A 57,671-nucleotide genomic window follows, 5' to 3' on the forward strand; every position below is an offset into this window, starting at 1 on the left:
CCGCGGCGCTCCTCCCGACGCTTCGCGTCGGGAGACGGAGCGGGTCGCTGCGCTCCCCGCCAGGGAGCCGCTACGCGGCTCGCGGTGGGTCACCCTAAGCAGCCGTCGAGCGGGTCGCTGCGCTCCCCTTGAAACCGAAATACCCGCAACAGCAACACCATTCAACGCCACCACCGCAGCACCCCCGAACCAGAACGAGAGCTGGGGACGCGCTTCGCGCGCCGAGGTCCGGCTCGCCGCGTCGCTCTCAACCCGTCCCGATGTCATGCACCCATGATATACCACCACCCCAGACAAGAGCAAAACGACACACTGCCCCGAGAACCGAAATTACTACGCCCACAACATAACACGACACAACACCACAAAACTCTATGCAAACACACCGAGCATTACATCATCACAATCGAATTCAGTTCACCCGTTGCAGCACAACATAATTCAAACCCGCCTCGACAGGGTATCCCGGCCCGCCCCCGACACCCCAACCGCCAGCCCCACACCCCCACCCGACGACGCCGGCACCCCGCCGGCCCCGGCCCCACACCTCACATCTCGAGGTGGGACATGCCATCACCCCAGGTCACAACACAGAAACGACCCCACCCACCGACACCACACCGCAACCATCGACCGGATACCTCCCCGCGTCATCTGTTCGCGACGCCAGGGCGCGGAAGTTATGGAGTCTCGGAGCAACCAGTTCCAGGCCCACCGGACGAGAGAGGCATCCCACGCCCGCACTGCCCGAACTGGCCGCCCTGATCACCAACCTCGACACCAAACACCATCGCCACGGCGATCGGCACCGCCATCGTCACGGCGATCACCACGACCCGACTGAGCAAGGCCCGAGCTATCTCACGGGGTATCAGGAACCACCGCCGGCGCGCGCCATCCTGAGCAGCTTCACGACACCGACACCCCCGGCTGCTCGGCCTGGGGTGTCGCAGCGCTCGGCCACGCCTGCTCCGCCACCCAGCCGCGACCCGGCTTGACATATCGTGGGCGTCGTGTCCAGCAGCAACAGAGGTCGGAAGCGTGTGAAGAAGCGCAAGCAGAAGCGGCAGCAGGCCCGCGGTAAGAGTACGCATGCTCGTATCGAACGAGTCGAACTCGGCGACCTGTTCGGCAGCGAATCGGATGCGGAGTCGCGACTCGCGGAGATCGCCGATCGAATCGCCACGTTCGCTACGCCCTATAACACATTTGACCTCCTGGCGCTGCTACGCCTGCGCTTCGAAACCGCTCTCGCCGCCGATCCCACCGCCGTCAGTTACGACGGCGCCGCCGCACTCGAACTAGGCGCCCTCGTCCTCACTGCACGAGGAATTCAGACCGGGCTTGAGTCATCCGAAGAACCCGAATCCACCGACCTGGACGATGCCCTCGACAACATCAACGCGGCCATTGACGAGGCAATGTCGGCCGGCGCAATGCTGGCCCTAGCAACAACGCAACAAGACTCCTCGGCTGCCCGGGAATTGGGCTTCGGGTCAGTCATGCGTGAGATATTCGTTCGCAACCCCGCCTATCCGCACATGGTCGAGGACACACTCACCGATCTCTTCGACGACCCGGCCGTCGAAGATCTCTGCCGATCGGTCATCGGATGCACGGTGCAGCAGATCCGTCAGGTATTTGCAGCCATGCGTGAGCTGTACCGCGAAGTTTGGGAATCCCGCGCCACCGCGTGGGCAGAGATCGCCGACGCTGACGTTTCCAGCGCCACTAACGCGAGGGACGTCCCGCAGCATGTCCTCGACCATCTGAGACGGATGGCCGACGACAAATCTGCCTATCCGCACACGACCACCGCAGATATTGCTTCACGCAGTGCGCTGTCCACTGAAACCACGCAGACGGTGCTCGACCTGTTCACCACTCCTCTGACCGACCGTGCACCCGGCGAGGCTGCAGTCGACTTCTTCCGAGGAAAATCACCCCTGCGAACGCAGCCGATCCTCTGTGCCCCCGACGGGACCTATGCGATTCCTCATGACGCACTTTTCGTGCATTCCATACGCGAACGCGTCGAGACCGCCCTTAAGCCGGACAATGCGGCGTGGTCCGCATACCAAAAGCATCGCGGGGACTACCTGGAGCGAGCCAGCATCGATCTCCTAACCCCTCACCTTCCAGGCCATACGCTCCATGCCGCCTTCGACTACCTCGTGCCTGACAACGAGGATCAAGAGAAGTTGGCGCCCGAGCAATACACCAAGAAGGTCGAAGGCGACGGCCTGATCGTCATAGACGACATCGCAATCATCATCGAAGCCAAAGCGGTAGCTCTTCGACAGCACTCCCGAACCGGACGTTCCGGTCCCCTCTGGCAGGATCTACGCCGCATGGTGACAATCGCTGCCGAGCAGGGCGACCGGATGCGGAACCGCATCCTCCAGGACCGCGGACTGCGCCTCATCGATGACAGCTGGCTCGACCTCAGCGCCATCCGTGAGGTCCACACCGTGGCGGCCACTCTAGACGACTTGTCGGGAATCGCCACCACCACACACCAACTGGTGAAGGCAGGCCTGCTCACCGAAGCAAACATCCCGTGGATCGTTTCGCTCCATGACCTCCGCGTGATCAGTGAACTCATCAATCGCCCCGCCGAGCTAGTCCTCTACCTGCGACGACGCACCGATCCCGAGCTGACCAAACGAATACAGAGCGCAGATGAGCTCGACTATTTCATGTACTTCCTTGAAGGACGGCTATATGCCGAGCCCGATCCCGACGTACAACAGCGTGAGGTACCGGCCCTTGGCACCCCGTCCGCCGAACAGCGGCGACGCTATCGCGAGCAGCGCCAGACAGTCGAGTTCTTTGAACCCCTGACTGATCAAATAGATACTTGGTACCTGGGCGAACTGAGCGGGCAGTCGGATGCTGCAAACAAGCCTCAGATGCAGTCCGACCCACGACTTCTCATGCTCGTCGACGACCTCAGTGCCCGTCGCGAACCAGGCTGGCTCGCAATGACGACTACGCTGCTCAGCGGCGACCAGCGGACGCAGTTCAAATTCGGCGTCATGGCCGATGCACTCGCGGAAAAGACCCGCGAAGATGGACTGTCTCACCGGATAGCGTGCCCTGGCGGGTCCCGCCGTGACGACAGCTTCGTACTCGTCTGGATGAATGTCGTTCCTGGGACAGGATCGGCCACCGCCCAAGAAGATCTCGTCAATTTTGTCACGGCGAAGAAACACCAACTCAAGGTCAGCCGCGGATTCGGCATGCTCTTGGAAGCAAGCACGGGAACGCTAAGCGCAACGGTTTACGACAACCGCATACCAGGGAAGGATGCCGAACTCGACACCCTGGTGAACGATCTCAACCTGATGGACGTGTTGAGCATGCAACGACACCGAGGTACCGGACGGCGGACCAAGCCCACACCAAGGAAGAAAAAGCGCCGATGACGGTCACCACACTGGATCGAATCGGAGAAGGCCCGGTCAACCGGCCAACTATCTATGGCGAGCGAGCTATGGCTAGAACTCGACGGTTTGAGGACATCCCAGGCATCTGCTGAAGACCGGGCGTTCAAGATCGATCAGACTACAGATATTGCCCGCTGGCCCCGCGGGAGACGCCACAGATCATGCTGAGAGGAACGGTCCGGTATTGGTTGGGTCGCAGATGCTAGGTCGACGGTACCTCACTCACACGATACAAGGACCGAGCGGCGCCCGGAATGACCCGGACACTCACCTGATACTTCTCCGAGCGGCCCACGAAAAGAACCTTCGCATGTCAAGCGTGCGTCCGGATCCAGGGCGGTCGCTCGGCGATCTTCATCCCGCTGTCGCGGTGAGTGGCATGTCAGCAAGAAAGCGCCGCTGACAGCATTCGATCTCAAGCCGGCGAGCGATGCCCGGAATGCGCGAAGGCAGGGTGTTCGCTTGCAGACCTATATCCGGACATCGCCGCCGGATGGGACGCGGAGAGAAAACGTCCCAGTTACCGCTCATGACGTGAATCCCGGAAGCAAGACCAACCGGCTTGCTGTCATCGGCACAGATCAGGCGTGGAATCTCCGTCCGCGTGCGAGTGCCCGATGGTGGTAGCTCTGTGCGGTCCAGACTTTCGTATGGACGCCCCAAATGGCCTCGCAGCCGGACAAGCATCGGTCCATGTCCGTTCCACAACTTCCAATCGTGGCCCGCGCCCGCGCCGGCCACGCATCAGCTAACCCACACCGCTTCGAAACAAGTGCCGCGGGCAACTTGCCGAGCATGGCCAGTGCGAGCGTTCCCAGTCGCGTCGAGCAGGCCAGCCGTTCGACCGTGATGCCGTGGCGCTCGCGCTTGACGAACCCCGCCCGCCACGGCTCGTTGCTCGATAGCGATGGAGGACAGGGACACCCATAGAACTCGAAGTCCCCGTCGTGCGTGGCACTACCTCTGTCCCAGCCCGAACTGGATCTCGGCCTCAACCTACTTCGCTCCGCACGGTCTGTGCTAGAACCAACGTTCTCTTCATCGCGGACAACGGGACTGCCCCCGGTTTAGTTGACACGGGGGTTTGGTGACTCAAGCCGCGGTTGCGGCCTGGTTGATTGTCTCAAACTCGATCGGTGTGAGGCGACCGAGTCGGCGTTGTCGACGTTTCCGGTGGTACGTCCTTTCAATCCAATGGACGATGGCCAGGCGGAGTTGGTTGCGGGTTCTCCAGCGTTGCCTGTCGAGTACGTTGCGTTGCAGGAGAGCGAAGAACGACTCCATCGCAGCATTGTCACCGCACGCGCCGACTCGGCCCATCGATCCGCGTAAGCCATTGTGCGCCAGCGCGTGGACGAATCTTCTGGACCGGAACTGACTGCTGCCCCTGTCGGAGTGCACAATGGTGCCGGCGGGCGAGCGGGTGTCGATGGCGTACGACAACGCTGCGACCGCGAGGGTGGCCTTCATGTGCGGCTCGATCGAGTAGCCGACGATCCGTCCCGAGTAGACGTCCTTGATCGCGCACAAATACAGCTTGCCCTCGTCCGTCCAGTGTTCTGTGATATCGGTGAGCCAGACCTGATTCGGTGCACCCGCGCTGAAGTTGCGGTCGACGAGGTCATCGTGCACCGGCGGCCCCGACTTCCTGTTCAGACCACGCTTCTTGCTGAAGACCGACCAGATCCTCTCCTGTGAGCACAGCCTGGCGACTCTGTTCTCGCCGGCAGCGATGCCGTGGTCGCGGAGTTCGTCGGCGATAAACCGGTACCCGAACGCCGGGTCGTCGGCATGAATCGCACGAGCCGCGTTGATCAGATGTGCGTCATCCCAATCTCGTTGAGAAACAGGGGCTTTGCACCACTTGTAGAACGCTTGGGTGGAGAATCCGAGCACCCGGCAGGTCACCGTGACGGGGACACCGTCGCCAGCAAGGTCGAGGACCAGCGGGAACATCATTTTGGGTTGACGTGCTGGGACAGGTAGCCCACCGCCCGACGCATCACCTCCGCCTCCTGCTCGAGCAGCTTGATTCGTTTGCGCGCCTCGCGCAGCTCAGCAGTCTCGTCCGACCTCGACGGCGGGTCTGTTCGATCGACTCCGTCCTGCCTGTTCGCGATCTTCAACCATCGCTGCAGGCAGGTCTCGGAAATCCCGAAGTCCTTCGCCACCTGACGCAGGGTCGCATCGCCCTTCCGGGCGACCGTGATCACATCACGGCGGAACTCCGCGGGATACGGCTTGGGCATGTTCGACATCCTTTCACCGTGAGGTGCGTCCTCACAGCTCAGGTGTCAACCAAAGTGGGGGCAGTCCCGACAACGGCCATGGCTTGTGCACCACAGCTAATCAGCTAATGTGTCGTTGTTTCGCTGCAGAGAGGGAGCCGATGAGTCTTCGGCCAGCGCATCACGGCTACGCGTATCAAGACGTGCTGACGGCGATTTACCTTGTCGACGTGGCTCTGAGAAGTGCTAACCAAATTGTCGTCGACAAAAAACTCTTCGACGAGGATCGGTTTGACGATCTGACGTGTACCTGGCGCGGAGGTACTCGCAGTCGTGTGCAGGTCAAGCACACAGCTGAAGAACGTGAACTGCCGTTGACGTCCTTCACCGCCGACAAGAGGAGTCTGCGACTCGACAAGCTTTTCGCGTCGCTCGATGAGGATCTGAGCGCACATCCTGGCACCTCCTATCGCGTCGTGCTACGCGACATCGAACCGAGCGACCCTGACCTTACCGACATCCTCAAGCCCGCTGATGGGCCTACAGACCCCGGCCCCGTCATCGAAGGTCTGAAGACGTCGCGGTACCACTTCGATGCTGACGCCATCCTTGCCACCGCAAGGTGGCAGAAGAAGCTGGCGCTCATTGACAAAGACGTCGTGCGCCGTGCCTGTGCACAGCTGATCGTAGAAGTGGACATGCCCAGCTTCTCGATGAATCTTCGCGAGCCCGGCCCTTTGGAGGAAGTGCTACTACGTCGGGTCACTGACGAACTCGGTGCTGGCCGCCCGCCGAATCGCCGACTGGACCCCGAGACCGTGGCTTGGTCACTGATCGAGACGGCAAAAGCTGCCCGCACCCTCAATAGCACCGTGACCACCCAAAATCTGCTGCCCCGGCTCGGTCTGGTCGTCGATTTCGGCGCGGTGCGGCAGGGTCATCCGGTTGACCAGTCAGTAGAGGTCGCTCGTCCTGGTATGGTTGCTGAGATCTATTCGGCCGTAACAGAATTAGCGGCCACAGGCGGCTCTCTCGTCGTCGCCGCGGGCCCGGGAACCGGTAAGTCGTGGCTGTGCGAACAATTGTCGGACCATCTGAGTGCGGAGTGGACCGTAGCGCGGCACCACTGCTGGTTAGGGGCGGCGGACGAGCATCGGGATGATCGGGTTCTTTCCGATGTCGTGATCGGGAGCTTGATCCAGCAACTGGAATCCGTGTGTCCCGAGAGTGTCGACAAGATCCGTCCCCGCTATGCCGCCACGAGTGAAACGCTGTCTGCGGTGGTCGATGTGATCCGCCAGGATCATCCATTCCGGCCGATCCTGCTGATCGTTGACGGCCTAGACCATGTCACTCGTGTTCGCGGCCGAACAGGGGGTGCTGCTTTCGGCAATCCTGGTGATCCGGCCCGGGCGCTGGTGGATGAACTCGCCGCATTGAAGCTTCCGGAGGGCGTCGTACTGGTGCTCGCAAGTCAGCCTGGCGACCATTTAGATTTCCTTGCCGGCCGTACGATCAGTGTTGCTCCCCTCACGCGCAACGAGGTAGGGGCGCTCGTTGAGCAGCATGGGGTCCTGACGGAGGAAGACAGATCGGAAACATTGGCGCCGGGCTCGACTCGGGCGGATGCGATCATTGATTTGGTGTATGAGCGGTCCCGTGGAAATGCCCTGTACGCGACGTATCTGTGCAGGCAGGCGGCCGGACATGATCCGCTGGGCCGGCTGCGAGAGGTGCCGACGTCGGCCGATGACCTCGATACCTACTACCGCTACTTGTTGGACGGGCTCACCGAGGGACAGCGGATGGCCGTCGGATTGCTCGCCGTGTGCGATTTCGGTGTCTCCGTTGACGAGCTTGGGGAGATCTTCCCCTTCGTGGCCATGATCCCCGCAGCCCTGGAGACCGTCGCCCCTATCGTCATCCAGCAGCCCGGAATCGGCGGGCTCAAGATCCACCACGAGAGTTTCAGCCGCTACATCCGCGATGGCACGGCGCGAAAAAGTCTCGATGACGCACGTGCACAGGCGGCAGAATGGTTGAAGGACCGTGGATTCTTCACCGACACGCGGGCGTTCCGCCATCTGCCGGAACTACTTGTCGACCTCGAACGCGACGACGAGATCTCGACCCTGGTCGGGCCCGACTTCGTATCCCGCGCAATCGCAGGGCTCCAGCCGCCGGCGGCAATCAAGGCGGCGCTCGAGGTTGTATCCCGACGCGCCGCAGTCACTCTCGATTGGCGAATGCTTCTACGCTGCACGGAATTGCGGCGGTCCACCGGAACGTACGAGTTCGAAAACGTGCCGGACACTCTCGTGGACTACGGGGATGTGCTGGTCTCACTGCTGGGGGCGGACGAGATCGCCACAAGTCTGGTTTACGACGGCGAGCGCACGATGGAGGCGCGATGGGGGCTGCAGTTGTGCGCTGCAGTTGATCGCGCCGGGGCGGCGGCGCCATGGGGGGCGTACCTCACCGGGTGGCTGGAGACACCCAATGACAATGTCGCCTACGGCAAGGACAGCGACAACGAGGTGCGGCTCGCTCAGCTCAGGGCCGAACTTCGACTTTCTGCCCAACAGTCCAACGACCAGGAAGGCCAGTTCACAGCGGAGGATATTGCCGGAATCCTCGCCGACAACGAACTTCCACTCGCCGACGTGATCGACGTGCTGTCCGACTGTTTCGGCCCCCTGTTGCTGATGGAGGCGATACCTCACATCACCGACGGATCCGCGCGCGCCACATTGTTGTTGCACCTCGCCGACCTGATGACGAGCTCATCTAGTGAGCTCCCCCCCGCCGGCGACCTCGCGTGTCAGGCCTGGGATAGCGCTCCGGGCCTCGACCCCCGTAGGGCACTCGAACACGGCGTGCCAATCGACAAGCTCGTCGATGTTCTGTTCGGCGACGACGTCGACGGCACCCTCAGTGCGGCGACCGACGACGTACTGACTGATCCTCAGCCGAACCTCGCCGACGCGATTCGTCGCTGGCTGGACCTGATCACTACCGCCCACGCGCACGACAAGCACGCACCGAACAGAATGCTGGCCCGCGTGGAGGGCGTCGGATTCTTCCGCGCATGGCTCCGATTCACCATCGCCACCGTGGGACTGGGCAGCGAGGTGGCGCGAGGCGCGATCGAGCCGAAAACCGCGTCCGCAACCGTCCGAATCGCGCTCGAACAGCTGGCACAGAATGCCGAACCCTTCACCGGCAAGCCCAGAGCGTGCGACCTATGGGGAACCCACCACCACGTGCACGAGGTAGTCGAGAAGGCCGTAACCCTGCTCGACGATGACGATCTCGAGGCTGCGATCGGCTACCTCACCGCCACCAGCGCCGGCACCACTACGTCCGCAATGGGCTTCGCAGCCACAGGACCTCTCTACATCACCGACCTCCTCGCGATACTGAGTCGGACCGTCGACGGCGCCGGCGCCGCAATTGTCCACGGTCTCCGGCAACGCCTACGGAACGAACGCGCGGGACAAGTCCCGATCTACTCCGAGCGAGCGAAATTCGAACTCGAGATGGCCCGAATCAGTCTGTACGCGGGAGATCGCGCCGAAGCAGGCGAGTGCTGGGAGCGCGCGGCGCACCTGCTGGCAGGCTACGGAAGTCACAAGGACCCCACCATCTACGAGCTCATCGATCCGCTACCGGAGCTCCGGGTCGCCGATGTCGAACGCGCACAGTCCTGCCTCGCCCGGCTCCAGCCACTGACGTACCTAGTTCCGAAGCATACGGACGGGCGCGACACCTCAGGCACACCACACGAGTGGTGGCGACACCTCGCATCCCTGGACCCTCGGGCCGCGGCGGACCATGCGGCGTCCATTCTCCTCACCGAACCCGGCCTCACCGATGCGCTCGTAGAGACAGCACATCTCGAGTTGCTCAGCGAGCAAGCTGACACTTCCGACCCGATTATATTGGCAGCCTTGAGGATTGCCGCGGGATCTCGGGGAAGAAACCTCAAGCTGGATACCGCTCTCCTAGGGCGTCTCGCCGACCTGCCGGTAGACGATCCGGCCAGAACCTGCGGAGCACTGGCCGTCATCGCCAACGCGATCACCAGCACATATGACGACATGAGCCTCATGCCCGTCTCCCGAACAGACGATCCCCATCCAGGCACGGATCTCGACACTGCCGCCCTGGCTCTCGGCGGAGAGGGTGTGCGGCCACACTCGGTGCGGAAAGATCCCAAATCCCGACTTCGCCCTCGTAGCGCAGGGCGAAGTGTCCTCGATATTCTCCATGCCCGACAGCGCCCGTCGCTACCACCGGGTGCCGTAGGTGCGATCTCAGCGGTACGGGAACACGTGGCCGGGACACGGGGCGAAAGCCCGTATGCATCCGGCGACAACCTCGACGCGCTGGTGAACGCGATCGGCTGGCGGGTAGTGGAAACGGCACTCGGCGAAACCGGCCCGGACGCGGCGGTCCAGCTGCTGCATCGCATCGCCGACGAACTCGGCTCCTATCACGACCCCCACGTCCTCGTCGACATCGCCGAGGGACTCGCGTTGCGGCGGGATATCGACCCTGATGTCTTCAACCGCGTCGCCGCCGTCGCTTTCGTGCTCGCCTTCACTCGGATCCGTGGCAGAGGTGGCTGGTTCACCTTCGCTGGACGGGACCGGCTCGATCTGTGGCGGCGCGCCCTCACCCTCGACGCCAACGCCGCAGGCTCTACGCTCGCAGGCGAAATCACCCGCACCATCGCCGGTGAATGGCATACGACCTCCGGCGTGACCCGAGCAGTCGTCTCAGCATTCGCTGCGACGCATCTCGAATCGGAGATACTCCCAACTAGTGGCGCATTCTCCTGTTGGGATGCCGCATACGAGGTCATCGAGCACCGGCTCCCAGGTCAGACGAACCTAGGCGTCGGAACGTACCAGGCACCGCTGCGACCGGCGACCCAAGAGGAGATCGATCACGCGCTTGGACAATTAGCCTTGTCCACGCTCGCGTTGCCCGAACGCGGCGACCGTCGCCGGGCCTTGGTAGCGGCCACGGCCTTGGCCATTCGACCCGATCACCTACAATCCGCTGCCACCCGGGTGCTGACCGCCGATATCGGATCTGGCCCGCTGGCCTGGCTACTGGCCACGCTTCGTGACCTCGTAAGCACCACCCCCCTCACCGCTGCCCTCCTTGATCAACTCACCACCCTGACCGGGAGCGATCTGTTGTCCGTTCGTGTCGCGGCCGCCGACATCCTCGCGAACGCAGGCCGGATACCGCCAGCCCCTCCCGCGACACCTGCCCACCCGGAACTCAGCCGGACACTATCGACAGTCGAGCAGGGGGAATCATCATGAGTGCCGACGACCACATCATCGCGGAGGATCTCGTGCTCACCCACGTTGCGCACCTCCTCGAACGCATCGACATTCCTGGACTTTACGAGGCGACAATCGACTTCACCGCCATAGCTCTCACGGAGGGCGGCAATGATCTGATGCGCCATCAACTCGACCAGCTATGCGGAACGACCCGCCGACGGCTCCCCGACGCCTACCTCGCCGCCGAGGCAGCCCCACGTGACGCAATCGAACAGGCAGCTGCAGGGCTCCGCTCGGCCTTAGCGCAAGCAGGTCACCTCGTGGACGCGCACGGCTTCGAACACCAGCTCGCGGAATACTTGGCGGACGACGAACAGCTGTCCATTCGAACCGAAGTAGCCCGCATCCCACGCCCGAACATACGCCCCGACCCGCTTCGTTGGTCACTCGATCCAGCACCCTGGGCCAGTGAAGACCGAAGCAACGACGCTCCCTGGCCACCAGCGGGATTCGACACTGTCGCTGGTCTCAGAACTTTACCGGACGGCGTCGCCGCACTCGCCCGAGTCGACAACGGTCCGCACGCCGGCTGGACCCAGATCGGCCTTGCCGAGAAACACCACACCCCAGCACGCCGCTACCCTGCTTTACCGCAAAGAACCGTCCTTATCATGCTCGGCTTGGAGATCACCGATACCGCACCACCACCGAGATCACTGCCCTACACCGAGGGGCCCTGGCAACTGTGGACCGAACCATGGCAGCAGCGCGTGGGCATACCGACGATCCCGGACCTCTTCGCCACCGAATCGTTCCCAGTTCTCGCTCTCACCGACGGCGGCCTTTGCGGACCACGGCATCGGAGAAACAACGGCCCCGGCCTCCCCGAGTTCCTGCTGGCGCCCGCGCCCCAGTTCGTTGCCGCACTAGACCTCCACCCCACCCCCGGCGCCTTCTCAGGCTTCAGTCTGAGTGACGACAACGGTCCAGCACTCGTCGGTCGCCAATGGCGTGGCCATTTGGTCCACGACGGCAACTACAAACCCCTCACCCCCGCCGTAGAGGGCTGCGACGTCCTCATCCGGTCTGACCTGATCGCGAAGGTCATAGACCTCGCTGGGGCCGACCGTGTGCACGTGGGAATCCAGGTCCTCCACGGCGAGTCTCAAATCGAGGGCCACACCGGATAACTCCTATGAAGGGACCCGGTCCCATCGAACCCGGCTGTCGCCCGGTCGGACCGGCGCGGCGTCCGGGTCGTCACGAGGTGCGCGTTCGAGGACCACGTTCGCCTTCTGCGTTGGCGCATTCAAGAACGGCCACCGTTACCACGATCCCGGCAGCGGCCGGGTCCCATCGCCGCGGCTCGACGCCGAACCGCCTGGAGGTGATCATGAGGGTGACGTTCTCGATCGCGAGCGCTACGCCACAACGGTTCTCGTGACGTCGTCGACCGGAACCTGGCGGTGAACGAGGTTACGACCTCTTTCGAGTTCATGACTCGTTCGTCCAGTTCGTGGACTGCTCCCTCACCCACCTCGGGACATGCCATCACCCCAGGTCAGTCGCGTAATCCTAAAAAGATCTATGGTTGTCGGGTGCCGCTTACACGAGGAGACCGCTTCCGTCTGAAGGCTGAGATTACCGATGAGTTTGGCGAGCCTCACTGGTCCTTCGACCGCATCGACATGCTGCTGAAAGAGTTCAAACTCGGACCTTGGCCGAGAGACTACGACGACCCTTCTCCCTCTGATCTCCTCGCGGATCTGTCAGACGACGACCTCGTCGAGCTGTACTCGACTGCACTCAAGATCGACCCGGAGGAGGTCACGACCGTACTCGATACGACCGATGATGGTTGCTGGAAACCGGGCTACGTCCGGGTCTTCCTGTCACACTCCGCGATCCACAAGGAATTCGTGGGAAAGATCGCCGACGAACTCGCAGTGGCCGGCATCCACGGGTTCGTCGCCCACGACACGATGACTGTCAGCAAACCCTGGCAGGGCCAGATCGAAGCCGCTCTGCAATCCATGCAGGCGTTCGTGGCGCTCGTGCACCCCGAGTTCAACGACAGTGCGTGGTGCCACCAAGAAATAGGGTGGGCTCTCGGACGCCGTATCCCCGTCTACACGGTCAGGTTCGGCAACGATCCGAAGGGATTCATCAGCAGCGTCCAGTGGCCCAGTTGCCACGGCAAGACTGCACGAGAAGTGGCGACAACGATCAGTAGCTGGATCGCAGAACAGGACCTCCTCGGCGAGTCCATTGTCGAGGGAATGTTCAGCGCTCTGCGTGAGGCAGGCAACTACTACGACGCCGAAGCAGCCGTGAAGCGGCTGGCAACCCTCGGCACTCTCACTGCTGACCAGTTCACCGAACTCGACCGGATCTGGTGGTCCAACGATCAGCTGTACGGCAGCATTCTCGCTACGAGGGCTATGTCGCCGTTCTACGCTGCCAACGGTCGGCCCTGGCCGCCGGACAAGGAGGTGCAGTAGCGGGTCCGCCTCGTCCTTGTCGACCAGGACAGGTCCGCCTGACCATGTGAACGCCCACCTGCGGCTCTCGTGGTGCCTGCACCCCACCCGGCAGAAATCCAGCCACTGCGATCGCAAAGTGAGCACCCCCCGGGCCAGGACTACCGCCACACAGTCCCCGCGGGGACTGGACGCTCGCGTCCTAGTCTCTGATCTCCTCAGAAGGAGCTATGTAATAGACCCCGCCTGGGATTTCGTTCCAGTCGATGTCCTCCAACGCACGATCTCGCGGTTCATGCTCGGCGTTTCCTCCGCATCCAGCAATTCGGTGTCGTGGCTCCTGTTCGAGGTCGCTCGACCTCCTGAGTAGCCGTAACGAACTGCCCGGTGTTCGCTATATAGGCACGACAATTCGGATGTGAGGAGACACCACATGGCCGCTGCCGTTCGAGGCACTAGATACCGGCTTGGCCTGGTCGTTGCCGCGATGACCTGTGCTGTCCTCTCGGTCACTGTGGCCGCGTGCGGATCCGCTGAAAGTGACAAGCAGACTGGCGATAGCACCCTTCGAGGGATGTGTCGAAGATGCCGCCAATCACCTTGAGTCCGTGATCGGGCTGTCCTCGGAGCAGGCACGGAGGCAGGCGGCAGACAGTCCTCGGTGCAGTCCGCTCGCGGCGTCTACTTCCATCGCTGCGGTTCCAACCTCGGAGAAGGTGTGGCCGGCGGGTATCGACGAGCGCACCAAGGGTCTAATCAAAGTGGCCGTGCACAACACCTGCGTGGACCTCCGGAACGGGCGATCGAAGGACCGGACTATGGAGATGCTGCTGCCAAACTTCACGCCGGCGCAGTCCGAAGAGGTGTACGCCGCGGCGCTCGAGAAGTGCTGAAACTGCCTGAGTGAATGCGGTAAGTGCCACACTGGAGTTTCCGTACTCATCCAGCTCATTAGCCCTCCAGTTAGGAGGGTCGCCGATGTGAGTCGCGTCGGTGGCCAGTCGGGTCACACGGCGCACGTCCACAGTCAGCGGGCTGAGTCATCCTCGGGCAGTTCGGGGTTCGGCCAAAGCTAGTGGAGGCCGGCCATTGCCATCGGGCCGTGGGTGTCGGCGTGCAGAAAGAACGGCGCAGTCGGCGCCACCATCAGCAGCCAACTCAGCCTGAACGGCGCACACCTGTACAACCCCGAACGCAATGTCCTCATACTTGAGGGCGCGGCCGTATCTGTCTCGATCCTCCGTGAGAGGGCGTCGGTTGGAAGAGATCGACCGTAAACGTGACCCAAACCAGTCGCCAAACATGACCTACCCCCTCTGATGCGGGGAGTTCTACTTCAAGTTGAACGTATCCGCGAAGCAGCGCGTCGATTGGTCCACGATGACCGCAGTGCCTACAGCCGCCCCTACTTCGCACGTCGCCGTGTGTCGGAGTAGAGACCTGCCGCGATAGGGACGGGTTTGATCCACGGCCTTCCGTGTCAGCGCGGCGGGTACTGCTGGGTGCGGGCAGTGCCGTCGTCGTAGTCGTCGACGTATGGCCCTGCCCCTGGTGTGTAGTCGCCGCCGACATGGTCTGGGTCGTAGGCCATGAACACCACATCGGGGCGACCGTTGTTGTATGCACGGAAGGTGTCGTAGTCCCAACCCTCGGGGGCGTAGTCGTCGTTCCACTTCAGTCGCGCGACGGGCACGAAACCTGCATCGGCGTAAAGGTCGGGTAGGACGGTGTCGAAGCAGTCCAGGCGACGGCCGCCGAGCGCGGTGGCCTGAGAGAGCATCGACTGCGCGGACTTCGGGTGCGCGCAGTCCTTGTGTGCGAACACGGAGACGATCTCGTCGCCCTTGAGCGCGACACCAGCCTTTCCGTCATCGGTTACCAAAAGACGCATCCGACGGTATTCGTCCTCGTCGTAAACTTGCACTGACGCCGCATAGGGGTTCTTGCGGGTCAGTTCGAGCATCTGGGCGCGGTAGATACCGGAGTCGGCCGGGGCCAGCTCGTAGAGTGTCGGCGCCGACATCCCTGCCGAGGTGAAGCGCTGGCAATCAGCATCGGAAAGCGTGTGCTCAGCGACTGGGGTGACATCGTGGCCGTTGATCAGAAGCCGAGCGCCTCCGCCTCCTCGATCTTCGGGTCGGTGAAGCGCTGCTCGATCTTCTTGCGCTGGTCCTCCGGCAGATCCGGACTCCACCCGTACTGCCTCCAAAACGCTTCGCGGCGCTCCTGCGTCATCGGTTCCTCGTTGTGCATCGTCGGTTCCTTCCCCATCGATCTGTCCTTCGCGAGCGTGGCGCAGCGCTTCGGTCTGCTCGGTTCGTAGCCTTTCAGCATCTCGCAGACGCGCCGTCAGCACGTCCCGATCCTTGGGGTCGCTAGATGCCTCGATTGCCGCGCGTAGCTGGTCCTGGCCGCCGGGAGTGGCGTCGAACAGCGAGAGGATCTTGGCGTGGTCGGCCTCGGCTGCGGCGAGGCGGCGTTGCAGGCGCGCGTGCGCCGGGTTGTCGGCCAACCGTGCGCGTGCGGTCACAACGCGCGCGGCGGCCTTGTTGAGGCGCTGGCGCATATGCGGGGTGCAGCGTGGCCCGGGCTTGGGTTTACACATCGGCGGTCACCAGATCGGTGGCCGTGTCGATCAGGATTGCCAGGGCACGGGCGAGCCGGTCGACGCGCGAGAGGTTGGGGGTGCGCGGTTCGGTGAGGTAGACGTCGCGGCGCAGCTCGATCATCACCGACGCGACGCGTTCGTCGCGGCCGTAGTGGTGCAGCGGCACGTAGGACCCCGCGTAGGGGGTGTTCTCGGCGATGTGATCGATCTCCGTGAGGGACGCGAATGCGCCACGAGTGGCGTCGGTCAACCAGTCCGGGGTGTGGGCCGGGTCTGTGCCGATGCACAACGCTGGGCGCGCAGCATCCGGGTTCTCGAACCCGGACGGCTTTTCGGGATACGAGTGCAGGTCGATGATCACGGCGCGTCCGCACGCGTGTAGGCGATCCTCGACTGCCGCGGTGATCGCGGCGGTGTAGGGACGGAAATGAGCATCAAGCAGATCAGCCGCGCGTGGGTAGGGCTCGGCGCGCAGCGGTGCGCCGTTACAGGTGCGGGTGTAGACCGCGCCCCGGCCGAATTCGTTGGCCGTCTCCCTGGCGTCGGGGAATCGCTCGGGGTCGATCACCAGCCGCGAGAGCGTGTTGACCACGGTGGCCGGCCGCCACCGTGTGTGACGAACCGCTACAGCCGCGATCTCGTCAGTGGCGGTGTCGGTCGATTCGTCGAGTTCGGCGGCCAGCTCGGCATCGTTCAACAGCAGGTCTGCGCGCACATCTGGCGGAATGATGTGGGAGGCGTGCGGGACGTGTATGAGCACCGGAGATCGACCGTCCCCTGGTGTGATCAGTGCGGAATTAGAGATGCCTTTCCCTTCTCAGGTTGTCGAGGTGACGGCCTCGTAGTGGTCCGGACACGGCAACAGCCCGGGGACGCGGATTGTCTTCGAAATCTGGGTGATTCACCAAGGGGGTGGTCGTTCGGTGGTTGCGCGGTTGGTGTGCATGCACGCCAACGACCTGATCCAGTTGGTTCGACTGCCAGTGCGAGTGGTTGGCATCGTCTCGTGCTCAGCTTGGCGACTACTTCCCGAACTGTTCGTCGTCCTTGCCGCGCCGACACCGTGGCGGGACGTCGATCGTGGCGATGGAATGTCCGAAACGCGCGGCGACGTCCGTGGTTCTCGCCTGCCCGCAAGGGACGCCGTCTGCCAATGGCCCCAGCTCGGCCCGTTCGACTCGTAACAAGTGCCCCAACAGTGGCGAGTTCTGTCGGCCAGGCTCGGCCACGCTCAGCGCCTCGCCAGGTGTTTGAGTGCATGAGACGCATTACCAACGCACGGTGTCAGTTCAGCCCACTACAGTGCTCGCCGTGCGAGAAGCGATCGAAGAAGTACTCGAGCTACAGGCGCTATATGACCATCGCAAGACGGATGCGATGGATCGACGTCGCGAGCTGCTCTCCAAGGTGATCGCTGAAGAGGTGCGCGAAGCACTGGACTCCAGTACGGAGATGTCGTCGCTGGGGTGGTCGGTCGAGGGATCCAACGGAAAGGGCTTCAACGCAGCCGTCCCGTGGGTGCGCATCTTCGATCGCGAGAAGAGCCCGAGCGCGACGACCGGCGCCTACGTCGTCTACCTATTCGGCGGCAAGGGCGCATCCGCGTACCTCACCCTGATGAGCGGGACGTCTGAATGGAGCGAATCCCGAAAGAAGTTCGTCGCACGACCCCCGGAAGAGATCGCAGCGAAGGTGAAGTGGGCGCGCGAGACGCTGGCGAGCGAAGCAACGAGTGATCTTCTGACGTCGATCACACTCGATTCAAAGAAGCTCCAGCCGGTTGGGTACGAACGCGGCGCCGTGTACGCGATCGAGTACGAACACGGGCTCGTTCCCGGCGACGGTGTCTTGAGACAGGACATCGCGCGAATGTCGCAGCTTCTGCGACGGCTGTACGCAGCCGACGGGACGCCGGGGGCCCTGGTAGAGGCACCAGAGGTGTCTGACGCAATGGTGGCGGCTGCTCAGTCAGCAGGCAACACCCGCAAGACCCAGGGACGTGGTCAAGGTTTCGCGTTGTCACAGGACGCCAAGGTCGCTATCGAGTTGCAGGCGGTCGCCATTGCGACAGAGCACTTCGAGAACCTCGGCTACGTGGTGTCAGATGTAGGTGCTACCGAATCATTTGATCTCCTAGCGGCGCAGGATGACACAACTGTTTCTGTCGAGGTGAAAGGAACGACATCACTCGGTCAGGAAGTCATTTTGACTCGAAACGAGGTTCTGCACCATCAACAGGTCTATCCGGATAACGCGCTCGCAATCGTGCACTCGATCGTTCTGGATCGCACTGTCGAGCCTCCGGTCGCATCCGGTGGAGTACTTGTCGTCAGGCACCCGTGGGCTATCGACGAGGTCGATCTGACGCCGGTTTCGTATCGGTACTCGACCGGGCTCGAATAGTCGTCCTCTGCCGGGAGTCGCGTCCAAGCCGCAGTAGGTCCTCGTTTGCAGGGCCGGCCCTTGTCGTCATCCTCATCCTGCGGCAGCGGTCCACGATTCGCGCCACGCTGCCCCACCAAGTACGACGCGCTGGAGGCCTGCAAGGAACGAACCCCATGGCGTCAGCTCATGGCCTCCCGACGCGGGCGGAGACTGCAGTTCAGCGGCAGTCGACGTGGATCGAGAGTTGGATGCGGCCACTGTGAGTGCGCGTCCAGTTGTCCGGCGCATCGGCGGTGGCGGCGATGTCGAGCTGGTCGGTCTCGGACCCCCCGAGACGGAGCGGGTCGCTCCGCTCCCCGCCAGGGAGCCGCTGCGCGGCTCGACGGCACTCCAGTCAGGCTGCCGTCGAGCGGGTCGACGCGCTCCCCTCGAACCCGAAAAGACCGTCTTGCCAATCCATTTCATCGTCATCACCGCAGCCCCCCAGACCCGAACGGGAGCCCGGGACGCGCTGCGCGCGTCAAAGGCCGGCCCGACGGGTCGCTCTCAACCCGTCCCGACATCATGTACTCATGATATACCCACCACTCCGACAAGGCAAAAACAAGACGCGAACCTCTGGGAGTCGAAATACTCACGGCAACAATACAATACAGTGAAAATGGAAAGATTTCGTTGGCGAGAATGACGAGTATCTCACCACCACAATAGTATTCAATAATCTATTGCGGCACAACACAATTCAAAACAGCTCCGGCGGCACCCCGCGGCCCTCCCCACACCCACCACACCCCCAAACCCGCCGGCACCACCCCGGGGATGCGGTGCTGAATCCTTCAACACCGCTCGACTGGCATATCGCGGCCGGCAACAGTCGCCGCCCAACGTCAGGACGAGGACCGATAGGCGTCCACGCGGTGGGAAATCGCGGTGACCTCGACCGTGCGGTTCGCGTCGTTGATCAGATACAGCACTCTGTACGTACCCCGGCGGGCGCTGAAGGCCGGGGCAAGCGGTGGATCCAGAGGCTTCCCGACCCGCCGCGGATTCTCCAGCAGTGGACCGGTGACGAACTCGTATACCGCGGTCGTGACCTTCTCCGGCAACGACGTCGCCAACGCCCGCGCAGCCGACCGCGCCATCACCAACCGATACCGGTCACCCGGCTCGCTCACTCCCCGGACGACCGAGCATCGCGCATCAGCTGGGCCAGCGCCTGCCCATCGACAACGTCCCCACTCGCGACCTCGGCCTTGCCGGCGAGATGCGCCGCCAGCAGATCCGTATCCGACAACACCGCGATCGTCTCCCGCAACGCGTCGTAGTCGTCGACGCCCAGCAGAACCGCGGCACGGTGCCCGTTGCGAGTAATCACGAACCGCTCGTGCGTGTGTTCAGCCTCGTCGACCAGCCGTGACAGCTGTGCCCGGGCCTCAGCAACCGGAAGAGTCGTCATGTACATAATTCTAGCCAAAATACTGACCGGGCGCGTCTTTGCCTGGACACACCACGACTCCCCGCCCCGGTCGCCCCACCCCCCGAACACGACCACAACGCACAAGACCTGGAGCACCGCACCGCACCCAGACGACCTGAACTGCACCGATACGCTCTCAGACGTCACTGCGACCGGAAGGGCCAAGCTGAACTGGTGCAACTCAGGATCCGTACCGTCCACAGAGAACTTGTGAAGGGCGCGACTGGCCGCGGTCGGGCCGTCAGCACCGCGGAGGAGTTGTACGGCGCCGCCAAGATGGCCGTGTACCTTCTTCGGAACGCCAGCCTGCAGGCCCCCCCGCCCCTTCAGGGATGACAAGTTCCGAGCTGACGGCACGTGGCCTTGCCGGTGAACAGGGCCGCCCCCAGTAGCGGGTCGTGACGGTGCTCCACTCGGCGGGGCTATAGGCGGCAATCCCGCTCCGCTCCGGGCACGTGGAGCGGCACGTCCAGTCCCCGTTCCACACGGGCGAGCTTCTTCGCGACCGTGTGGGGCAGTCCGCTCACGGTCGCGACTCCACTGTCCGGGCAACGCGACCGTGGGGCCGATCCGGCGAGGGCCTCAGCTCGGCGACACGGGCCTCGGAAACCGCGCCGCGGCCCTCGGCATCGGTGAGGACCGCGGCGCGGTGTCGGTCAACCAGGCGTCAATGCCCTCCCCCTGTCCATGGCTGACAGATTCTCATCAGCACGGTTGTCATCGGGTAGCGGCTCATCGGCGCACTCGATGTCTCCCGGCTGCGGGACCCGGGTGACGAGACGAGTCATCTTCGCTGGTCAGTGACCTCGTTCGCCTCCTCCCGGCCGGGTAGGAGGGCGGTTCGGTGCAGGCGTCGACCGGGCCCGCCAGCAGGGGCACCACCAGGCCGCCACGCAGCCCCCACACATGGCACCCGTCCCCGCAGTGGCTACCCTCACCCCGCACGGCGACGACAAGCATAGGAGGACCTGTGAGACGCCTGACCGGTCGATGGCGGATCGTGGAGATGGACATGTGGGACCGCGACGCCATCGACCTCGTCGAACCCGGATTCATCGAGTTCACCGGCGACGGGACCGGTCAGTTCGGCTTCGTCGCCGTCCGTGGCTCGATGGACTGTCAGACCACCGAACGCAACGGCCACGCCGCCGTGGAGTTCAGCTGGGACGGCGACGACGACGACAGCCAGGTCAGCGGGCGCGGCTGGGCCGTGTTGCTCGATGACGCAACGCTCGAGGGGCACCTGTTCATCCACCTGGGAGACGACTCGGGCTTCCGGGCGGACCCCGCCCACCGCGCCGATCGACGCGGTCGGCGCTGACCGAATACCAGTACTACGAGTTCCTCGCCGTCGACCGGCCGTTGGACGATCGCCAGTTGGCCGAAGTTCGTTCACTGTCCACCCGCGCGAGGGTCACGGCCACCAGCTTCGCCGGCAGCGATGCCCTGGTCGCGAAGCTCGTCGGCGATGAACCGGTACCCGAACGCCCGGTCGTCGGCATGAATCGCACAAGCTGCGTTAATCAGATGTGCGTCATCCCAATCTCGTTGAGAAACAGGGGCTTTGCGCCACTCGTCGAACGCTTGAGTGGAGAATCCGAGCACCCGGCAGGTCACTGCGGATGGGGACACCGTCGCCAGCAAGAACCAGCGGGAACTTCGACAACGACGTGATGCCCAACGTCTCGACGAGCTTCTCCATCCGCCGGGTGGAAACACCGAGCAGGTACGCCCCCAAGCACTTCGTGCAGAGAGGGACCCCCGGTGGCGACCACGGTGGTCAGGGCACGTTCGGCGCATTTGCGGCGTTCGAGGAGCCAAGACCGGGAAATCCCGACCTCAGCTTGGGAAGCGCGACGTCGAGGGTGCCGACTCGGGTGTCGAAATCGCGGCACCGGTAGCCATCACGCTCGTTTCATGATCGCGACCCTGCCCGGTGTCGATACTGACGATGGTCAAACCGGAAGCTCGTGACGCTGGAGGCGGCCCCCGAAGTTCGTACCGATCCTCCCGTATCTGGTTGCAGTACTGATTGATTCGCGACAGCGTCGTCAAGCGACGATGTAGCCGAGCTGGTGTGCAGCGGTGTCGACTGCGCCACCGAGTGCCGGGTGGGTGAGCGGCAACGACAGCGTCGGGCGCGGAGGGAACGCGTCGGCAGCGCGCTCGAACGTGGCGATCGAGGTGCCTCCCGCGAACCGACCTCGGTAGAGGATGCCGTCGATGTCGGGGTGGGCGCGGTGGATGGTGCGGGCCCAGTGCTGTGAGCGACGGTGGGGCGCGGAGTCGAGGGCGTGGTTGCCGCCGACGCGGGTCACCCACGTGCCGCCGCCGCATCCGGCGACATCGAGAAGCCGCAGCGGTCGCGTGAATCGGATGCCGGTGAGGAAGGGGTCGCCGTAGTGGCGGTCGATGACCCGGGTGGTCTGGAACGCTTCTGCCAGTGCGCCGCGGGGCCGGGATGCGCCGTACCAGATGCCGTACCCAGGGTGTTCACCGCGGGGAAGTGGGTGGTGGTCGAATCGCAGGATCGGCCCGAATGCGCGTAGCCCGTTCCACGGCAGGGTGTGTCCGCCGGTGGTGCGGTGCACCCGCCACACGATGTCGGTTGCGGGCCAGTCGATGACCTCGTCGGGGGGTAGGCCGGCCGCGCGGAGCTCGGCGATGGACGGTGGGGGTGGGAGCATCGCCGCCATCTATGCCGATTCCCACTCGGCCGCGGCGATCACCTCGAGAGCCTGCTCGATGTCAGCGGCAGTGCCTGCGCTGCCGGTCAGCCATGCCACGATCGACACCGGGCGGTCTTCGACGAGCAGCGACGGCTGCGGGCGGGTGAACAGGGCCTGCACGGTCAGTGGGCGCAGGGCCGTCGGCACCTGGGGCAGGACCTTCTCGAGATGGGGGACACCGCCGGTGTCGGTGAACTGAGCCGGCGGTAGTAGCCGGTTGCGGCCGGAGTCGAACGCCCACAGGGTGCCTTCGCTGATGCGCTGCCGAACCCTGGCGGGTGTGACGCCGAGGCGCGTGGCAGCCTCAGCGATGGAGAGGGACGTCGCGACCAGGTTCGCCATGCGCAGGTCGCGGTCCACGCGCGCGGACGCCGCCGCGGCCGAGTCCGCGGCGAACCCCGCGTCAGCGAGCACCTGCGCGTCGTGCTCGGACAGGGCGGGGCCGGCTGCATTCTGGTAGTGGAGGCCGCGCAGGATCTGCACGAGACCGTCGCGGCCGATGTCGACGCCGGTCACCTCGCGCAGCGCGTCTTCGAAGTCGAGATCGCCGCGCAGGTAGCGGTCTTCCGTGGTCGCTGCATCACTCAACCCAACCACCATCCTTTCGCTGATTTCCATCCGCAAATCAATGCTAGCCAGCCTGGGTGGGGGTGACCACCCCGAACAGCAGGCAGGTCAAGCAAGTGCACCGCCCGGCCACCGGCCACCGGCCCCGACCGTCGTACATCGCACGCCTGCGGCACCCACCCAGCCACACCGGAAACGTGACTCCCGTCAGCCACCGACAGAACCGAGGAGCCGAGGAGCCGAGGAGCCGAGGAGCCGAGGAGCCGAGGAGCCGAAATGAACGTCACCGCCGACGACAACGTCATCTCCACAGCCCTGCGCGCAGCACTGCCGACGACCGGGACTGCCCCCACTTCAGTTGACTCGAGGGGGTGGAGAGATTCAAGCCGCGTGTAGCGATGCAGGCACCCTTCGGAGATTCCGAAGTCCTTCGCGATCCCCTTCAGCCGCGGAGTTCCGCGAGCGTGTCGAGTCGGCCGGCGACCGCGGGCGGCAGCGGAGGCTGCGCGTGGGCGAGGCCGCTGCCGCCGGCCAGTGTGGCGGCGGTGAGCAGCAGGGCCGCGGGCAGTCGCCCGGACCGCCGGCCGAACAGGGTGCGGGACAGTGTGGTGCGGGACATCGTGAACCTTCCGTCGGGGGGTGTTCCGGTCGGGGAAGGTAGCCAGCCGAACGTGGATGCGGTGCGGATCCGGCCCCGCCCTCCCGGTGAGCGGACACCCGAAGCGGATCCTCCCGATGAGCGGTCCGCACCGCGGCCCGGGTGTGCCGGGCCGCGGTGTGATGGTCAGCCGACGAGCTCGGCCTTCAGCGCGGCGATGGTGTCGCCGCTCAGGCCCAGGCCGGCGGTGAGGTAGTTCTCGACGGTGCCGTAGTCGGCCGTGAGTTGGTCGATGCCCGCCTGCAGGTACGACGCCTCGACGCCGAGTATCGGTGCGTAGACGGCGGCGGCTTCCTCGCCGCGGCGCTGGACGATCGCCGCGAAGGTGCTCGCGATCGAGTCGCGGGAGTACTCGTTGGTGAGGAGGTAGTCGTCCATGATGGTCTGCGGGTCCACACCGGCGATCGACAGCAACAGATAGGACGTCCATCCGGTGCGGTCCTTGCCTGCGGTGCAGTGGAAGAGCTGTGCGCCGTCCGTCTCGGCGAACGAGGTCAGCAGCCGGCCGAACGCCGCGCGTTCGACGTCGCCGGTGACGAAGAGGCGGTTCACCTGGCGCATGGCCTCGCGGGCCTGGTCCGGCGTCGTGATGTTGGCGAAGCCGGAGAGGTCGCCGGACAGGATCGGGACGTGGACGTAGGCGGCACCCTGGGGGAGGACGTCCGGCTTCTGCGCGATCTCCTCGTCGCTGCGCAGGTCGTACACGGTGGAGATGCCCAGGGTGCCCAGTGTCGCGAGGTCGGCATCGTTCGGGACGAGGGCTTTGGATCGGAAGAACACCCCCTTGTTCACGTGTCCGTCGGGGGTGGTGTACCCGGTGCCGGTTCCGGCCACGTCGCGGAAGTTGTCGACGCTCGCGAGGCGTGGCGCGTCCGCGGCGGGGACGCTGATACCGGCGGCGGAGGACGCGGCGTCGAGGATGCTGACGAGTGCCGGCGGCAGCGGAGGCTCCGCGTAGGCGAGCCCACTGCCTCCGACCAGTGTGGCGCCGGTGAGAAACAGTGCAGCGGGAATGCGGTGGATACGCGGCATGAACAGCCTTTCACAATCGCGTTGTTTGCAGGGTGCAAGCAACTCTGGGCGGAGAAGGTTGCCGAAATCTATCTAGCATGCGAAATATGCGGCAAGACGATGTGCCGAGTTCAGAACGCGGCGGGGACGAGACGTTGCACCTCGTCGGCCGGGGGACGGTCGAGGCCGACCTGCGGGTGCTCTGGTTCACCCTCGAAACGCTCACCTAGACAGTGAACAAGGCGAAGGCCGACGGATCGGTCGCCCGGACCGTGGCGAAGGTCTGCTCCTGCGATCTCGCATGCACACCTCCATGGTTATTCGCCGCCATTCCACGTGAGGGCGAGAGACAACTCGACAGAAGTCGAGAAAATCCAGCCGGGAGTTTGCCGCGGACTGCGACGTGCGGTGGATAATGAACTGAACTGAACTGAACTGAACTGAACGTACAGATCATCTATTTTGCAGATGTTGATGTCAACCCCCAAGGGGCAACGTCCGTCTCCCAGTGACGCCCAGCAGCGCGACCCCCGATCCATCCGGTATCGCAGCAGTAGTTGGCGCGACACTGCACCAGCACGGGTGCCGGAGCCGGAATCGGCGCAAGGGGAACGGAGTCGGTGGCACCGAAGCATGGTGCGCCCCACAGACCGGCACTCTGCGCGGCCGAATCTCGGGCAGACCGCAAACGATCGTTCTCGGCCGACGAGTCGGTCGTCGAAGCCGCGCGGTCCGGCGCCGCGAAGTCCTACGTCTTCGACAACCATCCCGTTGCCAAGTACGGCGAGATCGCCGTAGCAGAGGAGCAGGCCGCACCGCAGGTCCTGTGTCTCACGAGGTTTCGCGCCACACCCGATGAGACCGGCTTTGAGACAGCCCGACCCGCGGCCTATCCGCCGGCCGCGAGCGCTCGATTCGCGGCCCGGAATACGAACGATTCTGCGACAGGGAACCCGAACGGCGGCAGGCCGCAGAAGAGGCGGGCCTGCCCCCCGTTCTCGATCTCACAGATCGCCGATCGCGACTCCGACCCAAGTGACGTCGCTGGCCACCGCGGCCGGCACGGATCTTGGAAAGGAGATCGTCGAGGCGGCGCTTCCGCTGCCGGCACCACTCACTGCGTCGGCTTCGGCGCCCATCAACGCATGGACGTAACCAACGGGGCTCGTAGATCACACATTCTCGGATGCACAATCACGGAGGTGCCGCGGTCGGCGGACCCGCCGCCCAGCCGTCGAGGAGGCTAAGGCGGGCGACGTCATCGGACCAATCGTCGCTCGGTATGATGCGCCCGCCATCGCGACGTGTGATCGCAACTCGTCGGGTTGGGGCAGCTCATCCGGCGGAGACGACACCCAACTGCCTCAGGAATCCGAGGGTGTCCCACACCGGCGTCCGTCCAGGATCGCTTCGAGGGACCCGTTCCGGGGAGGACCAGCCGGGTCCCGTGTCGTCTACGCCCTGTCCGACAGCTTCCCAGCATCGACGCGGTGACCAGTGCATCAGCGCGCTCCGACGGAATCTGTCAGGAGCCCATGCCGACCCGATCTGGCCGAAGTGCGGAATGAACAGCAGGGTCGCGGAGAGGTGGTGACGACGAGAACGGATCGGGATGGGGAGCATCACGTGGAGGTGGCGCAGCATCTGGGCGAGGAGGTAGACGGTGACGGCGGTGTCCAGGGTGTCCACCGCCAGCACCAGCCCCGCCGCTACGGTGGCGTCGATCGGGGACAGGTATCAACGCCACCGGAGATGTGCGCAGAGCCCCGTCAACGTGCCGGGTGCGGCCGGCGGACCCAGCCCGCCGACCGCACCCGGATCGCGAAACCTGCAGACTAGCTGCCGAACTGGCTGAAGAGATCCTCGACGCCGCCGGTCTCGGGAGCAACAGCACCCTCGGTGACCGCCACCTTCAGGGGAGCGCCGACGGTCTGGTAGGCGGTGTCGCCGATCTCCTTGCACTTGGTGACCACCCAGTACTCGCCGGTGGCCAGGTCCGTCGAGGTGCCCGAACCGGTGACACCGGCGAGAATCTGGTTCTGCACCATGTCCGTGCCCGTGATGAGGTACTCCTGGACCTTGTTGGCCCGGTCGAAGGCGGTGGCGTCGCCGCGGTACACGTAGCCCTCGCAGTAGTTGAACGGCAGCGTGGTCTTCAGACCCGTGACCGTGGTGGTGATCTGCGAGCCGGACACGGTCGCGGTCCAGGTGCCGGTGACCTGAGCCGCCGAAAGCGCAGGGCTGGAAACGAGAGCGAGTGCGGAGAGTCCGGCAACGACACCGGCACCGGCCAGCTTGCGTGAAACACCCATGTTGGGTCCTTTCGGATTTGGGCACCGCGCTGCCTCGGCGGCGCGGTGTGTGATCGACATCATGCGCGGCGCGGTTGGTCCCACGCGCCCTGCGCAATTGGCGAGCCAAGCTTGTTGACTGAGGCAAACCTTACTGAGGTAATGCTTAAGGGACGCTGAGTGTGCGGATGACCCGCGCTCGAGGACGCCGTCGTTGGCGCAAGTTCCGCGGGTGGCTCGGTGTTCGTTCGGGCCGACCATCCTCGGACCGACGTTCGAGCTGCCCGACTCGGTGCTCGGCATCAGTCCGTTGCACCACATCCGTCGTGTCCGCCGGGCTATGTGCCCGGGGTGGTCTGGCCCGCCAGTTGCAGAGTTCGAGGGTGGTCAGCACCGTGGTGTTCTTCGCACTGTTCTAATCGCGCTCGTCTTCCAGCTGCGTGCCGGCCGCGTCCATCCGGCGCTGTACCGTACCCCGATGAACTCACGGTCGTCCGCCGTCCGGTGCCGAAGTCGGCTGACCTTCACCACCGCAGGTCTCGGAAACACTGTAGATGGCTGTTGACCGGACGCCCAGGCGACCTTCTCCTTCTCTGCATCAAACAGTTCCCAGCGTTTCAGAAGTCACTACGCTCCGCCTATCCGTGCCCGAGTCACGGCCGGGACCGCGGCATTCAACGACACCCTGAAGGTGATGAACCAACAGTGTTGTCCCACAACCTCGTGGCGCCGCTCGATCAGCCACGAAGCCGTAATCAGCGCCTTTGTGGGTTGGCGCTGGTCGTGACCCTCGATGAGGGAAGCCGCCTCGGAGTTGTGGCGCTACTCACGATGGGCCTTGTCGAGGGAGTTCCCAACCGGACACTCGGCGTGCATGCCGGCGTCCAGTGCGCGGTCTATTACGATGCCGCACTGTCGGTCCCGGTGAGCCTTGGATGAATGTCACGGGGCCACGATCACCGTCGGTCGGTACCTGTCCGCAGGTACATCTCGGTGATGTTGACGAGGTCCTTCACGCGACGGAACACCACTTTCGGAGTCGAGCAGGGATAGTGGTTGCGTGCGAGTACTGGTGGTGGACGACGACCGGAACGTTGCGGAGACGGTGCGTCGGATGCTGGTCGCCGAGGGCTGGGTCGTCGATGTCGTGCACGACGGTCACAGTGGTCTTGAGAAGGCGAGTACGGAGCACTTCGACGTCGTGGTCCTCGACATCATGATGCCCGGGCTCAACGGGTATGAGGTGGTGCGGCAGTTGCGCGCCCGGGGAGTGTGGACGCCGGTGCTGATGCTGACCGCGAAGGACGGGGAGTACGACCAGGCCGACGCCTTCGACTTCGGGGCCGACGACTACCTGACGAAGCCGTTCTCGTTCGTGGTGCTGATCGCCCGGCTGCGGGCGCTGGTGCGTCGCGGCGCGCCGGCTCGCGCCGTCGTGCTGACCGCCGGGTCGCTGACCGTCGATCCCACCGCCCACACCGCCACCCGAGGGGGAGCCGAACTGACCTTGACCCCAAGGGAATTCGCGATGCTCGAATTCCTGATGCGGCGCAAGGGCGAGGTGGTCACGAAGGCGGAGATCCTGCGTTCGGTGTGGGACGTCAACTACCGCGGCGACGAGAACGTCGTGGAGGTGTACGTCAGCTACCTGCGCAGGCGGATCGACACGCCGTTCGGGTGCAAGGCGATCGAAACGATCCGAGGTGTGGGGTATCGGCTGGCCGCCGACGGGGGTGGTTAGGCGTCCCATAACTGCCCGGGAGGTTGAATCCGACGGTGGCACCGGTTTCTCGGCGCAGGTTGTCCGGGCGCCGATGATGATGACGTGGCTCGCCTCGCCGGCAACACCGCCGACATCCTGGGAATACGCGCCTCCAAGGTTGCCGCGAACCCTCCTCGCTCGGCAAGCTGCACCGCGTCGTACAGCGACACTGTGTCCTCAAAAATGTTGTGGCACAATATGAACTATATAGCCGATATTTGGGACTACCGTTGGCTACTGGCCCGGGCGTGCGTCTGGATGCTGGGCGCGGCTGGAGGTGTTCGTCAGATTTCTTGCCCAGGAGAGGAGTTCGGGTCGGCGAGGGAATTCGACTGCCGGTTGTCGAGCAGGCTTCGTGGACTCGTCTGAGGAGGTCCGCGGCGATCGCGGTGCCTTCGCCGGGGCGCCCGAAGTAGTCGGTCATGTCCGCGGTCGAGGCCTCGATGGTGCGGCCGAACAGCATCGCTTTCTGCTGCGCCCGAACGCGTAGCAGTGTTCGGCGAACGGGGAGGCCTCGGACGAACCCCGCGGTACCGCGCTCGGAGGCAGCACGACCAGCCCGGAGCTCCCTCGACCGGCACCGCCGTTGGCACGCTCGCCGCCTACGCTGCCGTGTGCATCGCCGTCATCGCCACGGTGATGGCCAACCGCGACGTGACGGCCCGACATGGCCATCCCCGACGCGAGTTACATCTGACCGTGGCGAACCGGACCGGCTGGTTCATAGGTGCCGAGGACTATGCCGAGATCGGTAACGGTGAGGTCGACAGGGCGCATCGTCGCCGGGAGGACGCCGTCGTTGAACAGGCGGCGACCGGAGCCGAGCAGCAGCGGAAAGGTCATCAGGCGGAAGCGGTCGACGAGCTCGTGCTGCAACAGCGTCTGGAGCAGGTTGCTGCTTCCCCAGATCTGCAGCTCGTCGCCGGGTTCGTCCTTCAGTGCCTGCGCTGCCGCGACGACGTCGCCGGTCACGAGGCGAGCGGTGTCGGGGTGCTCGCCTCGCCAGGTGGCCTCGCTGAGCGAGTTGGACACTACGTACTTGGGCAGCGAGTTGATCGCCGTGGCAATGGGGTTGGCGGGGTCGGTCTGATCAGGCCAGTAGCCGCGGAAGATGTCGAACGTTCTTCGACCGAACAGGAATGCGCTGGCGTGGCTGTTGAGCTCGGCGACGAACTCGCCGACGGCCGGGTCGGGGAACGGGGCCTGCCAGCCGCCGTGGGTGAAGGTGTCGCTGGGATCTTCGTCAGGTCCGCCGGGGGCCTGCATCACGCCGTCCAGGGTCAGGAACGTCTGAACTGTGAGCTTCATGTTCTCATGGTGGATCTGTCGTACTCGCTGCGCGAGATGAACCGCCTGTAGGTATTGCCGTGGCGGGCCCGGAGTCAGCCGACAGGATCGCTGTCATCAACCACGGTGGCCGCAATCACCGGACAACCATGGCCCGTGCCAGCCTGAGCCCCACTCCCCCACTCCTCCACTCCCCGCCTTGTCGACCTTTCTTGCGCTTCCCGCCAGGAGACCGCCGCTCCGGCGTGGCTCGGGACCGCATCGGGGCACCGGTGGAATGATCCACGCGATGCTTCGGCGGGGCCCCGCAGGAGACCTCGGCCCCTGTGCGTCCGCCCGGGCCATGGGAGGTGGCTGGACTTTCGGGGAAGGACGGCTGGTGGACGTGAGCACGGTTGCCACTGCAGAACACGAGCGCCGATCCGGCGGCGACAGCTCGGCCGATGCCGCTGCCACGCGGACCGGGAGCACTTTTCGCCCGGACATCGAGGGCCTGCGGGCCGGCGCGGTGGTCGCCGTGGTTCTCTTCCACGCGGGCGTGCCCGGCCTGGACGGCGGATTCGTCGGCGTCGACATCTTCTTCGTCGTCTCGGGTTTCCTGATCACGGGGATGCTGTGGCGGGACGTGTCCACCACCGGCACCGTCGGCCTCGCCCGGTTCTACGGCGCGCGGGCCCGTCGGCTGCTGCCCGCCGCGGGTCTCGTACTGGTCGTCACCGCGTTCGCCTCGGCACTACTGCTGCCTCCGCTGCAGGCACGGGACGTCCTCGGCGACGAGATCGCCAGCGCGCTCTATGTCGGGAACTATCGGTTCGCCCTGCACGGCACCGACTACCTGGCGGCGGACGCGCCGCCGTCGCCGTTCCAGCACTACTGGTCCCTCGGCGTGGAAGAGCAGTTCTACCTGCTGTGGCCGGGGCTGATCGTCGGGGCCGCCGTGCTGGTTCGACACAGTGCGCGTCGCCGCGGCACGGCCGCGACGGCGTCCGCGATGCCGTACGTGCTCGTGCTCGCCCTGGTCGCGGCAACGTCGTTCGCCGTCTCGTTGGCCTGGACCGACACGCTGCCGCCGTGGGCGTTCTTCTCGCTGCCGTCGCGTGCCTGGGAGCTGGCCGCCGGCGGGCTCGTCGCGCTTTCGGTACACGGCTGGCGTCGGCTGCCCTCGTCGGTCGCCGCCGTCGCGGGGTGGGCGGGACTGGCCCTGCTGGTCCTGGCCTGTACTCGGCTGGGCGAGACGACGCCCTACCCCGGCACCGCCGCACTGCTTCCGGTCCTGGGCACCGTCCTGGTGATCGGATCCGGCTGCGCCGCGTCGCGGCTGGGGGTCGGTCGCGCTCTGTCGCTGCCGCCGGTCCGGGCGGTCGGCCGCGTGTCGTACTCCTGGTATCTCTGGCACTGGCCGGTGCTGCTGCTGGTGCCGGCGCTGCTCGGCCATTCCCTCGACCTGTCCGGACGGCTCGGGGCGATGGCGCTGTCCGGCGGGTTGGCGGTGCTCACGTTGCACCTCGTCGAGAATCCTGTCCGGTTCGCCGCGCCGCTGCGGGATTCGGCGTCGCGGAGTCTCGCGCTCGGTGCAGCCGTCACGGCCGTGGCCGTGTGCACCGGACTGGTGCTGCTGGTCGCACGTCCCGTCCCGGTCGGCCACGGCGCGGCGGCCGCGGACCTCACGGTCACCGCCGCGTCGCCGGTGGCGACACCAGCGGTCGACCCCCACGACGCCGAGGTGCAACAGCTGACCGCGCAGGTCCAGGCCGCGGTCACGCAGTCGGCCGCGACACCGGAGGTCCCGTCGAACCTGTCGCCGTCGCTGGCCGATGCGCCGGCCGACAAGCCCGGGGTGTTCGTCAACGGCTGCGTGCGGTCCTGGCTCGAGGTCGGACAGAGCGAGTGCGCCTCGGGCGACCCTGCCTCGACCACGACAGTCGCCCTGGTCGGCGACTCACACGCCGCGATGTGGGATCCCGCTCTCGAATCGGCGGCCGAGCAACGACACTGGCGCCTCGAGACCATGGGCAAGGTCACCTGCCCACTCCTCGACCTGCCGATCACCAGCCCCTACCTCGGCCGGGAATACACCGAGTGCGAACAGTGGCGTGACCAGATCATCGAGCGACTGCAGGCCGAGCGTCCGCAGTTGATCGTGCTGAGCATGTCCCGGCGCTACGGCGGCGACTTCGGGTTCACCATGTACGGCCCCGCCTGGCTCGACAGCCTCACGCGCGTCGTGGCCCAGCTGCGGGCCACCGGGGCGGCCGTGCTCGTCCTCGGTCCGGTCCCGGACCCGCACTCGACCGTGCCGACCTGCCTGTCCGCCCACCTGGACGACACGACCGCGTGCTCGCCCCCGCGCCCCGTCTCGGTGAACGCCGCCGGCGTCGCGGCCGAGGCCGCGGCCACCACCGCCGCCGGCGGACAGTACGCCGACCTCACGGACCTGTTCTGCACCGCCGACCGCTGCCCCGTCATCGTCGGTAAGAACCTGGTTTTCCGTGACGACAACCACCTGACGCTCGAGCATGCACTGGCGCTCACGCCCGTCGTCACCGCGCTCGCGGAGCGTGCACTCGCCACACACTGAATTCGTCACATCCGGGTGATCATCGCGACCTGCGAGCAGACGGGTACTGGGCGAACAGTCCGCCCAGGAGTCCTGTTCAACCGTCCGGACTCTCGCCCTCTGATGGTGTGCGGGGGTCGAGAAGTGGCACGCGTGGTGCAGCTCGGTCTTGTCGATCAGGTTCCACGCCAGACCCCGCCCGGACTCGGACAGCAACTGGTCGAAGAACTCCCGCTGGGTGCGGCCGTTGCCCTCCCGGAACGGGTGCGCGAAGTTGACGTAGTCGTACATATAGGCCAACACGTCCGGCAGTCGGTCGTCGGCGACGCCACGCAGCCGGTCCGTGCGGGCGATCTCCTCGGCGATGTGTGCGACCGGGCGCGCGATCTCCCGCGGCGGAATGAACGATTCGCCGGCCTTCTCGATGCCGACGGTCCCAGATCCCCGGCCCACTCGAAAACGTCCTGGAACAGAAACCGGTGCAGGGCCTGCAGGTGCGTCAGGTCGTAGGTGCGAGGCACGGGAGTGGGATCGTCGCGCAGCTCGGCGACCCGGACCTCGACGAGGTCGTTCTCGGCGTCGGCGAGCTCGTCACCGGTGGTGGCCCCGACCCGGTTGCGCAGCACGTCGGTGCCGGGCAGGAAGTAGCCCGCCCAGTCCGCGTCGACGTCACCGGTGTCCCACGGGCGGGAGGTGCTCACCGGCAGCCACCGCGAAGACGAGCACCTCGGCCCACTGACCAGACTGGTGCACGAACACCCGGAAACGGACATACCTGGCCATCCAGGCGGCTCCTTTATTGTGAACAACGAATGTTCACTGACCCTGGAGTTGACGGATGTCCCTCATTTCGCGCCGTTTCAGCCGCCGCGCAGGTGCCGTGGTCGCCGCGCTGACCGCGCTCGGAGTTGTCGCGGCCCCGGCCGCCACGGCCCAGATCACCCTCCCCGACGGGCTCGAATGGGTCGGCAGCTCCGACGTGGGCAGCTCCGTGACAGGCAGCATGAATACCGCGGTGTCCGGAACCGAGTCCGCTCCACGAGCACCGCTCCCGGGTTGGAAGGAGATCTTCGTCGACGACTTCACCACCGACGCACCAGTGGGCAGCTTCGCCAATGACGAGTGCGACAACCCCCGCAAAGTCGTCTACACCGGAACCGAGAACACCCGGTGGACCGCGTACCCGGAGTGCTACACCGACACCTTCAACAGCTTCCCCTACCGAGCCGACGAAGTGCTCAGCGTCCACGACGGCGCCCTCGACTACAACCTCCACGAAGTGGACGGGAAGCGGGCCGGCGCCAACCTGTCACCGCTGGTCTCGGGCGACGACCAGGCTCAGCTGTACGGCCGCTACTCGGCTCGCATCAAGGTCAGCAACCCGTTCATCACGGGCTACCGGCTGGCGATGCTGCTCTGGCCCGACTCCGAGGTCTGGCCGACCGAGGGCGAACTCAACTTCCCCGAGGGCGAACTGACCGGGCCGATCCGCGGCTACCACCACTTCGCCGAGCCCGACGCGACGGCGAACTCCCAGGCGATCTCGGAGTACGACTACTCGACGTTCACCGACTGGCGCGTCGTGACCACCGAGTGGACCCCGACCACGGTTCGCTACATCCTCGACGGGAAGGTGCTCCTCGAATCACAGCGCGGGGTGCCGAACACCCCGATGCGCTGGCAGCTTCAGCTGGAATCGAGCCTGTATCCCGATCTTGGCAGCGGAAACTTCTACGTCGACTGGGTCACCGTGCACTCGTGGGACGGCGCGCAGTAGCGCACGACCGACCCAGATGATGGGGCGGTGCTGTTCGAGTACCTCATCGTGAGCGCCGGGCCTCCCGCGCCGACATTCTCGCGGCGCGGGCGATGTTCGTGCCCTCGTCCCGGCTGAATCCGAAGGTGACCCGCCGAGCACATCCAGAGGTCGAGATCCGCTGCGGCACGGTGGCGACCGAGCTGCGTGTAGCAGGCCGCCAGGTCGAACGCGGACCTGCGACCACGCTCGACGATCTCGGTGTCCGGGAACGCTCCCGCGATGTCCAGGATCAGGCAATGGGCCTGAGCCGCCTCGGCTGTGCGCCCGAGCGCGGTGCCTTGTTGCGCAGTGCTTTCGTGCTGCGGAGCCGACGTTCGGCGGAGTCGACAGACCTGGCGTGCAGAAACATCTATCCACCACATGAAGTGAAACTCGTTGGTGTACAAACCATTTGGCTTTCGCATCGACTGTCGCCAGCATTCGTCCGGCCCGCGGAAGTTCGCGTCCGGCCGGACCAGGACCAGGACCGCCGCGCGGAGAAGGCCGGGCCCGCGTGACGGGCGCGCAGCCGGGGCTTCGATGCTGCAACGCAGACGTGCGCTTGCCGACGACGAGTCCAGGTGATTGCCGGAATCGCGGGCACTGCGGGCGTCGCGATTGATCCGACGCCCTCCGACCGCGCCGTCATCACAGTCGGCGGTGATGCCGAGTGCCTGCGTCGCCGGGCACGGGCGCGCAGCTGCTCCCGCGCCACTGTCGAGCTGGAATTCGCCGAGGACGTCCTGGAAGTCGTCGAAGCGCTTCAGCGCCCGCGCCGTCTTCTTCAGAGCCAGTGGGCGAATCACTTCCGTCGCGTAGCGGATCCGCTTGGCTCCCTTGCGGGCGCCGGGGGATCAGTTCGTCGCGCTCGGTGCGGGACGAACTGCCAAACCGACCTTGTCGACCCGCTCGGACACTCTGGCGACCAGACGTTTCAGGGTTCGCCCCGGGTCCTGGGTGGTCACGTCAACTGGGCGTGTCCCGGTCCGGTGGCTGCGCGCCCGGAGCGGATCCGGCCCGCGTGACGAGACCGTCGACGAAACCGTCCAGTGCCTCGGTGCAGTGCGGTCAACTCCGGCGCCGCGTGCTCGACGAGGGCTCACTCCGTCCACTGACCCGCCACACCAGGGCTTCCGAGTCTCGGATCACATCTGCGCCGCCGAGTGTTCACCTGGTGTCCCGATTCCGGTACGGCGGTCTCGTAATTGTGCGTCACCTCCAGCGGTTCGAATACCGGTGTTCTCGAAACCACCCCGACGTGACCGCGTGAAAGGGACACCATGCGTCGCCACACCACACCCCTCCTCGGACTCCTGGGCGCCGGCGCCCTCGTCGTCGCGCTGACCGCCTGCTCGTCGGACAGCGCGGACGCCGAGGGTTCCGCGGGAGCCGACGGCACCATCACCCTCGCCACCACTCCGCTCGTCGACGATCCGACGAAGGCGAACCCCATCGAGGCCCTCGCCGATCTGCTCGAGAAGGAGACGGGGCGCCCGGTCGACATCGTCGACGTGCCCGACTACCTGAGCGTCGTCGAGGCGATCCGCTCCGACCACGTCGACTTCGGCATCTTGAGCGGATTCCCGTCGGCGCTCGCAGTGAACACCGGTGAGGTCGACGCGCTCCTCGCCTGGAAGGGCAGCGACGACCCGGTCTCGACCTGCGTCGTGCGCGCCGACTCGCCGGTGCAGACCCCGGCCGACCTGAAGGGCAAGACCGTCGCCTTCGCGGACCAGGCGTCGAGCTCCGGCTACTTCATGCCCGTCTACATGCTCCACGAGGCCGGCCTCGAGCAGGGCACCGACTACAAGGCGATCTTCGCCGGTGGTCACGAGGGCAGCTTCGCCGCACTCGAGCAGGGCCAGGTCGACGCCGCGTGCACGGCGGTCGTGCTCACGAGGATGGGCGCGCCGATGTTCCCCTTCGCCGACGGCGAGTGGCGCGGGGTCGGCGAGAGCCCCTCGATGCCGATCACGGGCGCCGTCCTCGCGCCGACCTCGCTCGACGGCGAGACCCGCGCCCTGCTCCAGGAGGCCCTGCCGAAGGTGTTCGCGAAGGAGAACGCCGGTGCGCTCGGCGCCCTGGCCAGCTTCACCGGCCTCGAGACGGTCACCGATCCGGGCCCGGCCGCGTTCCAGTCGTTCATCGACATCGCCGCGGTCGCCGGCGTCGACCTGTCCGACCTCGCCGGATGAGCGCCCCCACGCTCCCCGCCGCCGCACCGACTTCGATCGTGTCACACCAGGATTCCGCGCTCGTGACCGTGCGCGGCCTCCGGGTCGCGTACGACGACCAGACCGTGCTCGACGGCGTCGACCTCGACCTGCACGCCGGCGAGACCGTGGCCCTGCTCGGCGCGTCCGGATCCGGAAAGTCGACGCTGATGAAGAGCCTCACCGGTTTCGCCCCGATCACGGGCGGCAGCGTGCAGGTCGTCGGGCACGATGTGACCGCGCTGCGCAACCGGGAGCAGCGGCAGCTGCGCGCCGAGGTCGGCCAGGTGTTCCAGCAGTTCAACCTGATTCCGCGGCTGAGCGTGCTCACCAACGTCCTTGCGGGTGGACTGCACACCGCAGGCACGATCAACCTGATCGGCGGATTCTCCAGCGAGCAACGGAAACTCGCGATGCACTACCTCGACCGGGTCGGCATCGCCCATAAGGCGAAGGACCAGGCCCGATCGCTGAGCGGCGGCCAGCAGCAACGCGTCGCGATCGCCCGCGCACTCATGCAGCAACCGCGCATCGTGCTCGCGGACGAGCCCGTCGCCTCGCTCGATCCCAAGCTTGCCGACTCGGTGCTCGAACTGCTGCGCGGCATCGCCACCGAGTACAAGATCCCGGTCCTGGTCAGCCTGCACGTGCTCCCGCTCGCGCTGCGGCACAGCGACCGCATCGTGGGCCTCCTGCAGGGCCGGATGCTGATCTCCGCCCCCACGTCCGAACTCGACACCGAGCGACTTCTCCCGCTCTACGAACACGAGGAGCACAGCGATGACGACGATCTCGCGTAAACCGTCCGGGACGGGGACGAGATCGGCTGCCACCAGGCCGTCGCTCAACGCGGCCGAACGCAAGCGCCTCGAGAGCGCGTTCTCGATCCCTCGCGGGAGATTCCTCGCGGGCGTCCCGATCGCCCTGATCGTACTGTTGTGGTCCTTCAACGGCGCCGAGTTCGACTTCGCGAAGCTGTCCGAGGGCGCGGTCAACATGGGCGAGTTCCTCTCTCGCCTGTTCCCGCCCGACTTCTCGAAGTTCGGCACCATCGTCGAACTGCTCATCGAGACGCTGCAGATGGCCATCGTCGGAACGGTTCTCGGCGGAATTCTCTCGCTGCTGGTCGCATTCGCTGCGTCGTCGAACATCGCGCCGAAATGGCTGTACTACGCGGCACGCTGGACGATGAACATCATCCGTTCGGTCCCCGACCTGGTCTTCGCGCTGATGTTCGTTTCGGCCGTGGGCCTCGGCCCGTTCGCCGGCATCCTCGCGATGACACTCGGATCGATCGGATCGATCGGCAAGATCTACGCCGAGGCGATGGAGGCCGTCGACCGCGGACCGGTCGTCGCCATGGAAGCGGTCGGCGCGTCGCAGCGCCAGGTCATCACCTACGGCATTCTGCCGCAGGCCGCCCCCAATCTCGTGTCCTACACACTGCTGCTGTTCGAAGGCAACGTGCGCGGGGCGACGATCCTCGGACTCGTCGGCGCGGGCGGTATCGGACTCGAACTGACCACCGCGATGAAGATGTACGACTACGGACATCTCAGCGCCATCATCATCTGCATCATCGTGCTCGTCACCGTTATCGATCAGGGCAGCGCCCTGATCCGAAGGAGGATCACCTAGCCATGACCACCACGTTCGAGATCACCCTCAGCTCTCCGGTGAACCTCCGTCACCTCGGCGGAATCGCCATCGCCGGTGGTGTGCTGCGTCCCGGCCTCGCCATCCGGGCCGACGACCTGTCCACCTGCACGGAGGAGGACGCCGCCGCACTCGTCGCGGACGGTCTCGTGAGCGTGATCGACCTCCGCTCGAACGCCGAGGTCGCGCACACCGGGCGTGGACCGCTCGCCGGGCATCCCGTCGCCTACCACCACCTGCCGCTGATCGCGGACGTGATGACCGCGACGCCCAAGGACCTCTCCGGCCTCAGCCACGAGGCCATGGGCGAGATGTACTTGGACATGATCGAGTCCTCGGCGTCCCAGCTTGTCACGGCACTCAATGTCATTGCCCACGCTCCCGGCACGACGGCGTTTCACTGTGCCGCGGGTCGTGACCGCACCGGTGTACTTGCGGCGATGCTCCTACTCGCTCTTGGCGCAGCCGATACGGACATCATTACCGACTACGCGCGAACCGGTGACAATATGCTCGCGATCATGGAGCGCACCAAAGTAATGACGGGTGCGATGTGGAAGGCGATCGGATTCGACTTCGAGGTGCCGGAGGTTTCGGGGCTGTTGAACGGCCGCATGGACGTGGCGATGACGATCGTGTTGACAACCCTCCGGGAGCGACACGGCGACGCACTCGGCCCGTTGCGCGACGCCGGCCTCAGCAGCGACACCGTCAATCGGCTTCGGAACAGAGCCCTCGCCGCATGACTTCGAATGTGGCGCGGGCGGCCGGGGCCGCGGTTGGCCGTGGTCCCGGCCGCCCGCGCAATGACGACCTCGACGCCCGGATCATCGAGGCGACTCTTGCGATCATCGACGCCGACGAAGAGGTCACGGTGTCACGCATCGTGGCGCATTGTGGGGTGAGCCGCGCCGCGCTGTACCGACGGTGGCCGTCGCTGACTGCGCTGATCGCCGCGGCGCTGGACGTGGGGCGCACTGTGCCGCCGGAATTCCCGACCGATGGGGACCTGCGCGCGACGGTGTTCGATGCGATGCTCGGAGACCCCACCTCGGTCAGAGCCTCTGGCTATTCAGATTTGCGCTTCCGCCAACGGATACGACTGGTGATGGCCGACCGATCACTACAGAAGGCCTACTGGAGCTCCCACGTTGCCCGCCGACGAGTGCCGATCGAGAACCTTCTTCGGGCGGGGATCAAGCGCGGAATCTTACGCTCAGACCTCGACCTCGAGGCGTGTCTCGATGCGGTCGCGGGCGCCGGGTATTACCAGGTGGTGGTGCGTGGCGAGCACATCGACGACCCCGCTGTGCATGCGCGTCTGCGTGGCGCCCTGGAGGTTGTTTGGCGAGGAATGCTGGCGTGAATTCCTCGGATCGGCAGCCGACTTCGGGTACATCCCGTACCACGAAGGACGACGCGTCGGTGTCGAAGAGCTGACTGACTGAAGGAACTTGTCGGGATACTTGGTGGCCAGGCGCCGTGTCGCCAAGTCGATCAGGTGCTGGTCCTCCGTCGGCAACATGGTACCCGGCCACCGGGTGACGCAGAGGCGTCCGACCGCTGACATCTCTGCCCGCCAACTCGCGTGTAATCGCTGCTCTCGCCTACTCTTTCCGTGCATCGTTGTCGCCCCTCTGCGCCACGGCGAAGGCTCGCCGGTCCGACCGCCCCCTCTGGGCCGGCGAGCCGCACTCATCGGGCATGTGGCAGTCCGCGCAGGCAGCGCGGCCATGGTGTGGGCGATCTACCCGAGTCACCGCTCGTCGGATACGTCGACTACCGCGAACCCGGTCTCCCCGACTACCTCGGCGACACGCGCGAGCGGTACGCACCCGACGCCGTGTCCGTGGGCACCGTGAGCAACGCGAGCCTCGAGAAGATCGCCGCGCTGCAACCCGACCTCATCCTGTCGGCCGAGGTGCGGGACGCGAAGAACTACGAGCTGCTGTCCGCGATCGCGCCGACCGTCTTCACCCAGACGACCGGACCCACGTGGAAGGACAACATCCGGCTCGTCGGCAAGGCACTCGGCAAGGAGGACCTGGCCGAGCAGAAGATCACCGCCTACCAGGAGCGAGCCGCCACCGTCGGCGCCGAAATCAACAGCAAGGCGAACAACCCCGTGATCTCCGTGGTCCGGTTCGCCGGGGAACCCACCGCCCGCCTGTACCGCACCACCTCGTTCAGCGGCATCGTCCTCGACGACGCGACGCTCGCCCGTCCACAGAGCCAGGGCCCCGACCCGACGGACCCGAGCAACATCATGCAGAAGATCAGCCCCGAGCTGATCAGCGAGGCGGAGGGCGACGTCATCTTCGTCAGCACCTGGCAAGACCCGGCCGGCAAGAGCGCCGAAGCGGCGAAGCCGTTCCTGGAGAGCCCCCTGTGGCAGACACTGGAAGGACGCAAGGTCGACGTCGACGACGCCCGCTGGATGTCGCCGGTGAGCATCCAGGGCGCGCACCTGATTCTCGACGACCTGGCCGACGCGTTCGGGGTCGACAAGCACAACGACTGACCCGAACGCGGCCGCGCATGCAGCCGGCCGCGGACCGGTCGATCGGCGACGGTTCGTCGAGCTGATCGAGACCACCCACAGCAGCGGACCGGGACCAGCCGTCACAGAGTCGGGGCGATCCACGTTGTCCTGCAGACCCCTCCCCGCGGATCGGGCCCCACAGGACCAGGGGACGCCGGACGGACAGGTGACCGCACGGCCGCGAACGTTGCGCTCACGTAGGACGGTGTCGACGTCACCGTGAGTGCCGCGATCGCTGTCGACACCAGCGAGGACGCCGAGGCCCTCCGAACAGCATCGAACCCCATCAGCCCCGAGCTGATCACCGACGCCGACGCCGACCGACCTCATCGTCGTCAGCACCTACCAGCAGCTGGACGGCAGCACCACGGTCGCCGCCAACGCGCAGCCGTTCCTGCCCAACCCGTGACGGCCGCCGGACAGGGGGAATAGTGTGGTAACAATGTTGCAGCACTGACTGTTTCATGGATTGTCGCTGTTCGGCCGGTGTGTCGTGCCGACGACCGTCGGCACTGATCTTTGCGGCGGTGGACAACGTCGTGCCGACGTCCCCGGGAAGGCAACCCATGTTCGTTCTGGTGCGTCACGCAGACGCCGTGGCCAAGAAAGCATGGCGGGGCCCGGACGTGGACCGACCACTCAGTCCCCTCGGACACCAGCAGTCCGCGCACATCGTCGACGCCCTGGCCGATGTCGCACTGTCCGAGTTGATCTCGAGTCCCACCGTGCGCTGCCGGCAAACCCTGCAACCACTGGCGGCGGCACGCGGACTGCCGATCGTCGACGACCCACGCCTGGCCAGGGACGCCTCGGTCGGTGCACTGCTCTCCGCCCTCGGCCGCTGCGACGACGGTGTCCTCTGGTGCACGCACGGGGAGCTGTTCGACCAGCTGGCCGCGGCCGCGACCGAACACGATGCCGCACCCTTCCTACCGACCGCGCAGACCGCGAAGGGCGGTGTGTGGATCGTGCACCGCGACCGCGGCCCCCGCTATGTCGGGCCGATTCCTCCCGGCTGACCCGGACATTCCCGGTTCGAGCACAGCATTCGGCATCCGGTTGCCGTTGCCCAGAGCCCACCCGGTGCGGCCCGACGCGGCATGCCATGCACACCCGGCTGCACGGCAGGTCGGGCAGCCGGACGTCGGACGCCGCACCGAGCGGCTACGACCGCGCCCCGTCATGGTCGCGGTGCATTCTTCAGACGGTGTTCGACACGATCGAACGCCGCACGGAAGTACGGTTCACGCTCGCCGTGCGCGCGGGCAGTCGGCGAGGCGGGGTCGTGCCGGCTGAGCATGCCGCGCATACGGGCGTCGAGGTCGATTTCGGCACCGTCGGGTCCGGTGGTCTTGTCGGCGACGGTCAGGGCGTCGGACAACGCGTCCTCACGGTGGGTGAACTCGGCGAGAGCACCGGTCAGGTCGAGGATCACGGCGACGAAGCGGCTGCCCGAGTGATGCGCGACCAGGTCGCACACCAGGGCGGGCCAGTGGTGGCGGCGCAGGTAGCGGGCGCCGTCGAGGGGATGGAACCCGCTCTCGCGCACCCGGGTGGAATATCCGATGTCGTGCAGCCAGGCCGCCGCGACCAGGATCTCACCCTCGTCGGGCGCGACGGTCGGCGTCAGCGCCCGGGCACGGGCGGCGACACCGGCGCAATGGTGCAGCCGTCCCCGGTTCTCGTCGAGCAGGCGGTGGGTGAGCGACTCCGCCGCCGTGACGATCGAGCTCGACGCCGCCGGTGTCGACCCTGCAGTCATGGCGTGTCTCCTCGATCGCCCTCTCGCCCGCCCCCACGGGTCATCCTGCGCCCGCACCGGTTGCCGGGCAATCGAATTCTTGCACCCGTGGCGATCCCGACGCGAGGGTGGGTGTTCCGGCGCCCGGTCGGGGCGTGACGGATGCGGCGCCCTCCCGTCCCGTGCGGGGCGGTCTGTGTGTGGTGACAACGACCGGATATGGGCCCACGGAACAGCTGGTCGGACAAGCCCCAAAAGGTACGGTGTCGCGCTCGACGACGGACGTCTGGTCTTCACCGACACCGTCACCCCCCCCCCGCCGACTGACCGCGTTGTCGTCGGTCGCGGCCCGCGCTTCGCTTGGGCCACTCGAGGCGGGGTGCTCGTGGCGCGGAAATCAACCCTTCGTCTCAACCGGTCGACGCATCAGTGCCGGTGACACGATGGCTGGTCGCGGATCCGGTGCCGTGCAGTCGTGCCCGCACTGTCCGAGGCTGCAGGAGGCCAATCGTCAGGATGAACGGTGTCGGGATTCAGGCTGCTGATGTCCTGGCCCCAGTCGAAGCGCACCCCTTCCGGGCCTCCCTGTGAACGAGCCCGGTCACACGATCGCGATCCGCATCGGGACCAATCGGACGATTCGCCCGGAACAACCAAACTGGTTGCTATGCAACGATATTCAGTCCAGTTGGTTGGGCCCTGTTACCTCGACTGTTACCTGTTCGACGCCTCCCGTGCGGTGGGTGTTACCAGATGGGTGTCACGCTCTGCCCGGGATCCACCACGGTCCCGACTCGAGCCACACTCCCGACAGTTCCGCTCGAATGCGCCCAGTGCACGAGAGCGCTCTTCCTCACGAGAGGGACACGACATGACCCAGGGCAACAGATCGATGCTGCGCCGGATCCTCTCCCCCGCGCGTACCGCCACCCTCCTCTCACTGGCCGCCCTCACCCTCGGGCTCGGCACCGGCACCGCCACCGCCGACGTCATCGCGATCGCCGACAGTTCCGCCACCAAGACCACGATCCTGGGCACGAACCTCGAGATCGTGCAGTCCGGGCAGTGGATCAACAACGTGATCCCGCTCAACGGCACCCCGTTCGACAAGGACGTCTTCTTCGGCGGCAACACCGCCGTCCACTCCAGCGGCGGTACCCCGATCACCTCGGGCACCGTCGACGTCGGTATCCAGGTCGGCTACATGATCGACGTCTCCAACGGCCTCTCGCTCGGAGGCAAGGCGGGCATCACCCCCCAGCAGGCCCTCGGCATCCCGGTCGGCGGACTGCCCACCCTGACGATGTCGCTGCAGACCCCGCTCGAGGCGAACTGGGTGGTCCCGATCCGGCCCGGCCAGATCGTCGCGATCTCCCTGAACAAGAAGACCCTCACCTCCGGCAACGGCAACATCAACCTCGACAACATCCACTTCCAGATCAACGGCGCGGCCGGTGTCGTGTCACTGCGGACCTACTCCCAGTGGACCGCCTCCACCAAGGAAACCGACGACGCGTTCGCCGTCTACGGCCCCCCGATCCAGCTCTGACCCCCCCCCGACGACCGATACCCGACCACAGGAGCATCCATGTTCGGCATCCTCGTTCTCCACGACATCGTCAAGACGCCCACCACCAGCCTCCTCGACGCCATCGTCCAGTCCATCCAGTGGGTCACAGGCTCGGACACCCAGACCCTCTGACCCCCGGCGCCCCGTGCTCGGGACAGCGCGGGGCGCCCGAACATGGGGACCGGGCACGTGGCGAGCGCACCACGCTCTGATCCGGCAGTACCGAGGCCAGTCACGGTGCGCCGTCGTGCGTTCGGCACCGATGTCTTCCTCCTGAGCGGCGGGGACGATCCGGTTCCGGCACCAAACGACCTCGGCCATCCGCTGGTGGACAGCGCGTTGGGGCCGCCCCGCGAGGCACGGCCGATCCGGCCATGCGGGGCGCACCACCCCTCGTCGGTGTTGAAATCCGCGATTAAACTACTTTCTTTAGGGTGAGAACGCCCCTCTGGTTCTCATCCCTCGGGCCGCGACCTGCGGACGAGCAATCACTTCGAGGGGCCTGATCCGGGGGGACGAGCCGGATCCGTGTCGTCTTCGGCCTGTTCGCCGGTCCGACGGCTCCCCAGCACCGACGCGGCGACCAGCGCATCAGCGCGCGCCGACGGAATCGCAGCAACACCAGCGTCGCAGGAGATGTCCAGTGCACCAATGCTGTGGAACCGTTGGTCGGAAACTCCGCGGCGAATGTGAGTACTACGAATGCGATTCCGGCGATCATGAGTCCCCGGCCGGCGCGTCCGCCGAAGCGCAGCAGGGGATGTTGATGCGGCCGAGGGCTTACACACCCGAGTGATCTGCCCGACTCACGCCCGCAAATAGGGGTAGTCGTGAGATCGCTGTCCCCGATCGTCACCAGGATCGACAGGTGAGCGTGGTCATCGACCGCCGTTGGCCGTTCCGGCGCACCCCACCCGTGCAGTGAGTGCAGCCTTCACCTAACGTGTGGTGCGGCGTGAGAACAACCCCCCGGTTCTCACCCACACGGGCACCACGCCCGATGTTGAGTACAAGGCTCCTGGAGCTCCCTCCCCCCACGGTCTCCAGGAGCCGCTCTCTTCCCCCGCATCCCGCGAATCCACCCTCAGGATCCGATACACACTCGCATCGTAAAACCAATGCCTCCGGCTCGCGTCTCCTGAGCAATGCCCGACGTCCTCGGCAAAACCCCTGCGCCCCTCCCCCGCCAACGACGCCGACCTCGACGGCCGTCAACTGCGGCCGCAGGCACTGCCCGCCACGATCAACCGTGTGAGCACCGTTGGCTCTCACTGAACGCTCCGAGACCGAGGCGCGCACCGCTCTGCGTCTGGGGACCCGTTAGGTGCCTGAGCCCTAACGGGTCCCCAGACGCTTCGAGAGGTAGATGGATCCCGGTCGCGTGGTGGACCCGGATGTGTGTTCGGACGGACAGCCGGGTGTGGACGCCGAGCACTCGGCGGTCCATCGCGGGCCTCACCGGGACCCAGCCGGCCGATGGCCGACTCCAGTGTCAACGGTGTGGTCCGTTTGCGCGACAGACAACTTCAGGACGACACCATAAGCTGCCAGTCACCTCAGGTCAGGGCGTCGTCGTGGGCAGTCAGTACGTCGAAGGCAGTGTGCAGGTTCGTCGCCTGCCGAGGCTCGGCAGCGGGACTCTGCCGCTTCGAAGGGGTCTAGATTCCAGGTATGGGCGAGCCGGTGTCGACGGCGGCCGGTGAGTTGGCGCACCGGCTCGGCCGCATCGAGGCCGCCCCGGGCTCGGACACCGAGGTCGCGGACCGGATGCTGCGGGCGTCGCGCCTGTCGCTGCGCGGGACCGTCGTCCAGCTCATCCACAGCGCTCTCGACCACCTGGACCTGGCAGGCCGGGACGCCGGCCCCCACGAGTTCGCACACCCGACCCTGGTCCGCTCCGCCATCACGACCGCGGCCACCGCGCTGTGGCTCATGGCCGGCCCGGTCGACGAACGGTGCTATCGCACACTGCAGTTCGGCTACCGCGACCAGGTCTACCGCGGTCAGTACCTGAAGGCGTGCCGGGCCGGATCGCGCCAGCGCATCGCCGACGCGCGTCGCGCGGAGCTGCTGGCCGCCGCCCGTGAGCTGCGGCCCGGGGTAAGTGAGCGCCGCTTCCACGCCATCAACTCGGACAGCTTCATTGTCGCCCAGGCCGGCCTGCTCATGCCGCCGGATGCGCTCGGCGGCCCCGACCCGGCGGTGGAGGTGCTCACCCAGTGGAACCTGCTCAGCGCCTACGCGCACGGCCGGAACTGGGCCGCCGAGGAGGCGGATGGCCGGATTGACAGCGCCGAGGTCGCCCTCGCGGTGGCGGAGGCAGCGGTGACGCGACTCGAACGGCTAGGCGTCGCGCGCTGACACAGGCGGCGCCCGGTCGGGGCGACTGTCGGTCTATCCCTGCCACCGCAGCAACTGTGCGACCACGCGGAACGAGCGGTGGCCGTCCCTGTCCCGCCGGGAGGTGGCCTGGAGCATCGCGGCGCCGCCGATCCCGACGCCCAGCACCGCCAACAGTTGTGCCACGTTGGTGTTCACGCCGACTTCCTCTCGGGTGATTCGTGCGGGGCGGGTGCCGGAGCGTCCGCGTACATGGCTTCGATGCTGACCTTGATCTCCGCGGTGCTCATCGAGCTGCCGTGGGTGGTGGTGCGGCCGGTCGTCGGGGTCGGCGCCGGGTGCACGTGCGCATCTTCTACTGTCATCGAATTCTGTTCCACCGCCGAGCGTTTTCCCGGCATAGCCCGGTCAGATCATCAGTGCGGCGAGGCCGACCGCGACGACGAGGGCCGCGATCAGCGCGGACAGGGCGATCGAGCCGGTCAGCGCGAGGGCCGGGGGCGGCGGCCGGCACGGCCGCCCCGCCGCGATCGCGCACGATGCCCGTAAACGGGCATGGATCGGGTTCCGGGTCGGGTGCGTGGTCGGACAGGAGTGCCCTTCTGTTCCGGTTCCGGATTGCTCTAGAGGCCGACGGCGTGTTCGATGGCACCGAGTTCGGTGTCGAGGTGATCGAGCATCGGTGCCAGGTGGGGCAGGCTGCGGCAGCACCCGGTGAGCCCGAACGCGATCACGTCGTCGGTGCTGGTGCAGGTGATGTTCAGCGCCTGCCCGTTGACCGGAATCGACAGCGGATACAGCGCGGCCATCCGGGCACCGTTCCAGTACAGCGGCGCGGTCGGTCCCGGCACATTGGAGATCATCACGTTCGCGGGACGCCGGGGCCCACCGAGCCCGAACATGCCCAACGCCAACGGGACGGTGCCGAGCGCACTCACGGCCAGCACCTGGGTGCGGCTCATCGCGGCCAGCGCGTCATTGCCCTCGGTCATCGAGGCGCGCACCGTCTCGAGACGACGTGCCGGGTCGTCGAGATGTGTACCGAGGTTGCACGAGAGCATCCCGATCCGGTTGCCCGCCCCACCTTCTCGCCCCTCGCCCCGCAGCGACACCGGCACATCGCGATCAGCGGGTGTTCGGGCAGCGCACCGAGCGCCCATGAACGCGCGCAACGCACCCGAACACATCGCCAGGAGCACATCATTGCGGTGGCGTCCGCGCACTTGGCGACCAGCCGCAGCCGCTCGAGCATGTTCCGCCGCACATCCAGATGGTCTCCCCATCCGATTCGCTGCGGACACGGTCGCGGTGTCCCCGATTGCCGCACAGCGGGCGCTCGATACGCTGGCGACACGACCGGCTAGCTGGTGGCGCTCGCTGAAATTCGCTGAGCATCATCAGTGTCACCAGACATAGCAGCAGCTCGCAGGTGTGCTCGCGTTCCCGCGTTCACATGGAGTCGGCGCTTCAATCCCACGGAGCATCCTCGCGTAGGTGCAGTCCTGCCTTGTGCCGGATCCGGCATTGCACTCCGGCTCCGCCGTTCCTGCACGGCAAACGCATCGACGTTGGGAGCAGTCGGCGGACACCCGGCACGACGCGCCGAGCCGGGCCCGCAACTGGCAACAACGCGCCCCCCGACAGTGACAGAAATCAGCTCACCCTCGTCCCACGCTCGCGACTTGCCCACAGGAGTGCGCACAATATAGGCGTGTAACCGGCGCTGCCCACCCACAGCACGTGGAAGTGCAGCCGCAGAAGGAGTTCACGATGAATCTGAAGAAGACCGCGGTGGGAGCCGTGATCGCCGGTGCGCTGGGTCTCACCGCACTCGGACTCGGCACCGGCACGGCAACCGCTGATCCCTGGCCGCCGACGATTCCCGGTATCTCGATACCCGACCTGATTCCACCGCCCGGACAGCTGGGGCAGCTGCCGTTCATCCCACCACCGGGGCAGCTGGGCCAGCTGCCGTTCGTGCCGCCACCCGGACACTGGGACAAGCCGTGGAAATGGTTCCGGTGAGTCACTTCGGGAACCGGTGACCTCACCAGATCGCCGCCGTGCCATGGGCAAGGCGTCCATCATCGTGGCCAGAGCCCGCTCACACTTCGCAAGTCGTCCCAGTCGGGCGCTCGCGACGCAGGTGACGGTGTCCCCGAGCGGTACCGAATACGCCCGGCGCGGGGACTCATTCCCTCGAATCGGCGGCGAGCCCCGTCGACTCACCCCCATCAGCCGGCGGGGATTCTCGGATGCGCACCGTTCCCGATCATGATCGTCAGGCGCCCCGGTCGACCGGATCACGGGCCACGATGTGACGAACGACCGCCGACAGTTCAGCCGCCAGCGCAGTCCAGACAGATCATCTGCCCGTCGGCGGTGTCAGCGAGGCGACTGCGGTGATGGACGAGGAAGCAACTGGTGCAGGTGAATTCGTCCGCCCTCTTGGGAATCACCCGAACCGTCAACTCCTCCCCGGACAGGTCGGCGCCGGGCAACTCGAAGGACTCCGCGGTATCCGCCTCCTCGGCGTCGACAACCGCCGATTGCGATTGGTCCTTCCGGGCCTTCAGCTCGTCGAGCGAGTCTTCGGCCACCTCGTCGAGATCGGTCTTCCTGGGTGAGTCGTAGTCGGTGGCCATGACCCCTTCCCCTTTCTGCGTCCTTCCCGGCCCCGCACCGTCCGCCGCGGGGCCGGTGGTAGGTCAACGCTCCGATGTCGTGTTTTGTGCCCGCAATCCATCCAGACCAGGAAAATCGTCACAAACCACTCAAATTGGTTCACCGGCGATGACGGCATCGACCTTCGATCCACTCGTCGTGTTGTTCGGCGAGGACGGCCCCGACGAGGCAGATCAGGGCGCCGTGGTCCGGGAAGATCCCGACCACACCGGTTCCGCGCCGGACTTCCTTGTCGAGGCGCTCCTGCGTTGTCGGACCGGACTTGCCGCCGGACAGGTTGCCATACCGGACGATCCTCCTTGCTTCAGCACCCGGCCGACTCGGTCGGTTCGTAACTCTGCCCCGGACGTACTCGGCGGCATGAGTGTTGATGTAGCGGTAGAGCGTGGCGCGGCTGAACCCGAGAACCGCGGCGATCTGCCTTCGGGGTGCCAGCCTCGAGCATCTGCTTGACCGCCCTCGCCTTCTCCGGGGTGATCTTCGGCGGCTGGCCGCCGACACGCCCCCAGGCTCGCGCGGCTTCCAGGCCGGCGAGCGTGCGCTCGCGGCCAGGGGGGTTACCGGTTACGGTGGGCGACGCCGCGGAATGCGACGCGCAATGCAGTGACAACGCGACAATCCCCCTCGGACATCACCCCTTGAACCGAGAGATCCTCCCCATGAACCTTCAACCCAAACCCGGGCGACGACGACGATTCTCGGTCGGGGCCAGGGTGAGAACCCCCCACTCACTCGACCCGCAACTCCCCGCAGACCAGTGGCCCCTCGCCTCCGGTGTGATCGTGGACGAGTTCGACGTGGGCGCGATCAGCGCGCGGTCGTACGGACGCGATTGGGCCCACCCGCGGAGATGGGCGATCGCCCTCGACGACGGACATCTGATCTTCCGCGACAACGAAGACCTCGACGACGACCTCGATCACGAATGAGCCCCGCCGACAACGGCGTCGGGGCGACGAGACCGTGATCGGTGTCGACCCCCACAACTCCACTCATCCCGCAACTGCCTGCCGCGCCAACGGCCTGGTCGCCGTGGTCCACTGCCGCCCGTCACCACCCCATGGTCAACACCAACAACAACCCGAAAACCTGCCTGGGCAGACAGCTAGCCGAGCGCTTTGGCCGCGGTCCCGGCCTCGCTGTGCGCGAGGTCCTTGTCGCCGGCAGTGACGGCTCGAGGTGCGAGCCCATTGTCGATGACGAACTGCATCAGTCGCTCGAGTGAGTCCTTGACTTCCTGCAGCGCGATCAACCGTGTGGACTTGACGTCGCTGAACGCGGTGAGTCTGTTGATCTGTGCGGAGACCTGTGTTTCCACGTCCGCGAGTTGGTACCAGAGATTGGCATCCGTCGGCAGATCCAGAAGCTTGCGCGCGTGCTCAACAGTCACTCGCAGCATAAAGGTTCTCAGGTCGAGTGCCGGACGGTCACCTTCTCCACCACCGGCCACTGCGGTCGCCGCGATCGCCGCACCGGTCCCGGCGAGTCCGCCGAGCAGCGCGAGCCCGCCAACCATGCCACCGGGTCCCAACGCAGCCAAACCGCCGGTGATGGCGGCGGCCCCGGCAGCAGTGGCCGGGGCCGCGGCGATCAACCCGATGGGTCCCGCAGCGAGGAGGGCCACGCCTGCCGCGGCAGTGAGTACACGTCCCCACGGGACGCCGCCGCGGCGGTTCAGGGACTTCTGCACTTCTTCGACGGCGCGAACCACCTTGATTCCCACATCCGGGCTCAATCCCATGGCGATGGCGACGTCGGGGAGGGCGCGCATGGGTGCTCGGTCGACGTCAACCTCGTAGGGGTCGACTGCATTGGTGAGGGCGAGGACGACCAGCTCGCTGACCGCCTCGTGCAGTTCCCAGCGGTGCGGCACCGGGGGGAGGACGCCATCGACGAGCTGGTGCAACTCGCTGGCCAGGGGCTGTTGACCGATGGTGGCGAGTTCTTCGATCTCGGCGACGATCTGATCCTGCCGAAGGCAAAGCGCCCCGGCGTAGCGGGCGGCGGCTTCCTGGTTCTTGATGTGCCGGGCGACGGCATGACCGTAGTGGAGCAGCAGCAGGATCGAGGCCTGGGCATCGGTCAGCCGTACCGCGATTCCCGACCTGGCCAGGACCAGCCCCTTGGACGGACGCACGATCTCAGCGACCAGGCCTGCCACCGCGGGGTGGCCGAGGTGTTTGCTTGCGAGGTGTTCGCGTGCGCCGATGTCGACGACGAAGTCTTGCGCGGCAGGGAAGGTCGTGGCCAGGCCTCGTCCGCCGGTCACGATGTCGGTGGGGTTGAAGAAGTTGGACCAGTCGTCGACGCGGGCGTAAGGGAAGCGTTTGAGGAGTCGCTCGCTTCCCTGGTGAAGGGAGGGCGTGCCGGCGGGACTGCCGATGGTGATGAAGCGCCGCACATGGACACGCTCGGGGAGGTGATCGAGCAGGTCGATCGCGATGACACTGCCGAGGCTGTGCCCGATCAAAACGATCTCGTCGCCGTAGTCCTGGTCCAGCAGGAATCGGAGGACCGCGCCGCGTAGGCCCTCATTACGTACGTAGCGGCGCACCTGGCCCAGATTGGACAACGAAACATGTCCGATCAGGAGCTTCTGCGTGGCGTTGAATGCCCCCTCGGGCACAACATGCACGCCTGGCCCCGCCGGGGTCGCCTTGAGCCCGAGGGTCCTCTCGATCCGTGCCTGCCGCCGCGCGAATGCCAACCGCGCTGCAGTGTCGTCCTTGACGCGGTAGGTCGTCGGGGGCGGCTTCGCGTTGATCCCGTCGGTGAACAGGATCGAGCTGTAGCGCGGGGCGAGGGTCTCGGAAGGATCAAGTGGATCGTGACCGGACTGCGTCAAACCACGATTGAGGCCGTCCAGCCAGCCAGCCTGCGGGTCACCATCCCCGATCCCGTGCAGGAACACGACCTTCGCCGCCACTGCCTCACTCCTTGCTGGTCATACGCCGAATCGACGTGCAGAAACCACCGCAGCGGTCGACACAAGGTCGCTGTCACCACGATTCGGTTGCCAAGCCTGCCCACCAGACGTGCCGGTCCCGGGCGGACATGCCGTTCGGGGGTTCGGCGCCGGCCGTGCGCGATGGCGTCACACGGCGAGCCCGTGAGGGCATCGCCGCTGCGGGCCGGGCCTCTCTCAACCATGTTCGGGGTTACCGGGCAGGGGCCGCCCGCTCGGTCCACGGTGGGAGGCCCCGGCGTTCACAGACCGTACGAGTGTCGGGCTCGATGTGCACGCACGATCGGTTGCTGCGGCGGCAATCGACGGCGCGATCGTCGTCTGGTGGACGCCATCCTGGTGCACAGAACCAAGGGATGTCCCCCCGGGGGGTGCAGCGCCGGTCAGCTGAAGGCGGCGAGTGCGCCGATCAGGCCGAGTGCCGCACCCACGCCGCCGATGACGGCGCCGAAGCCGCTGACGACCGGTTGAATCTTCTTGATCATGGCGAGGTCTGCCTGAGAGGAACCCATTTTCTCTTCCTTTGTTCGATTTCCATCGGCTCGGTGCCGTGGTCTTTGACGTCTCGACTGCCTGTGGAGGCGAGGCGATGACTGGCAGGGCTACGGCATTCGACGTGGACCTGCCTGGTGCGTGGAGCGCGCGCCGCGTCGGGCACGACTCCGCTGCGGTCGGGTGGGGTTGTCTTGTCTCGACCGTGGGGTCGGTGTCGGCGGTTACGCGTACTCGTCGGCGAGCGCGGCGTAACCGAAACGGGCAGCGCGGTCCAGGGCGTGCCAGGCGACCTCGTAGCGTTTGACGGTCACCTCGTCGGCGTCCGCGAGGAGGGCCCCCAGCAGGGAATGCGGATTGTGCTGCCAGGCGTGCGCGGCGTGCGCGACGGCGCGGTTGGTGAACAGACCCGACTGGGCCAGTGCACGAATCCACTCGTCGACATCACCGCGATGGATGCGTTCGACCGAGTCGTGATCGTATCTCTGCGACGAAGTCGTGGGAGAACGTCGCGGTGACATAGTCGCCACAGGTGAGCAGTTCTGCCTTCATCGGTACGGGCGCCTTCCCTGATGTCGCCGCGAGCGGTTCCGGTCCGACTGGTGACTGTGAGCCGGTGTCGGAGCAGCGGAACCATGGTGCGCGGTGTGTGTTAGGTCACATGCTTCGCGACTGCAGGGCTGGGGGCATCGGTGGAAACACCCGGGGGCATACCTGTCTTCTGGCTCGCGTGGCCGTCGTCCGGGCGTGGTGATGTGACCAGTCGAGACGTCGGGGACCAAGCGAACATGGTCGCCACACACTCAGCCGGACGAGATCGGGAGTCGGCCGATGCCGGGAGGACGGCACGTTCTGTTGACCCGTCTCGACCTGACCTACGTCGCGGACATGCCCGACCTGGGGCACGAACCCACGACTCGCGCCGAGGCAATGCATCAACGTGCTGACCTCACTGCTATCTGGCTTCACCTCGATCCGGATCACCGCGAAACGCTGATCAACCGGCGCCACTGCCGTCATTGCGAACCCGGGCAACCAACGTTCGACATCGCCTGGCGGCATCTGCAGCCACGGCCGCATCCTCGCCGGTCGACTTGCCGAGATGACAGAGAAGGGCGATCCGGCCAAGCCGGTTCGACAGTGGCGCACCACGGCCGGATGGACCATCCCCCCGGATCTTCGACGTCCGGACCACACACGAGACGTCGACGGGTCCCGCTGTCGCGGACGGAGGATTACCACACATTTCAAATACCGCACCTCTACCAGCCCTCTGGATGCCCCGCGACGACCGGAAGCGGGTGTGCGGCTGGACCGGTAATGCGCTTGCGCCAAGAGGAATCTTGGCCCAATCCGTGATGTACAACGCATGACCGATATACGATTGTGATGTTCATCACGTTTTACTGATACCGCTGGACACGCCAACCATGCCGGAACCACAGGCTTGGCGCCGCCTCGCCCCCACACGGGTGTGGCAGAGGAAGACAAGGACACCGCTTGAACAACCCCGCACCCTGCCTGGCCTCGGTCCCCGTCGGCCCGTCTGGCCGTCGGACGATCTGTCCGGGCAGGGACCCCCGCCCTCAGCAGTTGCCGCCTCAAAGGCCTTCGACGGAGGCGACTCGGCGCTCACGCGGATCGAACCGACGGACCTGGACGAGGCGGCTGCACTGTCGTGTCACCGCGGGGTGTTTGTCGCTGACAGAAGAGATTTCGAATGCGGACCGGCGGCCGTCAAGGCTTGTCGGGCGGCCAGGGCCGCGGGAATGGACCTGCGCTACGTGCACCCACCCGGCGGTCACGAACTGTGCGTGTGGGTGATCGGACCGGCCGACCCGTTGGGACGGCTGACGCAGAAATCAGGGATCGCGGCATGACCTCGACGGGGCCGAGTCCGGTGCCGAACCAGGCAGCCGTGCCCAGCGCGGCAACCCGCCTGACCGGGCTGATCCGAACCGGAATCTCGCGAGCCCCGGTGAGCATTGCGATCGCACTGTCCATCTGGGTCGTCGCATTGCTGACCGGCAGCCTCCTCAACGGCCCCGACCGCGACCTCGCGGGCAGGATCGGCATCGGGTTGCGCGCCGTCGAGGACGGTCACCTGTGGACGGTGCTCACCGCCGGGTTCTTCACCCCCGGCGCGGGAGGTCACTTGCTGGCCACCGCCACCATCCTTGCCGTCGCGGTCCCGGTCGAGCGCACCATCGGATCCACCCGATTCGTTCTCGGCGCGGTCGTCACCGGGATATGCGGAACCGCAACGGCATTGGGACTGGTTGTCCTGATCGCGCCGCTGCACACCGTATGGGGCGCACACCTTCAACACACCGTCGCGATCGGCCCCGGACTCTGGCTCGTTGGCGTCGTGACCGCCGCAAGCGCGGCGATGCCCACCCTGTGGCGGCGCCGAGTCCGGGTCGGCGTGTTCGTCCTGCTCGCCACACTGGCCCTCTTCGGCGGTCAACTCGACGATCTGATCAGGCTCTGCGCAGGAGTCGCCGGCCTCATCCTCGGCCCGCAACTACTGCCACAGTCGGGGGACGCAGTATCGCCGAGGCCGACAATGCGCGAGAAACGCGTCCTGGTCGCAATCGTCGTCGCCGCGAGCGTGATCGGCCCGCTGCTGGCGGCGATCTCACCATCGGCTGTCGGCCCACTCTCCGCCCTGCGCAACCTCTTCACCTCCCCCGGGGTCGACGCCACCCAGGTTCGGGCGCTGTGCGCGACGCCGGGCCTTGCCCTCGAATGCCGCCACGGTCTGCGGAACCTGCAGCTGTCCGGAGCCGGCCCGACGATGCTGATGGTGATGCCGACCGTACTGATGCTGGTGCTCAGCGACGGCCTTCGGCGCGGCCGCCGACTCGCCTGGTCGACGGCGTTGTTCATGACCTCTGCACTGCTGGTACTCGGGGTCAGCGTCACCACGGTCAGACACCTCCGCCACTCCCACCTCGGCCACCTCGGTCAGGTCGTTCGCACCCCGCTGAGCCTGGCTCTCGAGCTGCTCCCGTTCGCGGCGATGCTGGTGGTCGTGCTGGTCCTGCTGGCGACCTCGAGACTGTTCACGGTCGCGACACCGAGAGTCGCCCACCGACGAACGGTGCGCTCGGCCATCGCCACCCTCGTCGTCCTGGCCGCTGCCTACGTCATTTCGGGTGCGGCGATGCGAGGCGGTTTCGACCGGCCCCCCAGTGCCGCAGAGCTACTGCTCTCGTTCCCACAGCGTCTGGTCCCTCCGGTGTTCCTCCAGTTCGCCACGCCCGGATACCTGCCCACATCCGTGCCCGCGACGATCGTGTACGACTGGATCGGTGTGTTCTTCTGGATCGTGGTCGGCTTCGTGTTGCTGTCGGCCTTCCTCACCCCACCCGACGTCGAGCCGGTGGGGGCACGCACCCGGGCCCGGAACCTCGTGCATCACAACGGCGGCGGCCCACTGTCCTGGATGACGACCTGGTCGGGTAACCGCTACTGGTTCGCCGCCGACGGTGCCAGCTTCGTCGGATATCGCGTGGTCGCCGGCATCGCGCTCACCACAGGAGATCCGGTGGGTCCACCGGCCTCGCTGCAGCACAACATGAAAGAGTTCGCCGAGTTCTGCACCCACAACGGGTGGACCCCGTGCTTCTATTCCGCCTCCCCACGAGTCGCCGAAACCGCACACCGGATCGGCTGGAGTGCCCTCCACATCGCCGAGAACACCATCCTCGAACTCGACGAACTGAGCTTCTCCGGCAAGAAGTTCCAGGACATCCGGACCGCGATCAACGCGGCGAAGAAGAGCGGCGTGCACGCGGAGTGGGTCTCCCTGGCCACGGCACCACGGGTCATCGTCGACCAGATCACCGCCATCTCGAAGGGATGGATCGCGCAGCGGGGGCTGCCGGAGATGGGCTTCACGCTCGGCGGACTGACGGAGATCTCCGATCCCGAGGTGCGCGCTCTGATCGCGATCGACGACGACCGCACCGTGCACGCGGTGACCTCGTGGCTGCCGGTCTACGAATGCGGACAACCCGTCGGATGGACTCTGGACGTGATGCGACGCCGATCGCACGGATTCAAGCCGAGCATCGAATTTCTGATCGCCTCGGCCGCGCTGCTCTTCAAAGAGGAGGGAGCCAGATTCCTCAGCCTGTCCGGCGCCCCCCTGGCCAGGGTGACACAGAACCCCGCGGACGGGAATGCACCCGGGCAGGACAGTCGCGTCGACGCGGCACTCGAGTGGGTCCTCGACGCAGTCGGACGCGCACTCGAACCGGTCTACGGATTCCGCTCCCTGCTGGCATTCAAGTCCAAGTTTCAACCGAGGTACGTCCCCCTCTACCTCGTCTTCCCCGATCTCGCCGCGCTGCCGAGCATCGCCAACGCCGTGTCGCGCGCATACCTGTCCGAATCCTCACTCCGCCAGCAGCTACACGTCGCACGGAAATTGTTGCGCATCGGTTGAACTCGGAGGACACCGTTCGTGCGGCGTTAGCATCAACGCCCCCGCCTTTCCGTGCACAGCCAGAACCCGGGGTACGCAGAAACTCCGCGTGGTCGCACACCCCGGCCGGGGCTCACCCTCTGCGGCGAGGGGGATAGACCTGCGCAGCCGAAAGGGCCCACGACGCGCCTCGGGCGTTGTCACTCACGGTTTCTGCGGGGTGACCGCTGTAAATGGCCCTTTTACGCACCATCGTCGGGAAACCTGCAAGCAGAGCGTTTTCCGGCGCGGGGAGGGTCTCACGGCCGGGATCTGCCGTGGTCCGGACCGTCGCCCAATCGTCGGCCGGCGTCGTTGCGGGCGACGGGCTCATCGGGCTCGGCCAGCTCGAAGTAGGTGCTGGTGGTGTCGAAGAACAGCAGGTCCACCTTCGAGGTTTCAGCAG

The 57,671-nt window shown here is 65.9% G+C and carries 41 protein-coding genes and 7 pseudogenes (1 of these 48 running past the window's edge); 23 read left to right on the forward strand and 25 right to left on the reverse strand.

Annotated elements, in window-relative coordinates; genetic code table 11:
- The first annotated feature begins 1,013 nt into the window (after positions 1-1,013).
- Complete coding sequence (locus ACFYVR_RS24605; protein WP_387478248.1) at positions 1,014-3,428, forward strand: hypothetical protein; 2,415 nt, start codon at positions 1,014-1,016, stop codon at positions 3,426-3,428.
- Between the two features lie 1,113 nt (positions 3,429-4,541).
- Here ACFYVR_RS24605 and ACFYVR_RS24610 read toward each other — a convergent pair.
- A protein-coding gene (locus ACFYVR_RS24610) for an IS3 family transposase (RefSeq protein WP_387478251.1) occupies positions 4,542-5,698 on the reverse strand; the annotation gives its coding sequence in 2 pieces (ribosomal slippage) (positions 4,542-5,410 and positions 5,410-5,698; 1,158 coding nt in all).
- 140 nt (positions 5,699-5,838) lie between these two features.
- On the opposite strand from ACFYVR_RS24610, the gene ACFYVR_RS24615 reads away from it, so the two are divergent.
- From ACFYVR_RS24615 to ACFYVR_RS24630, 4 genes are all read left to right on the forward strand, one after another.
- Complete coding sequence (locus ACFYVR_RS24615; protein ID WP_387478254.1) at positions 5,839-11,016, forward strand: hypothetical protein; 5,178 nt, start codon at positions 5,839-5,841, stop codon at positions 11,014-11,016.
- Positions 11,013-12,170, forward strand: a complete 1,158-nt coding sequence (locus ACFYVR_RS24620; protein ID WP_387478257.1) for a hypothetical protein — start codon at positions 11,013-11,015, stop codon at positions 12,168-12,170. Before ACFYVR_RS24615 ends, ACFYVR_RS24620 begins: the two co-directional genes overlap by 4 nt.
- A 408-nt stretch (positions 12,171-12,578) precedes the next feature.
- A complete protein-coding gene (locus tag ACFYVR_RS24625; protein WP_387478260.1) occupies positions 12,579-13,481 on the forward strand; it encodes a toll/interleukin-1 receptor domain-containing protein in 903 nt (300 codons plus the stop codon).
- A gap of 518 nt (positions 13,482-13,999) precedes the next feature.
- Positions 14,000-14,353: a hypothetical protein gene (locus ACFYVR_RS24630; RefSeq protein ID WP_387478263.1), complete on the forward strand. Its 354-nt coding sequence runs from the start codon at positions 14,000-14,002 to the stop codon at positions 14,351-14,353.
- A 587-nt stretch (positions 14,354-14,940) separates the two neighbouring features.
- Here ACFYVR_RS24630 and ACFYVR_RS24635 read toward each other — a convergent pair.
- Together ACFYVR_RS24635 and ACFYVR_RS24640 are read right to left on the reverse strand one after the other, a co-directional pair.
- Positions 14,941-16,026 carry a hypothetical protein gene (locus ACFYVR_RS24635; protein ID WP_387478266.1) on the reverse strand — a complete coding sequence of 362 codons (1,086 nt, stop codon included), beginning with the start codon at positions 16,024-16,026 and terminating at the stop codon, positions 14,941-14,943.
- A 31-nt stretch (positions 16,027-16,057) separates the two neighbouring features.
- Positions 16,058-16,828: an N-formylglutamate amidohydrolase gene (locus tag ACFYVR_RS24640; RefSeq protein WP_387478269.1), complete on the reverse strand. Its 771-nt coding sequence runs from the start codon at positions 16,826-16,828 to the stop codon at positions 16,058-16,060.
- Positions 16,829-17,379: 551 nt separating this feature from the next.
- On the opposite strand from ACFYVR_RS24640, the gene ACFYVR_RS24645 reads away from it, so the two are divergent.
- Complete coding sequence (locus ACFYVR_RS24645; protein WP_387478271.1) at positions 17,380-18,471, forward strand: MrcB family domain-containing protein; 1,092 nt, start codon at positions 17,380-17,382, stop codon at positions 18,469-18,471.
- Between the two features lie 869 nt (positions 18,472-19,340).
- Here ACFYVR_RS24645 and ACFYVR_RS24650 read toward each other — a convergent pair.
- Positions 19,341-19,595 (reverse strand): type II toxin-antitoxin system RelE/ParE family toxin, encoded by a 255-nt coding sequence (locus ACFYVR_RS24650; RefSeq protein ID WP_387478376.1) that lies wholly within the window; start codon positions 19,593-19,595, stop codon positions 19,341-19,343.
- A gap of 29 nt (positions 19,596-19,624) precedes the next feature.
- Positions 19,625-19,909, reverse strand: coding sequence for a type II toxin-antitoxin system Phd/YefM family antitoxin (locus tag ACFYVR_RS24655; protein ID WP_387478274.1), 285 nt, complete (start codon positions 19,907-19,909; stop codon positions 19,625-19,627).
- A gap of 991 nt (positions 19,910-20,900) precedes the next feature.
- On the opposite strand from ACFYVR_RS24655, the gene ACFYVR_RS24660 reads away from it, so the two are divergent.
- Positions 20,901-21,251: a hypothetical protein gene (locus ACFYVR_RS24660; RefSeq protein ID WP_387478277.1), complete on the forward strand. Its 351-nt coding sequence runs from the start codon at positions 20,901-20,903 to the stop codon at positions 21,249-21,251.
- Positions 21,252-21,587: 336 nt separating this feature from the next.
- Here the strand turns inward: ACFYVR_RS24660 and ACFYVR_RS24665 are convergent.
- The 5 genes and pseudogenes from ACFYVR_RS24665 to ACFYVR_RS24685 all read right to left on the reverse strand — a co-directional run.
- A pseudogene (locus tag ACFYVR_RS24665) lies at positions 21,588-21,845 on the reverse strand (transposase); the annotation flags it as partial.
- A 136-nt stretch (positions 21,846-21,981) separates the two neighbouring features.
- Complete coding sequence (locus ACFYVR_RS24670; RefSeq protein WP_387478280.1) at positions 21,982-22,617, reverse strand: RES family NAD+ phosphorylase; 636 nt, start codon at positions 22,615-22,617, stop codon at positions 21,982-21,984.
- 9 nt (positions 22,618-22,626) lie between these two features.
- Positions 22,627-23,247 (reverse strand): hypothetical protein, encoded by a 621-nt coding sequence (locus ACFYVR_RS24675; protein WP_387478283.1) that lies wholly within the window; start codon positions 23,245-23,247, stop codon positions 22,627-22,629.
- A 421-nt stretch (positions 23,248-23,668) separates the two neighbouring features.
- On the reverse strand, positions 23,669-23,845 hold the full coding sequence (locus tag ACFYVR_RS24680) for a hypothetical protein (protein ID WP_387478286.1): 177 nt from the start codon (positions 23,843-23,845) through the stop codon (positions 23,669-23,671).
- Positions 23,846-24,010: 165 nt separating this feature from the next.
- A complete protein-coding gene (locus ACFYVR_RS24685; RefSeq protein WP_387478289.1) occupies positions 24,011-24,916 on the reverse strand; it encodes a tyrosine-protein phosphatase in 906 nt (301 codons plus the stop codon).
- 86 nt (positions 24,917-25,002) lie between these two features.
- On the opposite strand from ACFYVR_RS24685, the gene ACFYVR_RS24690 reads away from it, so the two are divergent.
- The gene (locus tag ACFYVR_RS24690) at positions 25,003-25,125 is read left to right on the forward strand and encodes a hypothetical protein (protein WP_387478291.1); all 123 of its coding nucleotides are present in this window, start codon (positions 25,003-25,005) and stop codon (positions 25,123-25,125) included.
- Between the two features lie 1,105 nt (positions 25,126-26,230).
- On the opposite strand, the gene ACFYVR_RS24695 is transcribed toward ACFYVR_RS24690, so the two are convergent.
- Complete coding sequence (locus tag ACFYVR_RS24695) at positions 26,231-26,584, reverse strand: hypothetical protein (RefSeq protein ID WP_387478293.1); 354 nt, start codon at positions 26,582-26,584, stop codon at positions 26,231-26,233.
- A gap of 146 nt (positions 26,585-26,730) precedes the next feature.
- Complete coding sequence (locus tag ACFYVR_RS24700; protein ID WP_387478295.1) at positions 26,731-27,207, reverse strand: hypothetical protein; 477 nt, start codon at positions 27,205-27,207, stop codon at positions 26,731-26,733.
- A gap of 1,039 nt (positions 27,208-28,246) precedes the next feature.
- Here ACFYVR_RS24700 and ACFYVR_RS24705 point away from each other — a divergent pair.
- The gene (locus ACFYVR_RS24705) at positions 28,247-28,927 is read left to right on the forward strand and encodes a response regulator transcription factor (RefSeq protein WP_387478297.1); all 681 of its coding nucleotides are present in this window, start codon (positions 28,247-28,249) and stop codon (positions 28,925-28,927) included.
- 708 nt (positions 28,928-29,635) lie between these two features.
- Here ACFYVR_RS24705 and ACFYVR_RS24710 read toward each other — a convergent pair.
- Entirely contained in the window at positions 29,636-30,256 is a 621-nt protein-coding gene (locus ACFYVR_RS24710; RefSeq protein WP_387478299.1) for a dihydrofolate reductase family protein, read from the reverse strand.
- A 364-nt stretch (positions 30,257-30,620) separates the two neighbouring features.
- On the opposite strand from ACFYVR_RS24710, the gene ACFYVR_RS24715 reads away from it, so the two are divergent.
- Positions 30,621-32,813 carry an SGNH hydrolase domain-containing protein gene (locus ACFYVR_RS24715; protein WP_387478378.1) on the forward strand — a complete coding sequence of 731 codons (2,193 nt, stop codon included), beginning with the start codon at positions 30,621-30,623 and terminating at the stop codon, positions 32,811-32,813.
- Positions 32,814-32,936: 123 nt separating this feature from the next.
- Here the strand turns inward: ACFYVR_RS24715 and ACFYVR_RS24720 are convergent.
- A pseudogene (locus ACFYVR_RS24720) lies at positions 32,937-33,493 on the reverse strand (Fic/DOC family protein); the annotation flags it as partial.
- A gap of 137 nt (positions 33,494-33,630) precedes the next feature.
- Here ACFYVR_RS24720 and ACFYVR_RS24725 point away from each other — a divergent pair.
- A complete protein-coding gene (locus ACFYVR_RS24725) occupies positions 33,631-34,569 on the forward strand; it encodes a glycoside hydrolase family 16 protein (RefSeq protein ID WP_387478301.1) in 939 nt (312 codons plus the stop codon).
- Here ACFYVR_RS24725 and ACFYVR_RS24730 read toward each other — a convergent pair.
- Positions 34,524-35,423 (reverse strand): annotated as a pseudogene (locus ACFYVR_RS24730) (hypothetical protein); the annotation flags it as partial. The gene ACFYVR_RS24725 and the pseudogene ACFYVR_RS24730 sit on opposite strands and share 46 nt — an antisense overlap.
- 447 nt (positions 35,424-35,870) lie before the next feature.
- On the opposite strand from ACFYVR_RS24730, the gene phnD reads away from it, so the two are divergent.
- The 7 genes and pseudogenes from phnD (at position 35,871) to ACFYVR_RS24765 (ending at position 42,020) form a co-directional block, all read left to right on the forward strand.
- Positions 35,871-36,785 carry a phosphate/phosphite/phosphonate ABC transporter substrate-binding protein gene (phnD, locus tag ACFYVR_RS24735; protein ID WP_387478303.1) on the forward strand — a complete coding sequence of 305 codons (915 nt, stop codon included), beginning with the start codon at positions 35,871-35,873 and terminating at the stop codon, positions 36,783-36,785.
- A 62-nt stretch (positions 36,786-36,847) separates the two neighbouring features.
- Complete coding sequence (locus ACFYVR_RS24740; RefSeq protein ID WP_387478305.1) at positions 36,848-37,603, forward strand: phosphonate ABC transporter ATP-binding protein; 756 nt, start codon at positions 36,848-36,850, stop codon at positions 37,601-37,603.
- Positions 37,584-38,441 carry a phosphonate ABC transporter, permease protein PhnE gene (gene phnE, locus ACFYVR_RS24745; RefSeq protein WP_387478308.1) on the forward strand — a complete coding sequence of 286 codons (858 nt, stop codon included), beginning with the start codon at positions 37,584-37,586 and terminating at the stop codon, positions 38,439-38,441. Before ACFYVR_RS24740 ends, phnE begins: the two co-directional genes overlap by 20 nt.
- A 2-nt stretch (positions 38,442-38,443) precedes the next feature.
- On the forward strand, positions 38,444-39,205 hold the full coding sequence (locus ACFYVR_RS24750) for a tyrosine-protein phosphatase (protein ID WP_387478311.1): 762 nt from the start codon (positions 38,444-38,446) through the stop codon (positions 39,203-39,205).
- Positions 39,202-39,825: a TetR/AcrR family transcriptional regulator gene (locus ACFYVR_RS24755; protein WP_387478314.1), complete on the forward strand. Its 624-nt coding sequence runs from the start codon at positions 39,202-39,204 to the stop codon at positions 39,823-39,825. Before ACFYVR_RS24750 ends, ACFYVR_RS24755 begins: the two co-directional genes overlap by 4 nt.
- A gap of 381 nt (positions 39,826-40,206) precedes the next feature.
- A pseudogene (locus ACFYVR_RS24760) lies at positions 40,207-40,980 on the forward strand (iron-siderophore ABC transporter substrate-binding protein); the annotation flags it as partial.
- 587 nt (positions 40,981-41,567) lie between these two features.
- Positions 41,568-42,020 carry a SixA phosphatase family protein gene (locus ACFYVR_RS24765; RefSeq protein ID WP_387478317.1) on the forward strand — a complete coding sequence of 151 codons (453 nt, stop codon included), beginning with the start codon at positions 41,568-41,570 and terminating at the stop codon, positions 42,018-42,020.
- Positions 42,021-42,181: 161 nt separating this feature from the next.
- Here ACFYVR_RS24765 and ACFYVR_RS24770 read toward each other — a convergent pair whose 3' ends face one another.
- Positions 42,182-42,763 carry an HD domain-containing protein gene (locus ACFYVR_RS24770; RefSeq protein ID WP_387478320.1) on the reverse strand — a complete coding sequence of 194 codons (582 nt, stop codon included), beginning with the start codon at positions 42,761-42,763 and terminating at the stop codon, positions 42,182-42,184.
- Between the two features lie 850 nt (positions 42,764-43,613).
- On the opposite strand from ACFYVR_RS24770, the gene ACFYVR_RS24775 reads away from it, so the two are divergent.
- Together ACFYVR_RS24775 and ACFYVR_RS24780 are read left to right on the forward strand one after the other, a co-directional pair.
- On the forward strand, positions 43,614-44,291 hold the full coding sequence (locus ACFYVR_RS24775; RefSeq protein WP_387478323.1) for an MspA family porin: 678 nt from the start codon (positions 43,614-43,616) through the stop codon (positions 44,289-44,291).
- A gap of 1,692 nt (positions 44,292-45,983) precedes the next feature.
- Positions 45,984-46,673, forward strand: a complete 690-nt coding sequence (locus tag ACFYVR_RS24780; RefSeq protein WP_387478326.1) for a hypothetical protein — start codon at positions 45,984-45,986, stop codon at positions 46,671-46,673.
- A gap of 33 nt (positions 46,674-46,706) precedes the next feature.
- On the opposite strand, the gene ACFYVR_RS24785 is transcribed toward ACFYVR_RS24780, so the two are convergent.
- From ACFYVR_RS24785 to ACFYVR_RS24795, 3 genes and pseudogenes are all read right to left on the reverse strand, one after another.
- Complete coding sequence (locus tag ACFYVR_RS24785; protein WP_387478329.1) at positions 46,707-46,850, reverse strand: hypothetical protein; 144 nt, start codon at positions 46,848-46,850, stop codon at positions 46,707-46,709.
- On the reverse strand, positions 46,847-47,017 hold the full coding sequence (locus ACFYVR_RS24790; RefSeq protein WP_387478332.1) for a hypothetical protein: 171 nt from the start codon (positions 47,015-47,017) through the stop codon (positions 46,847-46,849). The genes ACFYVR_RS24785 and ACFYVR_RS24790 overlap by 4 nt, the downstream gene beginning before the upstream one ends.
- 258 nt (positions 47,018-47,275) lie before the next feature.
- Positions 47,276-47,907 (reverse strand): annotated as a pseudogene (locus ACFYVR_RS24795) (WS/DGAT domain-containing protein); the annotation flags it as partial.
- A gap of 515 nt (positions 47,908-48,422) precedes the next feature.
- On the opposite strand from ACFYVR_RS24795, the gene ACFYVR_RS24800 reads away from it, so the two are divergent.
- Positions 48,423-48,677 carry a hypothetical protein gene (locus ACFYVR_RS24800; RefSeq protein WP_387478335.1) on the forward strand — a complete coding sequence of 85 codons (255 nt, stop codon included), beginning with the start codon at positions 48,423-48,425 and terminating at the stop codon, positions 48,675-48,677.
- A 314-nt stretch (positions 48,678-48,991) separates the two neighbouring features.
- Here the strand turns inward: ACFYVR_RS24800 and ACFYVR_RS24805 are convergent, their stop codons facing one another.
- Both ACFYVR_RS24805 and ACFYVR_RS24810 read right to left on the reverse strand, forming a co-directional pair.
- Complete coding sequence (locus tag ACFYVR_RS24805) at positions 48,992-49,297, reverse strand: DUF4193 domain-containing protein (RefSeq protein ID WP_387478338.1); 306 nt, start codon at positions 49,295-49,297, stop codon at positions 48,992-48,994.
- A gap of 157 nt (positions 49,298-49,454) precedes the next feature.
- Positions 49,455-49,583, reverse strand: a pseudogene (locus ACFYVR_RS24810) (transposase); the annotation flags it as partial.
- A gap of 467 nt (positions 49,584-50,050) precedes the next feature.
- On the opposite strand from ACFYVR_RS24810, the gene ACFYVR_RS24815 reads away from it, so the two are divergent.
- Entirely contained in the window at positions 50,051-50,266 is a 216-nt protein-coding gene (locus tag ACFYVR_RS24815; protein ID WP_387478340.1) for a hypothetical protein, read from the forward strand.
- A gap of 176 nt (positions 50,267-50,442) precedes the next feature.
- Here the strand turns inward: ACFYVR_RS24815 and ACFYVR_RS24820 are convergent, their stop codons facing one another.
- The 3 genes and pseudogenes from ACFYVR_RS24820 to ACFYVR_RS24830 all read right to left on the reverse strand — a co-directional run bounded on the left by ACFYVR_RS24820 (position 50,443) and on the right by ACFYVR_RS24830 (position 53,346).
- Complete coding sequence (locus ACFYVR_RS24820) at positions 50,443-52,263, reverse strand: hypothetical protein (protein WP_387478343.1); 1,821 nt, start codon at positions 52,261-52,263, stop codon at positions 50,443-50,445.
- Positions 52,264-52,685: 422 nt separating this feature from the next.
- Complete coding sequence (locus ACFYVR_RS24825) at positions 52,686-52,814, reverse strand: hypothetical protein (protein ID WP_387478346.1); 129 nt, start codon at positions 52,812-52,814, stop codon at positions 52,686-52,688.
- 204 nt (positions 52,815-53,018) lie between these two features.
- A pseudogene (locus ACFYVR_RS24830) lies at positions 53,019-53,346 on the reverse strand (hypothetical protein).
- A 1,324-nt stretch (positions 53,347-54,670) separates the two neighbouring features.
- Between ACFYVR_RS24830 and ACFYVR_RS24835 the strand changes: the two are divergent.
- Entirely contained in the window at positions 54,671-57,247 is a 2,577-nt protein-coding gene (locus tag ACFYVR_RS24835) for a bifunctional lysylphosphatidylglycerol flippase/synthetase MprF (RefSeq protein ID WP_387478349.1), read from the forward strand.
- A 278-nt stretch (positions 57,248-57,525) separates the two neighbouring features.
- Here ACFYVR_RS24835 and ACFYVR_RS24840 read toward each other — a convergent pair whose 3' ends face one another.
- A protein-coding gene (locus ACFYVR_RS24840; RefSeq protein WP_387478352.1) for a hypothetical protein crosses the window boundary here: on the reverse strand, positions 57,526-57,671 show its 3' portion. Its footprint extends 28 nt past the window's final position; 146 of the gene's 174 nt are visible here — the last part of the coding sequence; the start codon falls outside the window, past its right edge — the gene reads right to left on this strand; the stop codon is at positions 57,526-57,528.

Source organism: Rhodococcus sp. NPDC003318 (genome assembly GCF_042879035.1).
Classification (GTDB): Bacteria; Actinomycetota; Actinomycetes; order Mycobacteriales; family Mycobacteriaceae; genus Rhodococcus_G.

Excerpts from the sequence above, each read along its gene's own strand:
- ACFYVR_RS24725 (WP_387478301.1), top strand. The coding sequence starts at position 33,631 with ATGTCCCTCATTTCGCGCCGTTTCAGCCGCCGCGCAGGTGCCGTGGTC.
- ACFYVR_RS24615 (WP_387478254.1), top strand. The coding sequence starts at position 5,839 with ATGAGTCTTCGGCCAGCGCATCACGGCTACGCGTATCAAGACGTGCTG.
- ACFYVR_RS24620 (WP_387478257.1), top strand. The coding sequence starts at position 11,013 with ATGAGTGCCGACGACCACATCATCGCGGAGGATCTCGTGCTCACCCAC.
- ACFYVR_RS24765 (WP_387478317.1), top strand. The coding sequence starts at position 41,568 with ATGTTCGTTCTGGTGCGTCACGCAGACGCCGTGGCCAAGAAAGCATGG.
- ACFYVR_RS24835 (WP_387478349.1), top strand. The coding sequence starts at position 54,671 with ATGACCTCGACGGGGCCGAGTCCGGTGCCGAACCAGGCAGCCGTGCCC.
- ACFYVR_RS24670 (WP_387478280.1), bottom strand. The coding sequence starts at position 22,617 with ATGCTCCCACCCCCACCGTCCATCGCCGAGCTCCGCGCGGCCGGCCTA.
- ACFYVR_RS24790 (WP_387478332.1), bottom strand. The coding sequence starts at position 47,017 with ATGACAGTAGAAGATGCGCACGTGCACCCGGCGCCGACCCCGACGACC.
- phnE (WP_387478308.1), top strand. The coding sequence starts at position 37,584 with ATGACGACGATCTCGCGTAAACCGTCCGGGACGGGGACGAGATCGGCT.
- ACFYVR_RS24700 (WP_387478295.1), bottom strand. The coding sequence starts at position 27,207 with ATGGGTGTTTCACGCAAGCTGGCCGGTGCCGGTGTCGTTGCCGGACTC.
- ACFYVR_RS24650 (WP_387478376.1), bottom strand. The coding sequence starts at position 19,595 with ATGGCGCGGTCGGCTGCGCGGGCGTTGGCGACGTCGTTGCCGGAGAAG.
- ACFYVR_RS24805 (WP_387478338.1), bottom strand. The coding sequence starts at position 49,297 with ATGGCCACCGACTACGACTCACCCAGGAAGACCGATCTCGACGAGGTG.
- ACFYVR_RS24690 (WP_387478291.1), top strand. The coding sequence starts at position 25,003 with ATGCGGCAAGACGATGTGCCGAGTTCAGAACGCGGCGGGGACGAGACG.
- ACFYVR_RS24780 (WP_387478326.1), top strand. The coding sequence starts at position 45,984 with ATGGGCGAGCCGGTGTCGACGGCGGCCGGTGAGTTGGCGCACCGGCTC.
- ACFYVR_RS24775 (WP_387478323.1), top strand. The coding sequence starts at position 43,614 with ATGACCCAGGGCAACAGATCGATGCTGCGCCGGATCCTCTCCCCCGCG.
- ACFYVR_RS24680 (WP_387478286.1), bottom strand. The coding sequence starts at position 23,845 with ATGTCCCGCACCACACTGTCCCGCACCCTGTTCGGCCGGCGGTCCGGG.
- phnD (WP_387478303.1), top strand. The coding sequence starts at position 35,871 with ATGCGTCGCCACACCACACCCCTCCTCGGACTCCTGGGCGCCGGCGCC.
- ACFYVR_RS24770 (WP_387478320.1), bottom strand. The coding sequence starts at position 42,763 with ATGACTGCAGGGTCGACACCGGCGGCGTCGAGCTCGATCGTCACGGCG.
- ACFYVR_RS24710 (WP_387478299.1), bottom strand. The coding sequence starts at position 30,256 with ATGAAGCTCACAGTTCAGACGTTCCTGACCCTGGACGGCGTGATGCAG.
- ACFYVR_RS24800 (WP_387478335.1), top strand. The coding sequence starts at position 48,423 with ATGAATCTGAAGAAGACCGCGGTGGGAGCCGTGATCGCCGGTGCGCTG.
- ACFYVR_RS24655 (WP_387478274.1), bottom strand. The coding sequence starts at position 19,909 with ATGACGACTCTTCCGGTTGCTGAGGCCCGGGCACAGCTGTCACGGCTG.
- ACFYVR_RS24685 (WP_387478289.1), bottom strand. The coding sequence starts at position 24,916 with ATGCCGCGTATCCACCGCATTCCCGCTGCACTGTTTCTCACCGGCGCC.
- ACFYVR_RS24825 (WP_387478346.1), bottom strand. The coding sequence starts at position 52,814 with ATGGGTTCCTCTCAGGCAGACCTCGCCATGATCAAGAAGATTCAACCG.
- ACFYVR_RS24755 (WP_387478314.1), top strand. The coding sequence starts at position 39,202 with ATGACTTCGAATGTGGCGCGGGCGGCCGGGGCCGCGGTTGGCCGTGGT.
- ACFYVR_RS24635 (WP_387478266.1), bottom strand. The coding sequence starts at position 16,026 with ATGCGCCAGCGCCTCAACAAGGCCGCCGCGCGCGTTGTGACCGCACGC.
- ACFYVR_RS24750 (WP_387478311.1), top strand. The coding sequence starts at position 38,444 with ATGACCACCACGTTCGAGATCACCCTCAGCTCTCCGGTGAACCTCCGT.